Here is a 54866-nt window from a genome sequence, read left to right on the forward strand (position 1 = left end):
GGCATCCGCCTTGATGATGCTGGCGTCCACGGCAAAGCCTTCACCTTTGACCAAGCCTGCGTCCATGCAACGACGCAGCACTTCATTGAACAGCCAGCGAAAGAGATCACTGTCCCGAAAACGGCCGTGTCGATTTTTGGAAAAGGTTGAGTGATTGGGGACTTCATCTTCAAGGCTCAACCGGCAGAACCAGCGATACGCCAGGTTCAAATGGGTCTCTTCGCACAACCGCCGCTCGGAGCGAATACCGTAGCAATAGCCCACGATCAGCATGCGGATCATCAGCTCAGGGTCAATCGAAGGACGCCCAATTGGGCTGTAGAAATCGGCGAGGTAATGGCGCAGGTCGCTCAGATCGAGGCACCGATCAATGCTGCGTAGAAGGTGATTGGCTGGGATGTGCTCTTCAAGGTTGAACGAGTAAAACAGTCGTTCCTGCCCACTCGATAACTGTCCCATCATGCTGCGTGCTTCCCTGCTGGCCAATGTAGAGATTTTGCCGCAGGCCAGACAGGGGAGCTACTTTTTCAACAGAATCGACCCCTAGCAGACCTTCCAAAAAGGAGCTGTCGTCCAATGGCCGGCCATAAAAAATGCCGTGTGAGCCTGAATCTCAGAAAGTCCACAACAATGCAGACGCCGCTCTCTGCGCGGTGTTTTTTGGGCGCGCGGCCTAAGAGCGTTGTCTGCAACGCAGCCAGCTTGGCCACGATTGTGGTGGAGTGGAATGTTTTGTAAACCAAAGTCTTCAATTTGCAGGCATTGAGCGTACTAGTCTTCGCATGAAAACGAGACTGCCGCTTTGCGTGTTGATTGACTAATTTGAACGATACGACCGTTACTGGAATTTTACTGGCGCAGGCTGGTCAGTGGGTTTGGCAATAATTGTCTTGAGTTCTGCACTCATGGGGAATTTGAGATTCAAGCCGTTAGGGGGGATAGGCTGAGTAAACCATTTATCGTAAATGGTGTTTATTTCGCCCGAGACGAAAAGAGATTTGATCGAATCATCAACGACTTTTTTGAGACCCGGATCGCCTCGACGCATCGTACAGCCGTAGATTTCATTGGATTGCGGCGTTCCTGTGACCACCCAATCCTCTGGTTTTTTTGCTTTGGCCATCTCGCCTGCCAGCAAAGCGTCATCTTGCATAAAAGCGACGGCACGACCGGATTCGAGCATTTGGTAAGACTCGCCAATGTCCTTGGCAGAGATGACGTTCATACTCATCTTTTTCTCTGCGTTCATTACCTTGAGCATCCGCTCGGCAGTGCTGCCAGCAGTTGTCACGACGTTCTTACCGGCAAGATGTTCAAAGTCCTTGTAAACAGAATCTTTCCTGACCAGCAGTCGGGTGCTGGCTTCGAAGATGCCGACCGAAAACTCGACCTGCTGTGCCCTCTCCGCGGTATTGGTAGTAGAACCGCATTCCAGGTCTACAGTGCCGTTTTGCACAAGCGGGATTCGCGTTTGTGACGTCACCAGGTTGTACCGTACGTTCAGTTCGGGCATCTCAAGTTCTCGCTTGATAGCGTCGACAATTTTCAATTGAATGTCATGAGAGTAGCCAACCGGCTTACCGGAAGGGTCGGCGATGTAGGAGAACGGAATTGACGAGTCTCGATGGCCCAGGGTGATGGTCCCCGAGTTTTTTATTTTTTTAAGCGTACCGGTAAGTTCGGCAGCCATCAGCGGAGTGAGGGTCAACGCAGCAGTTAGAGTAACGCCCAGGATAGCAGGATAGTTAGGCATCAAAAACTCCTCATATAGTTAAAGCGAGAATTTCGGTTCGCCCTTCTTTGGGTTAGCGGAAGGCCTCGCAGGACATTGCTACTCGTTTTCTGTTAGTGACGGTCCAGCCAGACGGTCTGCGCATTGCAGAATTCGCGCACACCAAAATTTGAAAGCTCACGACCGAATCCGCTTTTTTTCACACCGCCGAAGGTGACGCGAGGGTCGGTTGCACAGTAGCCATTGATGAACACGCCACCGGTTTCCAGCTTGCCGGCCATATGCTGGGCGAGTTCAACATTCCCTGTGTAAATAGTTGAAGCGAGACCAAATTCACTGTCATTTGCCAGTTCGAGTGCATGGTCCGCATCGCGCGCGGTGATGATCGAAGCTACAGGGCCAAACAGCTCCTGTTTGAACGAGGTCATTTGGTCGGTGACATTTGCGAAGATCGTGGGCTCGTAAAAATTGCCGAAGCCTTCAGCCTTCTTCCCTCCCATCAACAACGTCGCGCCTTCTTCCAGCGTGTTGCGAACCTGTAGATCCAGTTCGTCACGCAGATCAAAGCGCGCCATCGGGCCAATGTACGTCTCGGGGGACAGCGGATCGCCGACAATCAGTTGGCGTGTAGCTTCGACGAACTTATGCGTGAATTCCTCTACAACCCCTTGCTCGACAATTAGGCGTTTGGCCGCAGCGCAGACCTGTCCGGTATTTTGATATCGGCCGATCACAGCGGCTTTCACTGCGTCGTCGAGGTTTGCATCATTGAGCACAATGAACGGATCTGAGCCGCCCAACTCCAGCACGCATTTCTTCAGTGCTGCACCAGCTTGTGCGCCGATTGCTATTCCAGCTCTAACGCTGCCGGTGAGGGTGACCGCGGCGATGCGTGAATCCGCGATTGCCTTGGAAACGCCGTCCGGCGTGACATTGATGACCTCAAATGCACCTTCGGGAAAGCCGGCTTGCTTGAAAGCTTCCAGAAGTAAATAAGCGCAGCCCATAACATTCGGTGCGTGTTTGAGTACGTAAGTATTACCGGCGATCAGCGCTGGAATGGCACCACGCAGCACTTGCCAAATCGGGAAATTCCACGGCATCACCGCGAGAATTGGACCTAGTGGACGATACTCTATGCGTGCCTTGCCACCTTCAACTAAGGTCGGCTCGGCAGTCAGCATGGCCGGGCCGTGTTCGGCGTACCACTCACAGAGCAGCGCGCATTTCTCGATTTCACCGCGCGCCTGAGTGATTGGCTTGCCCATCTCCATAGTGATCTTGTTCGCGATTACTGCTGCGTTACCGCGCAAGGTCTGGGCCAGGGTGATCAACAGTTGCGAACGTTGTGCAGCGGGCACGTTGCGCCAGATTTGGAACCCGGCCGCGGCACGCGACAGTACGGCTTGCAGTGCCGAATCGGATTCAAAAGGGTAGTAGGCTATCTGCTCACCGTTGGCAGGGTTAATCGATATGGCGTGTGTGAGGCTGGATACGTTTGTCATGACACCGTCCTGCATAGTGGGAGGGATGCATAGCATCGAAGCAAAAGCGTCGGCGTTGAGTCAGGTCGCGCGAGCCATGATGGATTGCGCGCGACCAATGACCGGAGCATCGACCATTTGCCCATCCAGCACGAAAACGCCATCACCTGAACGGGCAGCTTCGATAATGCGTTGCGCCCAGTGCAATTCTTCTAGGCTGGGTTTTAACGCCTGATGAATGATCGCGACTTGGATTGGATGGATACACAGCGCTCCACCAAAGCCCATGTCGCGAGCAAATTGCACCGCCCCTAGCAGCCCTGCGGTGTCTTGGATCGATGGAAACACCCCGTCCAGCGCTGGTGCGAGTCCGGCAATTCGAGTCGCGAGTAATACGGCATAGCGAGCATGGCTAAGAATTTCCTCAGCGGCAGGACTGCCTGTAGTCAGGTTCAGGTCCAGGCTCAGATCGAGACTACCGAATGACAAACGCTCAACGGCTTGAGCATTAGCAATCTCGTTAATTGCAGCCAAGCCTTTGGCGCTCTCGATGATTGGCCAGATCGGTTTTTCGGTACCAGCAGCAGTGGTTACCTGTGCCGCACTTTCTGCTTTGGGCAACAGAATCCCGATCACGCCGGCGTGGCGCCGGCAAAGATCCAGATCCGCCAAATGCGCCCAGTGGTCCGGGGCATTCACACGGACCAGAATCCGTGCATCCGATGTTTCGCTCAGGAAAGACTCAAGATTGTCCCTAGCCTGCTCCTTGAGGTTTTCTTGTACTGCATCTTCCAAGTCAACGATGACCCGGTCCGCGCCGGTGGCTATAGCTTTTAGGATGCGCTCTGGTCGAGTGGCCGGCACAAAAAGGGCGGAGCGAACAATTGATTTGCTCATGGCGTTGCTCCATTACTGAACTCAATCTCTCCGACCTGTGCTGTGCCGTCTTGATTGCCAGCCCAGACCTGCGCCTTGCCGTTTTCGATCACACGTCCGCCCACCTCGAAAGGTTGAGGCGAAATCAGCGGTCTCACTCCGCGGAAGGTGAAACGCTCCAGGCGCGCAGTTGGATGCGCTTTGGTAAAGGCATGCAAGTTCAACGTGGCGATCAATGGACCATGTACCACCAGCCCCGGATAACCTTCGGTCTCTGTCACATACGGCCAGTCATAGTGAATACGATGACCATTGAAAGTTACTGCGGAATAGCGGAACAGCAGGGTTGGGGTAGGCTCGATACGTTCCTGCCATTGGCCTTCAGGTAGCGTTTCGGTACCGTTCAGTTTGGGTGGGGTAGGTTCACGGTAAACAATGTCCTGTTCATCTTGCAGGGCGCGTTTGCCGTCCTGGAAAAACTCATGGCGTACCGTGACGAACAGTAAAGAACCCGTGCGACCGTGCTTCTCCTCGACGTTGAGGATGGTCGATACACAGGTTACTTCTGCCTCCACCTTTAACGGCTGGTAAAACTCAATTCGGCTGCCAGCCCACATACGATTGCGGTTATGGGCCGGCGGCAAAAAGCCCCCAAGCGCTGGATGGCCATCTGGTCCCAGTTCGCTGGCGCCCACCGGCTCCTGAAAAAATGCCCAGTGCCACAGGGGGGGCAGCGGCTCACCAGATTTTGGTGCCGGCTCGCCCAATGTCGCGGCAATGCGTCTGACCAGAGTGAAACTGATCCGGTCCTGGCTTTCCTGACGTCGTCCAATCCAGGCGGAAAAATCGGAACTGCTCATGTTAGTTGCTCCAATTGGTCAGTGATCAGGCCAGGGCGGCCATTTCTGGAATTGCTTCAAAAAGATCCGCCACCAGGCCGTAATCGGCCACCTGGAAAATCGGCGCTTCTTCGTCCTTGTTGATCGCGACGATCACCCTGGAGTCTTTCATGCCGGCCAGGTGCTGAATCGCGCCGGAGATACCGACGGCGATGTACAGCTGTGGAGCAACGATCTTGCCGGTCTGACCGACCTGCATGTCGTTGGGTACGAAACCTGCGTCGACTGCGGCGCGGGAAGCACCAACAGCAGCGCCCAGCTTGTCGGCCAGGGCGTACAGGTGTTTGAAGTTGTCGCCGTTCTGCATGCCGCGACCGCCGGAAACGACGATTTTGGCAGCGGTCAGTTCCGGACGATCGGACTTGGCCAGTTCTTCGCCAACGAAGCTGGAGGTACCAGCGTCGTGAGCAGCAGCAACCGCTTCAACGGCAGCCGAACCGCCTTCAGCAGCAACCGGGTCGAAACCGGTGGCACGCACGGTGATCACCTTGACCGCAGCGTTCGATTGAACGGTAGCGATGGCGTTACCGGCATAGATCGGGCGCTTGAAGGTGTCAGCGCTTTCAACCGAGATGATCTCGGAGATCTGGTCAACGTCCAGCTGAGCGGCAAGGCGCGGCAGGATGTTTTTTCCATTGGAGGTGGCGGAGGCAAGGACATGGCTGTAAATCGTTCGCTGCTCGATCACCAGGCTGGCGACTAAGGGGGTGACATTTTCGGGAAGCAAATTGGTGTATGCAGCGTTGTCGGCCAATAACACTTTCGCCACGCCAGCGATTTTTGCCGCGGCTTCAGCCACGGGCCCCACGAATGCGCCAGCCACCAGCACGTGGATGTCACCACCGATTTTTGCGGCGGCAGCTACGGTGTTCAGCGTGGCCGGGGCCAGCACTTTGTTGTCGTGCTGGTCATTTGAATAGTCAGCAATAACCAAGATCGCCATTTAGATTACCTTCGCTTCGTTTTTCAGTTTCTCGACCAGTTCAGCCACCGACTTGACCTTGATACCCGCGCTGCGTGCAGCTGGCGCTTCGACTTTCACGGTCTTGTTGGTGGAGGCGGTGGAAACGCCCAAAGCGTCCGGAGTCAGCACTTCGAGAGGCTTCTTCTTGGCTTTCATGATGTTTGGCAGAGACGCGTAGCGCGGCTCGTTCAAACGCAGGTCGGTGGTGACGATGGCCGGCAGTTTCAGGGAAACCGTCTGCGCGCCGCCGTCGACTTCGCGGGTCACAGCAACGCTGTCGCCGCTGATTTCGACTTTGGACGCGAACGTGCCCTGACCGTAGCCGCTCAGTGCAGCCAACATCTGGCCGGTCTGGTTGTTGTCGCTGTCGATGGCTTGTTTGCCAAGGATCACCAGCTGAGGCTGTTCCTTGTCGACAACGGCTTTCAACAGTTTGGCAACGGCCAGGGAGGTCAGGTCTTCGGCAGACTCGACGAGGATGGCGCGATCGGCACCCAGAGCCAGCGCGGTGCGCAGTTGCTCTTGAGCGGTGGACGGGCCGACGGAGACGACGACGATTTCAGTCGCAACACCTTTCTCTTTCAGGCGTACGGCTTCTTCCACGGCGATCTCGCAGAACGGGTTCATCGACATCTTGACGTTGGCAAGATCGACGCCGGAATTGTCCGCCTTGACGCGAACCTTGACGTTGTAATCGACCACGCGTTTCACAGCTACCAGGATTTTCATTGGGCAGTGTTCTCTCGAAAACTTTGATCGTTGCAGGCAGGCTTTTTGTTTTCAGATCAAGGCTAAATCGCCCCGGCTGCGCGCATTTGTTCAATACGGTCTACACCCAGCCCCAGTTCCCTGAGCACATGTTCGGTATGCTGGCCGAGGCCCGGTACGGCATCCATACGCGGCTCGAACGCGCTGTTACTGCCGGGAGGTATCAAGCTCGGGACGGTGCCGGCAGAGGTTTCGACTTCCCGCCAGCGATCTCGTGCCTGAAGTTGCGGATGGTCCCAAACACCTTGCATGTCGTTGACCCGAGCATTGGCAATTTGTGCGTGCTCTAACCGATCAAACACGGCATCGAAATTGAGTGTGGAGAACGATTCAACGATGAGTGCTCGCAGCACTTGACGGTTCTCGACGCGCTTAAAGTTGGCAGAGAAACGTTCGTCTTTCGCCAGTTCAGGAGTAAGCAATACCTTGTCGCAAAACAGCTGCCACTCTCGTTCGTTCTGCAACCCCAGCATTACTGTGGTGCCGTCACCGATGGGGAAGGGACCATAGGGGTAGATCGTGGCGTGCGCGGCGCCGGCGCGAGGGGGAGGTGTAGCGCCATCGTAGGCGTAGTACATCGGGTAGTTCATCCACTCGACCAGGCTTTCCAGCATCGACACATCGAGGTGACTACCTTCGCCAGTGCGTCCACGCAACAGCAAGGCAGATAGAATTCCTGTGTAGGCGTACATGCCGGCCGCGATGTCAGCAATCGAACAACCAGCCTTGGCCATTTCTTCCTCACCCGGTCCGCCGGTGACCGATAGGAATCCGCCTTCGCTCTGGATCAACAGGTCATAGGCTTTTTTCTTTTCATAAGGGCCGCCTGCGCCATAGCCTGAAATGTCACAAACGATCAGGCGCGGAAACCGCTGACGCAAAGCCTCAAATGAAAGTCCCATTCGTGCTGCTGCACCCGGCGCCAGGTTCTGCACCAGGACATCGGCAGTGGCCAGCAAACTGTCCAGCACCTCTGTGGCCGAATCTTGTTTCAGATCGAGGGTCAGGCTTTCTTTCGAGCGATTGGTCCAGACGAAGTGCGAGGCGAGGCCGTTGACGCGTTGGTCGTAACCTCTGGCGAAGTCCCCCGTACCTGGGCGTTCGACCTTGATCACACGTGCGCCGAGGTCGGCCAGTTGTCGGGTGCAGAAGGGCGCTGCAATGGCATGTTCAAGGCTGACGACGGTAATGCCATCGAGCGGACGGAGGCCTTTGGGTTGGCTCATGATTATTATCTCTCTTGTCATGGCTCCCCAGCCGCGCCCGCTTAAGCCGACGCACTGGGTTTTACGCTGATCCTTTAAAAGGAGCGCGGCAGTTCGAGCAGGTGTTCGGCAACGTACGACAGGATCAGGTTGGTGGAGATGGGAGCAACCTGATACAGACGGGTTTCACGGAATTTGCGCTCAACGTCGTACTCGCAGGCAAAACCAAAACCGCCGTGTGTCTGCAAGCATGCATTGGCGGCTTCCCAGGAGGCTTTCGCCGCCAAGTACTTAGCCATATTGGCACTGGCCCCAGCGTTGATACCGCTGTCGTATTCTTCGCATGCACGCCAGCGCATCAGGTCAGCCGCTTCGATTTCTATGTGTGCTTCAGCGATAGGGAACTGAACGCCCTGGTTCTGCCCGATAGGGCGACCAAACACGACGCGATCACGAGCATAGGCGCTAGCTTTTTCGATAAACCAGCGACCGTCGCCAATGCATTCGGCTGCGATCAGTGTGCGCTCGGCGTTCAGTCCGTCCAGGATGTACCTGAAGCCTTTGCCTTCCTCGCCGATAAGGCTCTCAACAGGGATTTCCAGATTATCGAAGAACAACTCGTTGGTTTCGTGGTTGACCATGTTGGCGATAGGTTGCACGGTCAGGCCGTTACCGATGGCTTCACGTAGGTCCACGAGGAAGATCGACATGCCTTCCGACTTCTTCTTCACCTCGGCCAGCGGTGTGGTACGCGCCAGCAGGATCATCAGGTCGGAATGCTGGATTCGCGAGATCCACACCTTTTGCCCGTTGATCACGTACTTGTCGCCGCGTTTGATCGCGGTGGTCTTGATCTTGGTGGTGTCCGTGCCGGTGGTGGGCTCGGTCACGCCCATCGATTGCAGGCGCAATTCGCCATTGGCCAGTTTCGGCAGGTAGTAGCTTTTCTGTGCCTCGCTGCCGTGACGCAGCAGGGTGAACATGTTGTACATTTGGCCGTGAACGGTGCCGGAGTTGCCGCCGCAGCAGTTCACTTCTTCAAGGATTACCGAGGCTTCGGCCAGCCCGAGGCCGGAGCCGCCATATTCGACAGGGATCATTGCCGCCAGCCACCCTGCGTCGGTCAGGGCCTTGACGAAGGTTTCCGGAAAGCCTTTTTCTTCGTCGACTTTGCGCCAGTAGGCTGCGTCGAATTCAGCGCACAGGGCGCGTACGCCTTCGCGGATGGCATTGAGTTCTTCAGAGTTGCGGTCGGTCATTATTATTCTCCTCAACGCGTCACGCATGGCCTCAGCCCTGCGTGACCCGGTCCGGGTAGGGTGCAATCAGATCGGGTTGAAACCCAGCGCAGCACGAAAGCGATTCTTGACGTAGTGACCATCGCGCGGTGGCAGCACGCGTGGCGGGTTTTCTGCTTTGATCTTGATCGTTGCGAGCTTGACGCCGTCGCGGGTGGCGAAGCGTTCGCGCAGGTTGTGTACCCCTTCCATGTCGCGAATTTCGTCGGTCCAGCTGAAGCCGCAGGTCTTGGCCACCTGGTCCAGGGAAATACCGAAACCGGCGTGGCTGACTTGCATGCCGGTTTCGCCAAAGTGGCCATTGTCCAGTACGGCAATGGTCAGGTTGGCAGGCTTTTGCAGTGCTACCGTGGCCAGCGCGCCGAAGCCCATGAGCAACTCGCCGTCACCGGTGACCACCACCACCGACTTGTTTGGCTGCGCATTCGCCAGGCCCAGGCCCACAGTGATTGCGCTGCCCATGGCGGCCCAGAGGTAATAATTCAGATCGTTGTCACCGGCGGCCATGACGTCATAGGACGCTGAACCCAGGCCGGTCACGACCAGCACGTCTTTGCGGTCGGCCAGCAAGGTCTTGACCACTTCGCGGCGGCACAGGGTGTGGTTTGCGCTTACTTGACCCATTTCTTTTCTCCAATCAGGCGCTGACCGAGCAGCAGGGCAGTGGCGGAATCACCGTTGAAGGCCATGGTCGCGGCACCGTGCAGCAGCGGAGCGACGTCTTCCGGGACGTCCGCGCGCCAAGTCATGACCTTCATCAGGTTCAGGGAGGCTTCGGTGGCCTGGCCCATTGGGTTTTGCCATGCGTTGAACTCGGCCCAGTCACCGCGCATGGTGACCACCATCAACAGGGGAAAGCCGGCACAGATCTGGAGCGCGAGGGTGTTGATGCAGTTACCAACGCCGCTGGACTGCATCAAGAGCGCGCCGCGCTCTCCGCCAAGCCATGCGCCGGCGAGGTAGCCGATGCCTTCTTCTTCGGTGGTGAGGACAACGGACTTGATGTCCGGATCGGCATACGACATACGGATGGCCGCGGAATGGCCTGCATCCGGTACAAAGACCACGTGTTTGACGTTGTGGGCCTTGAGCACGCGGAAGACGTCCTCCTGCCAATCCTGTCCCACGGTTTGTTCAGCTTCTGTTGACATACCAATCTCCCAAGCAGTGCTGCTTTTGTGTTTTCACACATTCTGGGAGTGTTGGAACCGAACTACGACTACCGTTTTTGTCTTTGAGATATACCCATTTTGTATAGCTTGACGATGTATGCCTGACGGAACAGTCAGCACTGATAACGACCAATCAGGATGCAAAAGTAAAAAAACCCTCACGTCGCACTGTCGTGGGCAGGCGGTGAGGGCAAAGGGAAGGGTGGTAAGGCGACGATCAGAACTTGCGTTGTAGGGTGTGATAGCCCAGCACTGTCCTGGCTTCCTTGAGGGATTTGCCTTCAGCGATCAAGGTGCGAATGTGTGATTCCACCTCTTCGATCGAGCGGGCACAGGCGGCCACTTCATGGGCGCGTTCCCGTGGCACGATCACCACGCCGTTGGCATCGGCGACCACGATGTCTCTGGCACACACGCGGGCCTGGCCGATGGACACCGGCTGATTGACCGATTCGACTTCGACACGATCCTTCCCGGTACGCATGAAACGGCCTTTGCTGAACAATGGATAGCCGTCACCGAGTGCCTTACTGACGTCCCGGCAAACACCATCGATAACGGTTGCCGCAATCCGTTTGCTCCCGGCATATTGGGTCATGATGTCACCCCATACGGTGCAATCGGTGCGCCCGTCGTTGTCGATCACCACCACGTCGCCTTCTGCCACATCATCAATGAAATCGCCGACTGTGCCCGGTGGGCAACTGGCGGTGACATAGCGAACGGTGAAGGCGGGCCCGACCACCACTTGCCGATAGTTGTCCAAGGGCATGACGCCCAGGCACTGGCCAGGCAGGCCCAGTTTATCCAAGGCGTCGGACACACCTGGCGTATCCAGGCCTTCAAACAGGGCAACCAATTCTTTGTCTTGGGGGGACATGTGTAACACCTCACAGCGATGACAGAATCGTTGAGACAGAAGTCGCTCACATGAGCGGCTCCGCTTCTTTCGCAATGCACTTCAAGCCGGGATGTTTAATCTCGGACGAGGCTCGGAAATGGTCAGCAAGATGATGAAGCTGATAAATGAGCCAACCGCCAGCCAGGCGAACACATAGTTCCAGCCATAGTTGTCCAGCAGCAGCCCTGTGATGAAAGGCGTCGCCGCCGCGCCCAACTGACCGATCATGTTCACGATGGCGTTAGAGATGGGGAACGTTTTTTTGGTGGTCAGACCCATCGGGTAAACCATGTAAGAAGAGAAGCCCAGGCTCAGCACCACGCCGGTCAACATCAGCAATAAGCCGTAGGGCAAGGGTTCGGCGGGCGAATTGATCAGCAAGTACATCATCAGCGATGTGCCGAGCGCGGACAGCAGCATGCCGGGTTTACGCCGTCCACCCATCAGTCGATCCGAGCAGAAACCACCCAGCAGATTGCCGAGCACGGCGCCCACCCAAGGCGCAGCCGACACCAATCCCATGTTCATGATCGAAAATTGTTTAACTGTCATCAGGTAGGTAGGAATCCAGGCCAGCAGCACACTCGACACGCCCAACTGGAAGCAATAGCTGGTTGCGCAGCCCCAGATATTCCAGGACTTGAACACCTGCCGATTGGTCTCCAAAGGCGCTTCATGGCGAGCACGTATGACTCGATCGAGTTTACCCACCCAGGCTGGAGTTTTCCGGGGGCGGTGTTGCTCAGTGGCTTCAGTGCTACCGGTTTCTTCGACGATATAGCTCAGCTCAGCCGCGTTGACGAAACGGCTTTTTGAGGGGTGGTCCGTGACTAGGAAATACCAGACCACGGCCAGTACGATGCCGGGCACGGCAAAGAAGTAGAAGATCTCTCGCCAGCCCCAGACAGAAATGATCACTGCACACAGCGGGGGCACAATTACCGGCCCGAACTTCACGGCGGACAGAAAGATCCCAGAGGCCGTGCCTTTTTCCCGCGCTGGAAACCAGTTGTTGATGGTAGTGGTCATGCTGATCGGCAGTGGGCCTTCGGCGACGCCCAAGCCTAGGCGATAGAGTTTAAGTGCTAGCAATGAACTGGCTGTACCCACCAGGCCTGTTAGAAGAGAGGTCAACACCATCGCGCCGGGCAGAATCCGGCTGACCCCAAAACGGCCGAAGGCGAAGCCTGACGGGATCTGTGCCAAGGCATAGGCCAGCAGAAACAGACTCATCAGGCCGCCAGCCTCGGCATTACTCATTTCGAATTCTTTCCGAATAAACGGAAGCGCTACACCCAGGTTGGCCCGGTCGGCGGCGGCGATGGTGTAAATCAGAAAAATCAGGGCGGCGACTACCCAGCGGTAATTGCTGCGCACAGCAGGTTTTATGACTTCAGGCATGGACATTGGGCGGACCTTATTTTTCTGGTGGTGTTATCCGGCCAAAGTAATGATTGTGAATCTGCAAAAAAAGCGACAAATACTCCTGACAACAGATCACTTTTATTGATGGAATGGCTTTTATCTAAAAAGTGCAGTCATAGAAGTGTCAGCTAAAAAAAACCGGGCTGTGGGCCCGGTTGTATGGCGTTGCGCGCTTGCGGAGCACTCTTCAGTTCGCGAGGCCGGCCTTTTCCAGCACCTTGTCTAGCCATGACTGATCAATAGCACCGGTGGCGATTTCGGCTTTTACTTGCTGTTCGTGGACATCATGCTCTCGCGCCTTGAACAACACCTGTTCGGCGTGTTCGGGGGAGAAAGCGACCAGCCCGTCTTCGTCTCCGACAATGATATCGCCCGGGTTGATGATCATCCCCCCGATGCACACCGGGACATTGATCTCGCCGGGGCCGCTTTTGTAAGGGCCGCAATGCACCACGCTGCGGGCATAGCAAGGCGTTTCGTCAAAACTGGCGACATCACGGATGGCGCCGTCGACGACAAAACCGACACAGCCACGTTGTTGCGCATACAGCTTGATCAGCTCGCCGATTACCGCATTGGTCTCGTCACCCTGGGCGTCGATCACCAATACGTGCCCCGGTTCGATCAGCGTGAGGGCCTTGTAGATGTAAAGGTTGTCGCCGGGGCGAGTCTTCACCGTCAGGGCTGTGCCCACCAGTTTGCCGGTGTTGTTATAGCGAGTCAGCCCTCGGGCACCGATGTGCCTCCCCAGGTTGTCGCTGATATGCGGGGTGACGACGCTCTGGAAAGCATCCAGGAGCGGACGTGAGACCTGAGGCGGAGAAGGGTAAATACGTGAACCGGGCAATAACATAGCGACCTCTATCAACGACTGAACCCTTGTGGGCTATGCGTTCATAGTAAGAAAGGTCGCTTCGTACTATTAGCGATATTTATCTATGAAAAAACATCGCTTTTATTCTGGTTTCTCGCACCAGCGTTACCACACCATGCGGCTGAAATCACAGCAGCGCGCGGCCAGACGTGCAACCTCGACACTGAGTCCCTGAAGACGATCGGCTCGGTGTACGGCGATGTAATGGATCGGAGGCAGCGCAGGGTCGGTTTCGATGACCTGTAGCCGACCCTGATCCACCAGCGGCGAAAGACACTGACGAGGCAGGTAGCTGACGCCGACACCGGACAGGGTCAGCCCCAACTGGGCAATCAAGTAATTGCTTTTGATCGTACGGTTGACCCGAACATCATTTTGGGCAAACCAGCGTTCGTAAATCAAACCGGTGCCGGAGCCGCCGCCTTGAGTAAGAACGGTGTATGAAGAAATGGCCTGCATGTTCATGATCTCGTTACCCTGATGCAGAGAAGGAGCGCACATCCAAGCGTTCTCCACCGAACTCAGCGGCGTGCTGACGAAACGTGCGTCGGCAAAGACGTCGGGAACGATAATTAGATCGAGCTGGTCGTTCTCAAGTTTAGCCACCAGTTCGGTGCTGAGTTCGACCGAGGGCTCCAGTACTACCTTGGGATAAGCAGCACGTATTCCCTCCACCAGAGCCGGCAGCCAAGTCATGGCGGTCAACTCGGTGACGCCGATGCGAAAGCGTCTGACCAGCACTTCCTTGGAGCTGATGCGTTCAAGCAGGTAATCACGCTGACGCAGAATTTCCGTAGCCTGCTCGAACAATTCCGTGCCTTTTTCCGTCAGGCGCGCACTGCGTTTTGAACGATCAAAAATCGGCATATCGAAGGCGTCTTCCAACTCCTGAATACGCTTGGAGATAGCCGACTGGGACATGTTTAGTTTCATGGCTGCGGATTCGAAGCTACCCAGTTCCACAATCCAGTAAATAGCTTCCAGTTGCTTGAACGTGATCATTGCTCAGGCTCGCTTGAAAAAAAGTGGTCCATTATTTACCAAAACCATCGAGTTAACGCAGCTGATAAACAGCAAAACCCGGCCATGGCCGGGTTGGTTTTGCAGCGATGGATTAACGCAGGCTGGTACAGAACGCGCGGATGGCCTCGCAGGCTTGGCGCAATGAAGCGTCATCCAGGGCATAGGCAATGCGAATGTAGGGGCCAAGTCCAAAAGCGCTGCCATGCACCACGGCCACATTTGCTTCGTCGAGTAGTGCGTGGGCAACATCTTCATCTGTTTGCAGCACTTGACCTCCAGGCGAGGTACGACCGATCAGCGCGGCACAGGAGGCGAACGCGTAAAACGCGCCCGCTGGACTGACGCATTCAAGACCCGGTGTGGTGTTCAACAGTTCCACCATCAAATCGCGACGCCCCTGGAACGCGGCACGGCTTTCGCGGATGAAGTCCTTGGGTCCGTCCAGCGCGGCGAGTGCGGCCTGTTGTGAGATCGAGCTTGCACCAGAAGTCTGCTGACCTTGCAGTTTTTCCATGGCCTCCAGCAGCCAGCGCGGCCCTGTGGCAAAACCGATGCGCCAGCCGGTCATGGCATAGGCCTTGGACACACCGTTCATGGTCAGGGTTCGCGGTGCCAGCCGTGGTTCAACCTCGGCCAGGGTATGGAACGTTTGATCGTCGAAGATCAGATGCTCGTAGATGTCATCAGCCAAAATCAGCACATGAGGATGAGCCAACAATACCTCAGCCAGCGCGTGCAGTTCTTCTCGGCTGTACACCGCGCCGGTTGGGTTGGACGGCGAGTTGAGGATCAACCAGCGGGTCTGCGGCGTGATCGCCGCGGCTAGCGCCGCGGGCGTCAGTTTGAAACCGGTATCGGCATCGCAGGTGACGATTCTGGTTTCACCGCCGCACAGTTGAACCATCTCCGGATAACTGACCCAGTACGGCGCCGGCACGATGACTTCGTCACCCTCATTGAGCGTCGCGGCCAAGGCGTTGTAGATCACCTGCTTGCCACCATTGCAGACGAGGGTGTCTTGCCAGGTAACGTCCAGGCCATTCTCACGGCGGAACTTGGCGGCCACCGCTTCTCGCAGTGAACGTACACCGGCGACCTGGGTGTAGCGGGTGTGACCGTGTTCAATAGCGTGAATGGCAGCTTCACGTACATGTTTAGGCGTATCGAAATCTGGCTCGCCAGCGCACAGCGAAATGATCTGCGCACCTTGCGCCCGACGTTCTGCCACGCGGTCCATGATGCGATAGGTCGCCGATGGCTGCGCGCTGGCCAAGCGCTGGTTCAGCCGTTGGATGTCGGTACTCATGCCCGGGTTCTCCACTCCGTGAGGTTCATCAATTCCAGCGTCGTGCGGCCGTCAGTGAGCGCTTTCATCATCAGCGCCTCCTTGCTCGCGCGCGCTTCACCTTCGGCCAGGGTGCGTGCTGCATCCGCCTTGGGAATGATGATCACACCGTCCTCGTCGGCCACCACCCAGTCGCCCTGTGCCACGAAAGCTCCGTTGAAATTGAACGGTTGCCCCACCGAAGGCGCACTGGCCTTGACCGTGCCTTTTACCGAGATGCCGCGGGCGAACACCGGGAACTGGCGTTTCTTCAGGGCCGCAATATCGCGTACGCCACCATCGATCACCAGTCCGACCACGCCAGCCGCTTCGGCCGCCACGGTCAGCACTTCGCCCCAATAACCGGCGATGAAGCTACCCGTACCCACGACCAGCACGCTGCCACGGGGCACTCGTTCCATCGCCAGGTGCAGGGCGAGGTTGTCACCCGGCGAACATTCCAGAGGGTAGGCGGGGGCGGAGATGAAGGCGCCGTCCCAGATTGGGCGGATCGCACTGTCGACACCGCAAGGCAGATGAGACGCTTCATACAGCGTCGAACTGCCCAGCACTTTTGCCCGCGCATGGAAATCCAGAGGGAGGGGGAGCGTGGTCATCAGACTTTCCTCTGCAAGCTGTGGTAACCCATTGCGGCCCGGGCTTCTTTAAGGGTTTTGCCTTGGGCGATCAGGGCGCGGATATCGCCTTCGACTGATTCGATTTGGCGGGCAACGGTCGCGACTTCACGAGCGCGGGTTCGTGGGACGATCACCACGCCGTTGGCGTCGGCGACCACGATGTCGCGGGCACAGACCCGGGCCGTACCAATGGACACCGGCTGGTTGACCGACTGAACTTGCACGCGGTCTTTGCCGGTGCGCATGAAGCGGCCTCTGCTGAAGATTGGATAGCCATCACCCAGTGCTTTGTTCACGTCACGGCAAACGCCGTCGATGACCGTGGCAGCGATCTGCCGAGTACCGGCGTACTGGGTCATGATGTCGCCCCAGACGGTGCAGTCGGTGCGGCCGCCGTTGTCGATGACAACCACATCGCCAGGCGCCACGTCTTCGATGAAATCGCCCACGGTGCCCGGAGGTACGCTGGCCGAGACGTACTGCACGGTGAACGCTGGACCGACGATGACCTTGCTGTAATTGTCCAGCGGCGCTACACCGAGGCATTGACCGGGCAGGCCAAGTTTATCCAGCGCATCGGAAACGCCCGGAGTGTCCAGGCCTTCAAACAAGGCAACCAGTTCTTTGTCTTCAAGATTCATCAGATGTGCTCCACGCGGATCGCTTCGAACTGGGTGTCATGCATTACCTCGGCCACCGACCGACCGCTGCGAACAGCCTCGACCATGCCGTCCTGACGGCGGGCGATCCGCTCGCCAAGGTTGAGTACCTTCTCGATTTCAGCCTGGGGTATAAACACCGTCCCGCAGGTATCGGCGATCAGATAGTCATCCTCACTGACGTCGACACCGGCTACGGTGATCGTGACGCCCGCATCAATCTGCACTACCCGATTGCGCGCGCTGATCATGGTCACGCCGCGGCCGTAAACCGGGTAGCCAATCCCTTCGCTGCCGTCGATGTCGCGACTGAAACCGTCGATCACTGTGCCCCGTACGTGCTTGCCGGCCGCGGCGTTGGCGAGGATGTCGCCCCAGCAGGAAATACCCTCGATACCGCCGGCAATCACCAACACGCGATCGTCGCTGGCAATCTGTTCAATCACTGGCGTAATCAGGTGCACCGTGGGGACATTGTCGGACTTGGGGGCCAGCAGCACGGTACTCGCGCGACCGACAATTCTTGGGCAGTTCCACAAGGGGCGCAGCCCCACGGTAGCACCGGGCAGACCGAGGAAGTCGAGCGCATCGGAGACCGTGTTGGTATCCAGCGCCGCCAAGCGATTGAGCAAACTCTCATGGATCATGGGGAAGCCTCTGTGGTGACGGAGGCGCCCAGTGTCGGTGAGGTAATTTGATAGGTATATTACGAATCACAGAAGCATTAGATACGTTAAACCTATGGAATGATCATGATCAATTTCCGCCTGATTCGTCACCTCTGGTTGTTCCTGGCTGTCGCCGAAGAACAGAATTTTGGCCGCGCCGCCAAGCGTTTGGGCATGTCCCAGCCCCCTCTGAGCGAACAGATCCAGGTGCTGGAGCAGGCGCTCAAGGTCAAACTATTCGACCGTTCGCGACGCGGGGCGAAACTGACCCCTGTCGGCGCGGCGATCCTGCCCGCGGTGCGCAAGTTCGCCGAGCAACTGGAGCGCCTGGAACTCGCAGTGGAAGAGGCGGTGGCGGGGCAGTCAGGGATGTTGACCATTGGCGCGATTTCCACGGCCATGTTCGATGTGTTGCCGGGGCTGATCGAGCAATTGAAGAGCGATTACCCGCATCTCACTGTGTCTGTGCGCGAGATCGACAGCGTCGAAGCGGTTCCTGCGCTGGAGGCCGGCGATATCGACCTGGCTTTCGCCCGCCTGGACGGTGACCTCGGGGCCTCGATCAAATCGTTGCCGCTGACCGAGGATCGGCTGGTCGTGGCCTTGCCCACTGATCATCCGCTGGCTTCGCGCAAGCGGATCAGCCTGTCCAGTCTATCCAACGAGCCTTTGGTGATGTTTTCCAGAAAGGTCAGCCCGGTGTATTTCGACAATCTCATCGCCACCTGCCGAGCCAGTGGTTTTTCCCCTCGCGTATTGCATGAAGTGCGCTCTGTCGCCTCTCAAATCGCCTTTGTCAGCTACGGTCAGGGCATCGCACTGGTGCCAGCGTCGCTGAAAAAACTGGCCCCGGACAACGTAGTGTTTCGACCGCTTAGCCAGAAGCTTAATGTCGTAACCACTGCCGTGGCCTGGAATGCGGATCGGCCTAATCCGCTGGTGGAGGAGGTTGTGCTCCGGTTCCGTGATAAGTCGTAAGTCGGCCAAGCGCATTGCCGTAATGGTCTATCGTGAATGGGTATATTGCTTGTCCTTAGGGGGCCATCCAGAACCTGGACACGGTATTCGCCTTCGCCGACATCACCATGTCACTGCTGGCCTTCGTGAATCTGATCGCTCGGGCGTTGTTGTTCAATGCTGGGATGCGCTTGCTGCGTGACTATGGTCAGCAACGCAAGGCTGGCATCAAGGCGCCTGTCTTCAATTCAACTCAGTTCAAGGATCTTGATCTAGATTTGCAGGCATGGCCGAACCGGGAAAGGTAATTAGGGGTCAGCAAGAGCATTCATCACAAGTAGCATCTGTATTCGCTACCCAATAAGTTAAATGGGCCCATGGATTATCATGGGCCCTTTTAAAAAATCGCAGTAATCGTCAGTACCTTAGATCCTAGCAGCCTGAGACTTGATGCAACCTCTCAGCCCGGTGCGTTTTTCGATCTCACCTGAACCGCTGATGTATCCATAGCGGGACAGGTTAGGCATCAGCATTGCTGCGATGAAAGTAATGGTTATCACACCCGCGACGTAGAAGAAGAAATACTCCTCAATACCCTGCGCCCGAAGCGACAAGGCGACGTATTCGGCGGTGCCACCGAACGCCGCGTTGCCAACGGCATAAGGAAAGCCCACACCCAATGCACGAACTGCTGGCGGGAACAGTTCAGCTTTCACGATCCCGGCAATCGGTGTGTACAGCGACGCGATAGCTAGGCCGCCAAACACTAGCAGGAACGCTGTAAATGGACTGCTGACTGATTGCAGTGAATAGAGCAGCGGGACCACCAACAACATGGCCAACCCGGAAAACAACAGCATGTGGACCTTGATCCCGATTCGGTCGGCGAGCAGACCAAAGAGTGGCTGGCAGAACATGAAGCCTACCAAGGCGGCGGTCATGATGAAGCTCACCGTTTCCGGACTGAACCCCGCAGAGATCACCAGAAATTTCTGCATGTAGGTCGTGAAAGTGTAGAAGTAAAGCGAACCGCCAATAGTAAACGCTACCACCAGTGCCACTGCACGTTTATGTTTGAACATGCCGCGCAGCGAGCCGGCATCTTTACGGTTCATGTCTTTCTTGGTGGCGGTTTCATGCATCGCGCGGCGCAAATACACGACTACGATAGAACTCAAGGCACCGATGAGAAACGGAATTCTCCAGCCCCATTCGCGCAATTCCTCACCGGTAAGAGTTTGTTGAAGAATGACCACAGTCATCAGGGCCAGGAGTTGACCTGCGATGATGGTGAAGTACTGGAACGATCCATAGAAACAGCGACGACCAGGTGTCGCGATTTCACTGATGTAGGTGGCACCTGTGCCGTACTCTGCGCCTACGGACAGGCCCTGAATTAGTCTGGCAACTACGAGCAAAACCGGTGCAGCCACACCGATGGTTTCATAGGTTGGCATGACGGCAATCAGCAGGGAGCCGGCGCACATCATGAACACCGAGATAATCATCGACACTTTTCTGCCGCGAGTATCAGCAATCCAGCCGAAAATCCAACCGCCCAGAGGGCGCATGAAAAAACCGACGGCGAAGACGCCGGCGGTTGCGAGTAGCTGGCTGGTTGTATCGCCTTTTGGAAAGAACGAAGCCGCAAAATAAATGGCGGTATAGGCATAAATGAAAAAGTCGTACCACTCCACCAGATTACCCGAGCAGGCACCCATGATGGCTCTGACGCGATTCGGACTTTTTATCTGATCGGACTTTTCAGTGTGGAGTGTTGAGTCGCTGGTTGATGCAGACATTTTGTTCACCCTTGCTTCAAGGCGAGACGATACGAGGCCCACGCTGATGCGTGTCCGACGTTGCTAGCTCGATGGGTTGATGTGCTTAACGCAGTTGCAGTGATCCTACGACGACCAAGGCACATGAAGAGGGGGGATGCATATGAGAGGTCAGCTGTTCGCTGACTGTGTAAGGCGGGTCGGTCAGGTAACGAGAAATGGAGTAAATCATGGCGTAAGCCCTCGAATCTTATTCTTGTAGTCAGTCGAACGCTCTTGGCGTCGACGTTGATTGCACGCTACCGCAGAGTGACGAGGGTAATAAGCCGTCAGCCAGGCCTAACTGATATACCGAAATTCTATAGCTTGTCTTGCAGCCCCGGCGGGCTGGGGTATACAGCGGCGCTATGCCTGCAAGGGCCCCGTGCAATGGGGGTTCTGCGGCATTCCAAGCGGCGCTAATGCGTTTACACTGACGCTACATTCGACGCATTTCGCGCCGAGCCCGATTCGACTGGCCTGCTAATGGATGTCGTTCAACTCAAAACACTGATCCATGTTGCCGAGCTTGGCAGTCTCAGTAAGGCCTCCGACCGCCTGCACATTGCGCAACCGGCATTGAGTAGACAAATTCGTTTGTTGGAAAAAGAACTCGGAACCTACCTTTTTGATCGGCATGGTCGAGGCATGGAGATCACCGATGCCGGCCGTGAAGTGTTGGCGCATGCCACCCGAATCATGGAAGAGATGGAATCCATTCGAAGCTCGGTCGTGGGCGGGAAGTCATCTTTTCGGGGCACCGTGGTGATTGGCACGACACCGACAGTTGCGGAAATCATCACCGTTCCGCTAGTACGCAAAATCAAAGAAGAGCATCCGAGTCTCGCCATCAGGTTTTCTTCGGCCTTCAGCGGCTACTTGCTGGATTGGGTTCAGCGTGGCGAATTGGAGCTGGCGATTTCTTACGATCCCCTACCCTTGCATACATTGCGTATCGTGCCGGTGATGATGGAAAACCTGCTCCTGGTCGGTCCCGCGAGCGCCAACCTGCGTCTTGATACGCCAGTGTTATTCGAGGCTTTAGGAGGGCAGCAATTGGTGTTGCCTAGCGCTCGCCACAGTCTTCGCGTGATTCTGGATAACTGTGCGCGTGAAGTCGGAATCAAGCTTAAGACAAGCGTTGAAGCTGACTCGTTTGGCGCGATGATCGACCTGGTCCGCAACGGCTTCGGTTTGACCGCTTTGCCTCTAGCATCCATTTACACGCAGATTGAATCTGGAGTGCTCAGTGCTGCACCTTTAGTCGACCCCATTCCGATGCGTAAGTTGGTCCAAGTCTTTCCTGCGGACAGGCGAGTCAGCCCTGCCGCAAAATTTGTTGGAGATGCGTTCATCGAAATTGCCGCCGATCTTGTAATTCGCGATATCTGGGCAGGGCACATGCTCTGAGCAACCTACAGGTGGAGTTCGTCGGTAAGTCTCCAAGAAACAACCAACATTCGTTGACCACGAACTTTTGAAGGAAACCCCCGTTGTCTTCCAACAGTACGCCGCTCGTGCTCATCCCCGGATTGCTTTGTGATGGCCGTCTCTGGGCACATCAAAAGTCTGTCTTGGAAAATTCAACGCCTATCTACATCCCCGATGTCTCCCTTGACTCAAGCATTGCACAGATGGCGCAACGAACTCTGGATGAGGCACCGCCCTTTTTTGCGCTCGCTGCGTTGTCGATGGGTGGATATGTGGCCATGGAAATTATGCGCAAGGCACCTGAGCGGGTATTAAGGTTGGCACTGATCGACACGATGGTGCGACCTGATGATGACGCCCGTGCCAAGGCACGGCGTGGATTGCTAGACCTTGCACAACTTGGCAGGTTCAAGGGTGTGACCCCGCACCTGCTACCCAAGCTTGTGCATCCCCGCTGCATTGGAACTGCAATTGCCAATACGGTGCAAGAAATGGCCGAAGCAGTCGGAAAGGAAAGGTTTGTTCGGCAGCAATTGGCGATTATAGAGCGTCCAGATTACCGACCTTTATTGAAGAGCATCGTGGTCCCAACCTTGATCGTTGTGGGCGAAAACGACGAAATCACCCCGCCATTCGAATCGGAAGAAATCCATCGCGGCATACCGCATTCTCGATTGGTCGTGCTGCCTCAATGTGGACATCTGCCGCCGCTTGAGCATCCTCAACTCACAACACAGCTGCTAAGTCGGTGGCTTGCAGACAGTTAACGCGCGAATCGAGTTTCTTATGCGTCCGTTGCTTTCCTTGTCTTTTTATCTTTGATGACATCGTTTTGAAAACTCCAAATCCACTACCTGGCAAACTCGGCATCGTTCTATTGGGAATGCTGCAAGTTTTGGTCTGGGGAGGTTCATTCTTCCTGATGGCCGTAATGGCCGATCCGATCATTGAAGAGACAGGCTGGGCTAGCCAGTGGGTCTATGGCGCGTTGTCTCTCAGCATTCTTGTTTCTGCGATGTTGGCTCCGTTGATCAGTCGACTAATCGCCCGCTATGGTGGTCGCCCAGTTCTTGCCAGTAGTGGTCTAGGAGTCGCAATTGGATTGTTTCTGATGGCCAACGCCACTTCATTGCCGTTTTTTCTATTGGCTTGGTCAGTCATCGGAATTGGCATGGCGCTTGGATTGTATGAAGCACTATTCGCCTGTTTAGGTTCACTTTACGGGGAGCGAGCAGGCGGTGCGATTACAGGAATTACGTTGATTTCAGGGTTTGCGACAACGCTGTCCTGGCCGGCGGTTGCGCTGGTCATCGAGTACGTAGGTTGGCGCTTTACGTGTTTGGCATATGCAGCGTTGTTAGTACTCACGGTGGCACCGCTTTATATGTGGGTGCTGCCCAGAGGTTCAGTTTCACTCACGAAAATTGACGCGTTGTACGATGGAAACCTTTCGATTGATCGACGGGTTTACTGGCTCCTGACAACGATTTTTGCGTTGGGCGCAGTGATCATGACGGCAATCTCTGTTCAGCTGATTTCTTTGCTTCAAGGTCAGGGGTATTCACTTGCAGCTGCCATCGGATTCAGCGCTTTATTGGGTCCGAGTCAGGTAGGCTCCCGGGTTCTGCAAGTATTTTCACGAAAGCGACACCCTGTTTGGACGACGTTGATCTCTGTCGTACTTGTGGCAGTCGGTCTGTCGGTTGTGACCATTGCGCCAGCGATGACGGCTCTCGGTCTCGTACTTTATGGCGCTGGTAATGGTTTGCGAGCGATTGTTCGGGGGCTGCTACCACTGACCCTGATGTCCCCGACGCATTATGTATTGCTGATGGGGCGCATGGCTCGACCTTCGCTTATCGGACAAGCACTGACACCTCTTGCTGGTGGTTACCTTTTGCAAACGTGGGGGGCGGGAGGCGTGCTTGTTGGACTAAGTACGTTGGCTGTGTTGAATGTAATACTGGTGCTTTCACTCCTACAGCTAGTTCGAAAAAAATGACCGCTCCTGGCCGTTCTCTGCCGATCCGGGTTACAAAGCGTGGCTGGTCAAATCCGATGCAATCGGTGCTCAGAACGAATGCAAACGACTGGTCAGGTCGAATGCAAGCGGGTGGTGAAGTGGAGTGCAATTTCGATGCTTCGCTGCACTGGCCTCAACCGCTACTCAGTACCGACGTGGAGGCTACTTGTTTGAACGTCGACCATCGGTAAAACGATAAATCGAACGCTCGAAAATAGAACCCTCTCTAAGCTACATGCTCCCAATATCGAGAGCATTGAGAGGTGTGTATGAACAACGATCCCAAGCAACAAGGCGGGATGGGGCAAGACGATCCAATGCCGACATCGCCCGATCCATTGAGCCCCGGGCGCACTGACGTTGACCCCATGAAGGAAGAAGGGATTGATGAGCTTTCTGACAACGAAGGTGAGCGTCCTCTCGACGATGACGATACCGGACTGGATCCTGACCGGGTACGCGAAGAAACAGACAACGCGATAATGGATAGACCGCAACATCCCCGCTAAAAACTCGAGTTGTAGTGGCCCTGTACCCGGCAGGGCTCTCCACAGAATTGCTAATTCAGCAATACGGCTTCGCTTCGGATTACCCTCAATCAAATTCAGCGACAGCAACAACAGTGGCCATCATCAGGCAGCGAGTCGAACGCCCCCAAGGCATTCTTCTGGCTTGACCTGATTTTGTTGGGCGACACGGCAGACATTAGACATCAAGCTGTAATTCCAGATCGCCATTTGCCAATTTACGAGTAAGAACAACGGTGCCGGTAAGCGGCTGCTTTGAGGGCTGGGTAGCGGTTAACGTGTGCGCCTTGTGAAGATCGTCCGGGAATGGTGGTTGCACCTGCACTTGAAAGGCACCAGGCGTAATAGGGATGATCATTGCCTCGCATTCCACACTTTTTGCGATTGGGCCAAGAAATGTGTCCAAAAGATAATCTAAGCGTATGCGGCAGCTCATGAAACATCTCCTTTCAACACAGTGGCTCGGTGGGCCAGAGGCTTCATAATCATCTGTTCGCTAGACGGTAAACGTAGTGCTGAAGTTCAACGCGGAGGCATCAGCGGCGTGCTGCGGAATTGAAACGCGCTTCTCCAAGCAAATTCTGCCTAAAGCTTTCGTAGGCCAGAAGAGCAAACGGGCGGATCAGCTTCGGACTATTTGCTGCAGGCGAGGCAGGTCTGAAACCTGTCGCCGGATTTGTATTTTGTGTTGCTGTCATTGTCGAACTGGCAAAGGGGGGACGTGATCAGAAATGCCCCGTTCGAGGAGGAATCCATGCTCAGCTATCTGTTCATAGGTGCCAACGATGTAGAGGCATCTGCACGTTTCTACGATGCTGTTCTATCGCCACTTGGCTATGAGAAAGATCGATCCGAGGGGCAATACTGTTTCTCGCTCCCCGAGACTGCGGACAAGTCCAATGGGCCAGGTAGCATTCATATCGCCCAGCCCTTCAATGGCCAAGCCGCTACGGCAGGGAATGGCATGATGCCGGCGCTGCGGGCCAATTCCAGGGCAAAGGTAAATGAGGTGCATGCTGCAGGCGTTGCTAGCGGCGGGTCGGATGAAGGTGAGCCAGGTATCCGAGAGGCCTACACCGATGACTTCTATGTCGCTTATATGCGAGACCCAGTCGGAAACAAGATCGCCGTCTTCTTCAATGGTTGATTGGTTCTAGCATTAAGTCACTCATACTGTACGGGTGCCATATGTCGCAATCGCGGCACGCAGAAAACCAGATAAAACTTTAGCGGAATGGTGGGAGTCATCATAGGAAGCCATTGCTCAACAGAGCAAGAGCCAATCCAAGCCTTGGAGAATTCACATGAGCTTATTGAGCACGATTTTGGAAAAACTCGGGTTAGGTAAACACGCTGCGCCATCAGCTGCTCCTGCTGCCCCAACCGCTGGTGCTTCTCCCGTTGCACCACAGGCATCGGCTTCCACCCCGACGGCTGCGATCAGCGAAGTCGACGTTGCCTCTAAACTGGAAGCCTTGGCGAGCCAGCAGGGAGAGCAGCTCAATTGGCGTACATCGATTGTAGATTTGCTCAAGCTGTTGAACATCGACAGTAGCTTGGCTGCCCGTAAGGAGCTTGCTGCGGAGTTGCACTACACAGGATCTACTGACGATTCGGCGGCAATGAACATCTGGCTGCATTCAGCTGTCATGAAAAAGCTGGCGGAAAATGGCGGGAAGGTTCCTGCGGATCTGCTGAATTAGGTTTGCCTTGTTTAGCTACAAATCTTGCACTGGGTGCGTATCGTATTTCTGCGGGCCGAAAAAAACCTAAGAACGACGCCACGCGCCTAACAACACTGTGTGGAAAGGTACCAATCAGCATAAGGTGTATTAGTGACCTGACATCTATTGAAGTCAGGGCTCCCGTCATACCACCAGACTGGCCCGCGCTCACCGAGCTCTACCTTGGCCTTCCGCACCTTTGCCCTTGCTGCCGACAATTGTCCAAGATCGGAAGCAGCTTTCGCTGCTTTTACCTCTCGACGTGCTGCCATCAATTCCTTGACCAATAGCTGCCGCACATCCTCATCCAACGTTGGATTGGCGCAACGCCACAGCTGCCCTTTGACAACGAAGTAGCGACCGTCAGGTGTCGTTGGATACGTGTCGGAAAATGCCTATATGTGCATTAGCTTAGCTCGTACTGAACTGCTATCGACTTCTCCACAGCGGGTTTCAGCTGGCAGGCTATACAAGGCCGACAAACGACAGGATAACCAGGACGATCACCACTGCCCCAACGATGTAGACGATACTGTTCATGGAAACCTTCTCTTGATCTGAACGTGATTTCGACACCAAGGTGTCTAATACGAACGACACCTCCACTGGCAATTCCGTTCCGCAAACCAAATTCAGATGCGGCGTCATCACACCAATGTTCCTTCGCGATATTAAGAACCTTCTCTGGTCACCAGATGTCTATTAATGGACGTTTGCTCAAATGTGAACCCTGCAGCGGGATACGACCTAAATGAGCAAAATAAAAGCACTGACTTCATGCAAATCGGCGTTTGTGGTGTAACGTTAGGATAACAGTCACGGAGAGATTTCCATGTCCAAACTCGCAGAATTTCGTCAGCTCGAAAAACACTTGGCCGAACAGCTCCAAGCGCTCGAAGCTCTCAAGGGTGATGCTGGTCTGAAGCAAGAAATCGAGTTCGAAACAAAGCTCCGCGCCTTACTTGCAAAGTACGGCTACAGCTTGAAAGACGTCGTTAATCTGCTTGATCCACAGACCGGTCGTCGTGCTCCCGCAGCCCAATCACAATCGAGCACGCGCAAGCCTCGCCAGGTGAAGGTCTACAAAAACCCTGAATCTGGTGAAGTTGTCGAAACGAAAGGCGGCAACCACAAGACGTTGAAAGAATGGAAAGCCAAATATGGCTCGGACAAAGTCGAGTCCTGGCTGACCAAGTGATTTTGGTTTGAGTACAAAAGGGCCCTGCGAGGGCCTTTTTTGTTAAACACGATGTACTATCGTAATGGCTTTTTGCCGTGATCGGTATGTTCTGGGGCATGCTGGCAGCGTAAAGCATCTTTCTGAAATTTAATCGGTTGATTCAGTCATTACCGGTGATTGGATCTCCGTTCCTCAACATGAATCTCACGGTGCTCATGACGCCAGAGTGACCCGACCTAATGCAATTTTTCACACGGAGAATTCCAGAATGGCAGCGCATCATAAAGAGAAGCACTCAATAGACAACATTGGTTGGCTGCGCGCTGCCGTATTGGGGGCCAATGACGGAATCGTTTCAACTTCAAGTCTGATTCTGGGCGTAGCCGCCTCTCACGCAACTCACAACAGCATCCTTGTAGCGGGTGTCTCTGCTCTCGTCGCCGGTGCTATGTCGATGGCTACCGGAGAGTACGTTTCCGTGCAGTCCCAAGCCGACACGGAAGCGGCTGCCCTAGAGACGGAGCGAATTGAGATTCAGGAAAATCCGAAGGGCGAGAATCGTGAACTGACAGGAATTTATGTTGAGAGAGGACTTGAGGCGCCGCTTGCAAAAGAAGTCGCGACTAAACTAATGGATCACGACGCCTTGGGGGCGCATGCCCGAGATGAGTTGGGAATCACCGATGCGATGAGTGCAAAGCCATTACAGGCTGCTCTTGCATCTGCGCTAAGCTTTGCCGTAGGTGCGACACTACCATTACTCGTGGTCGTAGTAGTTCCACAAGAACATCTCATCCCAGTCATCGTCGTCGCGTCGTTGGTCTTCCTTGCTATCCTTGGCGGCTTGGCGGCCAAGGTCGGCGGGGCGAATATTAAAAATGGGGTTTTACGTGTGACTTTTTGGAGTGCGCTTTCGATGGCGGTGGCAGCAGGAGTCGGTGCCCTGTTGGGAACCACAGTATAAAACCCGGAGCGGATTCCAGAATTAAATTCTTGATGGTGAGAGTGGGCCTTTATACAAGGATGGAACAGGGTTTATATATTTGAAGGCAAGAGAAAAGCAGCGCTGCCCCCACACACCTTTATCCGATAGGATGCCGCCGGTTTTTTCTTCTGTTTTCTTTAGCTTTTTAATCCCACAGGATTGAAAGCTGGAACAGAAGCTGAAACTGAAACGCAGGCCTTGGGGGCCCAAGGGGAATCGCATTACTTACAGCCGTGGGCTGCTGCTTATGCTTTGAATACAAAATACCGTCAATTTTTTCAAAAAAAAATCCACATATTGCTATTCATCGGTTTTATTTCGTTTTTTACCATAATATGTTGTGTTTCGGCGGGGTGGGGTGATGTGAGAATCAAGTGGAGCTAGAGTCAGAGCTGGAAGCGACGGTCTGGGCAGTAGCATTGCGTGCCTACGGTGCATCGCTTCATCAGGTACTTGGGCAAGCGTTGGCGCAATACAAAAGACAACCTGGGTTGGACGAGCTGACGCGCTTGCACCCGAGCACAGGGGGGCAAGCTGGCGTCCGCGCACTTGGTTGTGCTCTCTCCAAAGAGATGCCGAACTGGGGCGATCGGCACCGTGATGACTACATCGAGATCCGGCGCCGGCTTCGTTGGCATATTGCCCGTCACCTTCACCTACCTGAACTACACGCCAAGAGCGATAAGGGCAATAGCGTCCACTTATTTTAAAGCGGACGTCATCGCCCTCACCGAAGCCACAAAATGGCTATCACATGTTCAACGACATTGGCTTTTCTCCTCCGTCCGGGAGGCCGAAACGACCACTGACGAAGTTCAGGAAAGCTCCATATGGTCGTCCCAGAGTTAGCATAATTACCGTCACACCAAGCGATCCATACAGCAGTTCTTCGCCGTTAGCACCGCAGATTGCCAATATGGCTGCATAGATTGGTACCTGGAAGCTTACGAGAGCGAGCGAGTCCCACAAGATATGGGAACTTCGACTCGTGCTGGAAAATCTCATGAACCAGTCTCGCCAAAGCCCATATGGGCGGCCAGTCAGAACCATAAGCCCGGCACCTAGAAGTCGGGTATGAAGCACCTGCTCCCAAGCCATCCCCGCAATGAGCCGCTCGTTAAGGATGCCTGTAACGGTAAAAAATAGGATCAACGCGAGAGTATCCGCAGCGAAAGATCGCCACCTATCGCTTCGATCTTCAGTTGAATAAGACAAATCGCTTACCTCCTGCCTCGTTTAGAGCGCTATGTCCGAAGAACTGGGCTTCACGCCCCGATCCCAATTCGCTGTGACAAGTCGCCAGGTATTTTTGAATAATAGTGGTGACCTACACTCATGTGCGGAACAGATGCCCCCTCATTTCGCTCAGCGTTCCAAGATATTTTCTCGCATTGCTGCGCACCACAAGTTGCCGGTCGATGACGTTGGTCATCGGCATGCGCCAGATTCGGCCAACCCCCTGGAAGTCGGCATTTTCTGTTTTTGGTGTACCGTTAGAGCGTTACTCAGAAGAGGTTTCCCGTGTCCAAACTCCAGAATTTCGCCAACTCGAAAAACACCTCGCAGAGCAGCTCCAAGCTCTCGAGGCTCTGAAAGGTGATGTCGGCCTGAAGAAAGAAATTGAATTCGAGACCAAGCTACGTGCTCTACTCGCCGAGTACGGCTACAGCCTTGCTTGATCCACAATCTGGCCGCCGTCGTGCTCCAGCTGTCGAGTCCAAAACTGGCAGCCGTAAGCCACGCCAAGTGAAGGTCTACAAAAATCCACACACTGGCGAGCTCATCGAAACCAAAGGTGGGAATCACAAAGACCTGAAAGAATGGAAAGCGGAACACGGCTCGGCGACCGTTGAGTCCTGGCTGACCAAGTAATTTTGGTTTGAGTACGAAAGGGCTCTTCGAGGGCCTCCTTGTATCTCATCCGAGAGAGGCGGTTGTTCTTCTCGGCGCAGAGATCAAGCATCTCCTGGGTCTCTTGAGTAACGCCTAGCTGGCGCTACCATCCGCGCGCTTCTGGCCAAAAGAGGGCCACAGGAGTATCAATGCTGGCCAGCGCTTCCAGATTCAGACCTACCTTGGCCGCCCCTGCGCAGTATCAATATCGTCACCTCATAAACGAGGACGGTTTCCCCCCCCCCGTCGTAGCGATGTCAACTTTAAACACAACCCACCCTCGTTCATGGTTTCCTGCGTGGATGAGTGATCGAACGACTTGAGCCGAGAGCTTGAGAATGTCTCCAGGCACTACTGGAGCAACCATCCTTAAGCCATCGATCTTCCCACCCGCAACGACGTTTGTTTGAAGCAGTAAGGCATCACACATCAAACGTTGCGAGAAACTGAACGTCTGTACCCCGCTGGCACAGTGCACCCCAAGCGGACTCGAGCGGGCAAGGTCAGGATCAATATAGAAACTAGAAGGAGCCCGCACGGGCTCCGAAAAACTGAACCGTTACGCGTTTAAGCCGAAAGGTACTCGTCCACAGATTTAACGGTGGCGTAGCCGAACTCAAATGCTGCCATCATCGCCGCATGCGCTTGAGCGGCAGGCACGTTCACGCCGCGAAATGTGAGATCCAGGGTGGCGCAGGCATCATGCAGCACAGTAACCGGATAACCCATGTCCGCCGCAGCACGCACTACAGCGTCGATGCACATGTGGCTCATCGCACCCACCACCACGACATCTTGGACATCGAAAGCATCCAACTGCTTCTTGAGATCAGTGTCTCTGAAGGCGTTGATGTGCTTTTTAACGATCACGGGTTCTTGACCAACAGGAGCTACAGCGGTCTGAATTTCCGCTCCGCTAGATCCCTTGATAAATATCGTGGCACCCTCATTATCGGATTCATGCCGTATATGAAAAACTGGAATGCCTGTATCTCGCGCGCGACTAATCACTCGGCTAGCATTCGCCACAGCTGCTTCGACCCCAGACAAAGGCAACTTGCCAGTCGGCAGGTATTCGTTTTGCAGATCAACTACTACAAGGCCTCGTTTCATAACGATCTCCAATTAAGTCACTAATTTGTTTTTTTCGTGAAGGCTGATCTGCCTCTCACAGACTGCGTAAAAGCGGGCCGTTGAATAAACCACTTCTCTTCGTGAGAACCCAGTCGCTAATAGGTGATCACGAGCCGCCTTCAACAGCGGCTCCCGGTGCTTTAAATCAAAACTCCAACGAAGCGCCATCTTCCGGAGTATCTACGCGACTCTCGATACCCTGCTTCTTGACATAGGTGCGCAATTCTTCGCGGGTCAGGGACATGTGATTGATTGCGTCCATGTGCACGGCGACGATTTTCGCGTTCTTCGCGGCCTTTGACGCGCGCAGAACGTCCTCCTCGCCCATGATGATCGCACCCTCGTAGCCGGTCATTTTTGCTTTCCCAGCATTGAGCACGATGACCTCGGGGTGATATTTCTCGATGGTCTGGTCGACCTCTTTACGCCAGATAGTGTCACCGGCGAGGTAGAGGGTCTTGTAGCCTGGCGCCTGAAAAACGACGCCCATGGCTTCGCCCAGAGGTTTAGCCAAAGCTGGTACGGCATACATTTCGTCAGTGCCATGCTGACCACCGGTCTTGGTGATTTTGACGCTCCCGAATTCAGCTTCATAAGTCAGTACGCGCACATTCTTGAAGCCTTGGGAGCGAATCAGCTGCGCGTCTTCTTCATGCTGCGTGAACAATGGGATGTCTTTAGGCAGCGCTTTTTGTGCGGCATCGTCCCAGTGGTCAAGATGCGTATGCGTGACGATGACTGCGTCGACACCAGAGATAACTTCAGCGGGCGACTCGGTCAGATCAACCAGAGGATTGCGCAGGTTGCTCCGGTAGGTATTTTCAAACCCTGGGTAGGCTCCCTTTTTGGCCAGCATAGGGTCGATCAGGAAGGTCGTGCCGCCGTAGGTGATTTTCACCGTTGCGTTACGAACTTGCTGCAAGTCCACTTTATGGGATGCGTCCGGCGCGTTGGTGACGTTTGAGCCCGCAAATGCCGGAGTGGCGGCAGCAGCGCAAACAATGCTGAGGGCAAGCGGAAGCGTTCTGAAGTTCATGTGATTAATCCTGTAGATACATCGAGAACACCATTCTTGCCGAATGCTTTTAAGCCTGACAGTGGCCTGAATGACATATTTCGATATAATCGGGCCAAGCGATACGCGGGGTCTGGATTTATGCGATGAGGGGGGCGACGTTCTCTTCCCTCCTTGAAATACATCACTGTGAACGATCGCTCACAATTCCTGTATGCGTTCGATAGCAATTACACGGCAAATCCGAGGCGGCCTGATGCAATCCATACGTGTTGCTGTTCTAGCTTTCAACGGCGTGAGCCTGTTCCATCTCTCTGTGCCGGGAGTGGTGCTGGGGACGGCTCAATCCGCACCTGGTGAACCTCGATACGAGGTTAGTTACTGTGCAGAGACGCCGGGTATGGTGAGTAGCGACCAAGGCATCGGCTTGGAGGTCACTCATGGCCTGGAACTGATGGAGTCCTCTCACGTAATTGTCATTCCAGCGTGGGGCGATCAATCGGTCGCTGCATCCGCACAGCTCGTGAAAGCCTTACAGCTCGCTAATGTCCAAGGAAAGCTCATAGTCGGGTTATGTTTGGGAGCATTCGTGCTCGGAGATGCCGGGCTGCTTGATGGCAAAGAAGCAACCACTCACTGGGCAGTCAGAGACGAGTTTGCGCGACGCTTCCCTGAAGTTCGTTTCAGGCCCGAGGTGCTCTATGTCAGTGATGGCAACATCATGACCTCTGCGGGAACCGTGGCGGCAATCGATTGTTGCCTGCATCTGATACGCCAGCGGCTCGGTGCTGATGTGGCGAATCGCACCGCGAAGATGCTGGTGACGCCGCCGCATAGGCAAGGAGGCCAAGCTCAATACGTAGAACATCCTGTGCCGCAGCTATCCAGCGAGACTCATTTGTCTGATGTACTGGCGTGGGCCCGAATGAACCTAGCCAGTGATCTATCGCTCGACGTCCTGGCAGACATGGCGAAAATGAGTAGGCGCACGTTTACTCGTCGCTTTAGGGAGGCCACTGGCAGTACCGTCTCTAAATGGTTGAATGCTGAGCGAGTCGCCAGAGCACAACAGCTGCTCGAAACGACCGACCTACCTATCGAGTGTGTCGCCGGTGAGGCGGGTTTCGGAACGCCTTTGTCGTTGAGACAACAGTTCGGCGTTCACCTCGGCACATCGCCTTCTGAGTATCGGCGAATGTTTTTCCGTGAAATGAGGCCAGGCCCGAAGGCGGGCGGCAGTGAGCACATTGCCGAGCCATCCACCCCTTCCCAGCTAAAGTTTTAATTATGCCTCTTAGCTCAGGCAGCAAGAATCCTAACGACAGCGAGCAGCGCCTGAAGTGGATGTAACCAGCGCGCGACTTCAGGTTGCCTGAACCATATCAGCCAGGCAGCCAGCCATAAGAATCGAACAGCGGCAGTATGACGAAGGCAACACGCCATTCGTAACTGTTGACGACAATGCTCGGGCCCAACGCAGCAATCCCCGGGCCCTATCAGGCTACCGGCATGGAACAGTGAGGTCGCCATTCCGCGCTCGCCGGCAGGCACCCATTCGCGCAGAGCGCGTCCCCCGGCGGGGTACGAAGTCGACCCTCCGACACCCATCAGCAAACGAGTGATCAGCATGGAGAAGAAACCCCCTGATGCTGCAGAGAGGAGGGGGGCGACAGACCAGACGCCGATGCCCCAGGCGTTGACCAGCCGAGTATCGTATCGATCCTCCAGCATTCCCATGGGTATGAGTGCGAAGAGGTAAAGCCATAAAAAGGAGGACAGCAGAAGGCCCAGCACGAAGGGGCTAATGTCGAATTCTTGAGTGTGGTGAGAGGCGATCGCCAAGGCTAACCGACAGACCCGGCTCAGGCTCGTAGCCGTAGTTAGCGCCCAAGATGAGGACAAAGACGTCGCACTGATCAACCTCTGTCAGGCAGGCATGCACGGAAGAATAGGTGCGGGCTCCAAAATGCTCGCTCATGATCGGCTTCATATCCAGAGCTTCTACGGCGTCCTTGGCAGCCGCTCTGAATTGCTCAAATCCCCTTACCACCGAGCTTATGAATACCTTCATCTGTTCCCCTCAAAATGCTGGCGCCTGTGGATTTGACTGATGCCTGGTGGGATTGTTTCCAGCAACCATCACCTACAGCGTTGGGTGCTCAGCGCCTTTGACCAGATGTCATGATCGCACCGCGAGCAGCGTGCTTCGTGTTCTTCAAGAATAGATTGTGCAAAGCCACAACTCACGCAGCAATAAAGTCCCGAAGCGGGTACTTTTATAAACTCCGCACGATGTTCTAAAGGTAGGACTGACAAGCCAGGGCGCAGGTCTTCTTGATCGTAAAAATAAAGACTGATGTCGCCATCTGTTTCCATAAGCGCCAATCTTACTTGGCCTAAGTGCTCAACGCCCCGTTGTCGAAGCTCCATCAATATTTCGCTCGATGAAATATTCAGCTTCTCTAAGGATTTAAGTTCATATAAGCCATTGCGAATGACGGTTACAGGTAGACCATCAATCCATGCTTCAAATTTCTTGCTTTTGGTCATGACCCAAACCGTCATGCGATAGAGCAGCAACAGCGTGAGGAAAACGACTGCAACGGGCAACAGTGGTACATCATGGTAGAAGGACACGTCTCCGGCAGCGGAGCCCAACGTCAAAATCACGACCAACTCAAAAAGTGAGAGCTGTCTTATCCCGCGTCGGCCACTTGATTTTAAGAACAAGAAAACGGCAAGAAAGGCAAAAGCTGCCCGAAACCCTACCTCTAGCAAAAATGTTAGTGGAAACTCATCTATCAACATCCGTTGAATATCAAAGGGAGACATCATCACCTCTTTTTTGGTTTTTTAGATAATCATTGAATTGTGTGAGTCCTGCCCATCTAAAGCGTTACATCCTCTGAGTAGCTCCACGGGGGCGATGAAAACGGGCTAGTCGTGGAATTTGAATCTCCAATACATGAACCTTAGCCTCGATTCGCCAAAGAATGGTGATCCAGTTTGCACCATCCGTTACTCACCGGAAGGCTTACTCGCGCAAGCGCGAAATCTGCCCTGTTGGTGCTTGTCGGTTCCCTGGCACGGATTTTACAATCCGGTAGGTGGGTAAGGGCGTGACCTGCGGGCAACGGGATCATTGCCACCACCCCACTGATTGCAGCGGTTTGTGTGCGTGCCTGACATGGCTTATACAAACGTGAGACCATACATCGTTCTGCTGCCATCCAGGCCATCAATCGAGTGCGACCTTGGTGCAACGGTTTGAAAGCGGGCATTCCATCGGATAACCCACTTAAAGCAGTGACCTTGAGCCGTTCGGGAGTAAAAATGACTGCGAACACCACGCCTCATTCCGTTAGCTCCAGTGAAACAGCTCCAGATGAATCCCTTCGGATGAACGTCGTTCGTAGGTACGCCATTCTTGATTCCCCTCCGGACGGCGCATTTGATCGTGTGACCGCAATAGCAGCGCGCCTTCTCGGTACTCCGATAGCAATCGTGAGCATCGTCGATACAGATCGAATCTGGTTCAAATCCCATCATGGGCTCGACGCAAATCAAATTTCCCGCAATCCAGGACTCTGTGCCTCCGCGATCTTACAGAATGGGCCTTGGTTAGTAACAGACGCTAGGCATGATCCTCGAACGCTTTCTAATCACCTTGTCGCAGGCGAAATTGGTCTTCAATTTTATTTGGGTGTGCCGCTGCATACTCACGACGGCTTCAATCTCGGTACGTTATGTGTGCTGGACACGCAGCCGCGCACGGTTACCCAAAATCAGATAGACACGTTGGCGGATCTTGCTAGCGTTGTAATGGATCAGCTTGAACTGCGCCTTTCCGCCATGCGATCCATAGCTGAGAAGGAAGCAGCGCTGAATCATTCCCACTTGATGGCCGAGGAAATTGACCATCGAGTCATGAATAGCCTCCATTTGATTGTGTCAATGCTGAGCATTCAGAGTGCTCAGCTGGGCAACTCTGAAGCGGCTAAGGAGATTTCAAGAGCGGCTGCCAAAATATTTGCAGTAGCAAATGTGCATCAGCATATTAACGTCGGTAAGGCTGCCACGATGCTCGATAGTGCTGACTATCTGGTTCAACTGTGTGCTGGCTTATCAGCAATGTTAGGTTGTAGGGATCAGGTAGCTATCTCGGTCGAAGCCGTCCCACTCGCCTTGGCGAGCGAACAACTCAGTCGGCTCGGCCTTATCGTTAATGAATTGGTGACAAATGCTTTAAAATATGGGGCCACCAAGGTCGATGTACAATTGGCACCATATGAACATCAGTATTGCCTGACCGTAAGTGACAATGGCAAGGGACTTCCAGCCGACTTTGGTGTGGATAAAATGTCGGGGTTGGGAATGAAAGTAATTACTTCGCTTGTTAAAAATCTGGGTGGCTCGCTAAGTCACCAGCCCAACGCAAACATCGGCGGCACCGCGTTTCAGATAATTTTTTCTCCGATGTTGAGTTTGCGTCCTTGAATTTGAAACGAAGCTTCTCGCTTTACTTACCAAGTACGGCAACAGCTTGAAGGACATCTTCAACCTGCTTGATCTACAGGCTGGTCGTCGCGCTCCGGCTGCCCTGCCGCAATCGGGCACCCGCAAGCCTCGCGAGGTAGGTTTACAAGAATCCGGAATCGGGTGAGGTCGTGGAACCAAGGGCGACTATCACAAAATTTGAAATAGCGGAAAGCGAAATACGGCTCAGACAAGATCGAGTCCTGGCTGACTAAGTGATTTTGGTTTGAGTACAAAATGGCCCTTCGAGGGCCTTTTTTGTTAAACACGATGTACTATCGTAATGGCTTTTTGCCGTGATCGGTATGTTCTGGGACATGCTGGCAGCGTAAAGTATCTTTCTGAAATTTAATCGGTTGATTCAGTCATTACCGGTGATTGGATCTCCGTTCATCAACATGAATCTCACGGTGCTCATGACGCCAGAGACCTGACCTAATGCAATTTTTCACACGGAGAATTCCAGAATGGCAGCGCATCATAAAGAGAAACACCCAATAGACAACATTGGTTGGCTGCGCGCTGCCGTATTGGGGGCCAATGACGGAATCGTTTCAACTTCAAGTCTGATTCTGGGCGTAGCCGCCTCTCACGCAACTCACAACAGCATCCTTATAGCGGGTGTCTCTGCTCTCGTCGCCGGTGCTATGTCGATGGCTACCGGAGAGTACGTTTCCGTGCAGTCCCAAGCCGACACGGAAGCGGCTGCCCTAGAGGCGGAGCGAATTGAGATTCAGGAAAATCCGAAGGGCGAGAATCGTGAACTGACAGGAATTTATGTTGAGCGAGGACTTGAGGTGCCGCTTGCAAAAGAAGTCGCGACTAAACTAATGGATCACGACGCCTTGGGGGCGCATGCCCGAGATGAGTTGGGAATCACCGATGCGATGAGTGCAAAGCCATTACAGGCTGCTCTTGCATCTGCGCTAAGCTTTGCCGTAGGTGCGGCACTACCATTACTCGTGGTCGTAGTAGTTCCACAAGAACATCTCATCCCAGTCATCGTCGTCGCGTCGTTGGTCTTCCTTGCTATCCTTGGCGGCTTGGCGGCCAAGGTCGGTGGGGCGAATATTAAAAATGGGGTTTTACGTGTGACTTTTTGGAGTGCGCTTTCGATGGCGGTGGCAGCAGGAGTCGGTACCCTGTTGGGAACCACAGTATAAAACCCGGAGCGGGTTCCAGAATTAAATTCTTGATGGTGAGAGTGGGCCTTTATACAAGGATGGAACAGGGTTTATATATTTGAAGGCAAGAGAAAAGCAGCGCTGCCCCCAAACACCTTTATCCGATAGGATGCCGCCGGTTTTTCTTCTGTTTTCTTTAGCTTTTTAATCCCACAGGATTGAAAGCTGGAACAGAAGCTGAAACTGAAACGCAGGCCTTGGGGGCCCAAGGGGAATCGCATTACTTACAGCCGTGGGCTGCTGTGGTTATCTAATGCACCTGTTCGAGATTTTTTTGCCGCTCAACACGAACGATGGAACGCCTCAGCCCGTCGAGCTTTTTCGCCGTGTGCGGGAGCAGTTGGCCGAACAGTTCGGAGGAGTGACGGCTTTCACTCGCAATCCGGCGAAAGGTATTTCACTGCAGAAAGATAACGAGAGAGCAGAGGACGACATCATCGTCTATGAGGTCATGGTTGAAGCTATTGATCGGCTTTGGTGGCAAAGCTTTAAGCGCGATCTTGCAGGGCGTTTTCAACAGGAAGAAATTCTGATCCGAGCCACCGCCATTAGTCTTATTCGCTAGCCAAAATCGTTAGAGTCACGTGATGAGCCTAGATGTCGCATCAAAAAAAGCCCGCGTGACGCGCGAGCTTTTGGACTTCAAACGAATAGCTTTCGGGTACGATGCGGCTGGGCTAGCCTTGGATTCGACGGCGGTCAGCAGAATCCACCCTAAACCCTTGTTGTTAGCGCTTTTTCACCGCAATGCGCGCCTTAGGGTTTGGCCACCAACGACCAATCTTAACATGTCGTTGTTTGCTCGGCGCGCATCACTCTTCATTTTGGTTATGGACAGTTAGCTTTTGTCGATACTTTGTATCTAGACAGTATCGTAATCGAACGGTTTAGTTCCATAGAAAGAATGGATTTCAGTTGCCCAAGATTCGTCGGCCATATTAGGCCAATTGTCCTTGCCAAAACCTGGTGCATTTTCCAAGCGTTCTTTCTCTACGTTTAGTACGAAGCGCTTATTTACTGTATCGAGTGTGAGTGCATTCCAGGGTACCGCAAACAGTTTTTCTCCCATGCTAAGAAAGCCACCAAAAGAGAGAACAGCATAACTCACTCTACCGCTGCGAACGTCCAGCATGATTTCCTTGATATCTCCCAAGTCTTCTTCATTATGGTTATAAACATCATTTCCAATGAGTGTATCTGCCCCCATCAGGTCGGGGCCAGGCCCCTGTTCCTCAGAGCTGGTATCTCGTAGGAGGTTGGTTTTGTACATGCCATAGGTATCGCGATCTTCGTAGTTCATTACTATCTCCTATCAGCAATCGCCAATCAATCAGAAAATGCACCCACCACCTTGATGGCTGTATTAGTGAGAGTCACCCGCTTTCGAAAAAGTTAAATTTTTTTTCTGCATGACGACGAATGGCAAATTGGAAGTAAAAAAGTTAATCAGCTTTTAATTAGTGTGCTATCCATGTGTGATGCTTTGTTTTTATTATGGGTATTAACTAGAGCGATATCGTAGACACCTAGATTAAACGATTTCCCATTATGGCAACTACGTCTCCGGCTTGAATATAACTTCATAAATATAAAGATTAAGTTTTGGTCGCTGCTGTGACCAAACTTATTTGAATGAGCAGGCGACGGCTGTGGGCGCTGCCGGGGACGCCACTGAATGCTCACGGAAAGCTGATCTCGCCGAGAGACGTTTGAAGCCATTACGCGCGTTGGTGCTTGATCCCAAATTCTTCGGCCACGACGACGATACATAGCCTCGGCAGCTTGTCTCATTACTCACGCGATCCTTGGCGCAGTATTGACTGAACGACGCCACTGATAGCGTTTAGGCCAGGTCACTCAGGTGACATAAGCACCGCAAGACTCATATTGATGAATTCCTCGTTTTTGCTAATCGTGTCTAAAGCACCGCGAACGTTGCCGGCGACTTCAGCAGAACCACGTTGCTCGACCCAGAGCGTCAGCTCCATGATGGCGGCCTCAAGAGCTAATTGGTTTTGATTGATTTTGAAGAGCAGGGAAGGGAGCAAATCTGAATTTGGCATCAAGGTTCCTCCATGAAAACGCCAAGCCTAGCAGTATAAAAAATGAATAGTCAGCCGCGTCAGCTCAAGGCCAGTGGACGGGAAACAATTGGTCGTGAATTTACTCCGGCGCGTTCCTTGACTACTGGGTTTCATAGACAAGACTGAGAAGGAATTTTTCCTTCGGACGTACCCCATGATTTCTTCTCTTGAGCTCCGACATATCATTGAAAGCGGTTTATTACCTCGCTCCTGCACCTGCTCCGTGAATCCCAAAGGTTCGGTATTGATCAAGATGATTGAGCCTTCCTCTGGCCGTATGGAACTGTTCGTCCCCGGCGTATTGGCTTCGGATCTCACGTCCAGTCGGGCGATTTCAAATTTGATCCGCAAACTCAAAATTGATATGGCAGCGTGCAAAGCGATCTGTGCGTAGGCGCTACGGCAAATGGTGGACTCGAAGTATCAGGTCTACCACGCCAACGCCGACTCAAGTCTTATGGATGGGATAATCAGACTGCAGTAGAGCCGCCACCGCGATTACCAAGTCGTCCAATGACCAAGGCTTGTGCAGGTAGAGGGTTGATGGCGGTACCGTTGCCGGGTCTATCAGATACCCAGACGTCAGAATTGCAGCGATGTACGGCCATTTACCCCTGACCAATTCAATGAATTCGATACCTTGAATCTGTCCCGGAACACCGTGGTCTGCAATCACCAATCGGCAGGGTGGGTCAGTTTTCAATCAGCGCCAACAGCGCCACCAATGGGCGTTGCCCTGGCAGCATGATGTTCATGCGAAAATAATGCTTACCGGCAGCAGCAACCGCCGCCGTTCCCGCCACAGCCCGAGGTTTTCTTACTCGCTACGCTTTCCACTGTCGCCAGCTGTGCTGGATAGCCCGCGTCCTGCAGGGCTGCAAGCAGCGCATGGTTGTCCGAATCGCCGCTGACCTTCACCCGTCCGGCTTGTAGATCCACTGTTACGTCACTGACTCCTTCAAGTGGGCGCAGCGCTTCAGTGACATGTTTGACACATGAGCCACAGCTCATGCCCTGGACTTGCAGTTCAACAGTTTTCATTGGTGACTCCTCACAACAAAATTGATCATGGAAAGACTGACGCATGAGGCTTTTCTGCGGCGTTGGCTTATCCTCAACCTTGCTGCCATGGCAAGGTCAAGCGGTCGTTTTCACTCAATCAATGGAAGCCTGGCGCAGACGCAAGGCGTTGAATACCACCGACGCCGAGCTCACGCTCATGGCCAGTGCGGCAATTAGTGGTGACAGAAGGTGACCGGTAAGAGGGAAGAACAAGCCGGCGGCAAGTGGGATGCCCATGGCGTTGTAAAGGAAGGCGAAGGTCAGGTTCTGGTGCATATTTCTCACCGTTGCTACTGACAGGCTGCGAGCACGCAGGATACCGAGCAGATCGCCCTTGACCAGGGTGACCTGAGCGCTGTTCATCGCCACGTCAGTGCCAGTGCCCATGGCGATACCTACATCAGCGTTGACCTCGCCATGCACCTCATCGATGCCCAACTGGCGAGCTACCGAGCGAGCAGTCGTAAGACCGTCGCCAGTGGCCATGATGACCTTGACGCCATCCGCCTGCAGACGCTCGACGGCCAGCTTCGTGGTGGGTTTGATGGGGTCGGCAACAGCCAGCAAACCCGCCAGGGCGCCATCGACTGCCAGGTACATGATGCTCGTACCGTCGCCGCGTAGCTTCTCGGCATGTACTTGCAAGCTCTCGGTGGAAACTCCCGCCTCCTGCATCAACGCGGTATTGCCTAGCATCAGGCGGCGACCCTCCACCTGACCGCTTACACCGATACCTGAGGCTGACTCGAAGGTTTCAGGTGTCACCAGTTTTAGCCCTGCGGTACGAGCCTGCTCGACGATGGCGTGGGCCAATGGATGCTCACTGCCCTGATCGAGACTTGCGGCCAGGCGCAACACTTCATCCTGAGTAAATCCGGGTACTGCCTCGACGCTATGGAACGCTGGTCGACCTTCAGTGAGGGTGCCAGTTTTGTCGACTATCAAGATGTCTATCTTGCGCAGGTTTTCGATGGCGGCGGCATCGCGAAACAATACGCCGCTGCCAGCAGCCTTGCCGGTGGCAACCATGACTGACATCGGTGTCGCTAGGCCAAGGGCACAGGGACAGGCGATGATCATGACCGCGACAGCGTTGATCAGTCCGAACACTCAACTTGGCTCGGGCCCCCACAGCCCCCAGCCGAGTAGAGTCAGCGCGGCGATAGCAATCACCACAATCACGAAGTAACTGGCAATCACATCTGCCAGCCGTTGCATCGGCGCTTTTGAGCGTTGTGCCTGCACAACCATCTGCACAATCTGTGCGAGCAGGGTCGCCGACCCTATCTTCTGCGCCTGCATCACCAGACTGCCGTGAATGTTGAGGGTGGCGCCAATCAGCGCGTCGCCGGCCCTCTTCATGATCGGTATCGGTTCGCCGGTGAGCATCGACTCATCTACAGCGCTTTCGCCTTGCAACACCTGACCGTCGACAGGCACTTTTTCGCCCGGTCGCACACGTAACGTGTCGCCGCTGTGTACGTGTGTCAGAGGGATGTCTTCTTCCGTGCCATCGGCATTGATCCGTCGGGCAGTTTTGGGTGCCAGTCCAAGCAGCGACTTGATGGCAGCCGAGGTTTGCGAGCGAGCCTTGAGTTCAAGCATCTGGCCGAGAAGGGTCAGTGAGATGATCACAGCCGCCGCTTCGAAGTACACACCGATGCGGCCCTCCATCATGAAGTTGCTGGGGAATACATCGGGGGTCAGGGTGGCCACGACGCTGTAAAGGAAGGCCGCCGCCGTGCCGAGGCCGATTAGCGTCCACATGTTCGGACTTCGCTGAATCACCGAACGCACACCACGCACATAAAACGGCCAGCCAGCCCATAGCACGACGGGTGTAGCCAATCCCAGCTCGACCCAATTTTTCGTGGTGCCATGGAACAGCTCCAGGGCATGGCCACCCATAGCCAGCACGGTTACGATCACTGTCAGTGGCAATGTCCACCAGAAGCGCCGGGTGAAGTCCTTGAGTTCTAAGTTCTCTTCTTCCTCCAATTCGGGAATCACCGGCTCTAAGGTCATGCCGCACTTAGGGCAGACGCCGGGGCCGATCTGGCGAATTTCCGGATGCATGGGACATGTGTATTCAGCGGCACCCGTTAACGGTTCTGCTGTTGTCTGAGGGATTTGTTCGATTTTCAGTTGAGATATTCGATAACGCTCGGGCGCTGCCCTGAAGGTCGTTTGGCATTTCTGGCTGCAGAACCGGTAGTTTTTCCCCTCATATTCCGTGCTGAACTGGCTGTCGTTACTGACGGTCATGCCACATACCGGGTCATGGGAGCCGGTGGGTTGGGGTTCAGAGTTCTGTATTGGGCCGTGCTCTTGACGAACCTCAGGGGTGTGCATGAGCTAACTCCTGTTCGCATCCTTGGTCGAGACTGAGGTTTCGCCGTGATGACTGTGACCACCGTGGTGGTGCCCGAAAAAATGCATCAGCGGGCACAACAGCAAAATCATATAAGGCAGTAAACCCAGCATATGGCCGTAGTGTTCTCTTGCCAGATAGAACAGCACGATCACCAGCAGCATACCCAGCGCTATGCCGGGTTTGCTCCTCCAAAATGTTGGAGAGGTGTTAGCGGAATGTGGCGAATTCATCATGGTTCTGTACTCCTAAGGGAGTGCTGTTTAGTGATACGTCGTAAAGGTGCAACGGGCGGCAGTTTTACCCTTGGCATATTGGCCAAAGTAAAACCGTCGCTGCATTGCCTACAGGCTTGTGCGCGTCACTTGCTCATCGGCATGTTCATCATGCTCGTTTGCTGATCCATCATTTTCATCATCATGTTCATCATTCCCATCTCCATGCCGTCTTTGTTGCCGTCCATGCCCATGCCCTTGCCATGACAGTTCTTATGCATCATGGCCATGCTGTCCTTCATCGTCTTCATCGTCTTCATGCTCTCCTGCATGGCGGCGTGTCGCTCGGCAGGGGTCTTGGCTGCGGCTGCCTTGTCGTGTGCAGCCTGCATTTTTTGCATTTGCTCGGTCATGACATTGTTTTGCATCGGCGTAGCTGCTTCGCTTGTCTGGGCGGGCGCGGTCTGCCCCTCCGGGTGATGCTCATCGACTGCCGAGGCGATGAGTGGGCTGCTCACGAGCAGGGTGGCGAGGATAAATTTCAATGTGGCATGCATGGCAATCTCCAAAGGGTCAGGACAACTCAGGTAATACCAAGCCGCGCCAGGTTGGCGCAGTCAGACAGTGCGCCGAAGATCGGCGCGCAGAAGGTCGGATTAATCGTTGAAACGGACGAAAATCAGGCGGGCAGGAGGTCTGGCCGGTACAGGGCGCCGTAATGCAAGAAAGGCAAAAGCGGAGGGATTGGCGGGATACAAAATCAGCAACGCTGGGATAAGGAGCAGAAACGTCCAACTGAACAGGTCAAATATATGAAGATGGAGCGAAGGACTTACAGCTATTGCCGCATCGGCGCAGTGCTGAATGCAACCGAGGGCATGGTCGTCGTGGCTATCGTGATCTTGCGCGGTGTTCAGCGAGACATGAGTTGTAGCCGGATTGTGGCTGGGCTGTACCAGACATCCCTGGGTCGCTGCCAGACCAAACGCTAACACCCACAGCACGATGGCGAGGCGTATGAACGTTGGTTGACGATGGCGAAACCAGAACATGGAGAATCTCCGGTACTGATTAGCGGATTTTGATTTTTCAACATACAGCACATTGAAGTGCCACGGTTGATCTACATCAATTTATGCAGCCGGCTGTCGGTTCTGTGGTGCGGTCAAATTTTATGACGCCCGTCGATCTTTCAGATGTTGAGTTTCTCCGTGTGCTGTCAAAAGTGTAATCACCGGCTAAGCGTGCTGACAGGTGCGTCCCCTCATCATCCTCATCGAGCTGACGCTCAAACTCTCTGGTTTCATCGAGAGTCAATTCCTTGAAGGAGATGCACTATGAAAGCAACCAACGTTGTGATTCTTACACTCAGTTTGGCTATATCGTCCCTGGCCTTTGCCGAAGGTGGCGGCGACCGTGCGGTTGAGCACATGGAACGAGCTCGCGAGACGGCAATGGCCACCACCAAACCCGTCCCACAAGCGCAAGTGCAAGAGGATATTGCAGAGGAAAAGCCCACGGCTGAAGAGCAGAAGCATCAATGCTGAGCCGCCCAGCTTACGGAAATGTAATCACCCCGTTTGCTGGCTTATGGCATCTTCCAATGTATCAAGCGCACTAGCTATCCAAAGCGTGAACCCTCGGGAACACGCCAACGTGCGTGCACCTGACATCCGACTGACGGGACATGAATCGGTATGCATTCCAAAACTTCTCGGCGCACCTTTGTGAAAGGTCTCACCGCAGGCGGGATTCTCGGTGGCTTAGGCCTCTGGCATACCCCTATTTGGGCGGCACGTAGCTTGGGCGAGACTAATGTCCTGTCAGGTACAGAGTTCGACCTCTTTATTGGAGAGACACCGGTAAATATCACTGGGAATGCCCGGACTGCCATGACAATCAATGGTGGGATTCCGGGGCCTCAGCTGCGCTGGCGTGAGGGCGATACCGTGACCTTGCGGGTCAAGAACCGCCTCAAGGATATGACATCAATCCACTGGCACGGGATTATCCTCCCCGCGAATATGGACGGTGTGCCGGGCCTTAGCTTCCATGGGATCGAGCCTAACGGCACGTATGTCTATCAATTCAAGGTCAAGCAAAACGGAACGTACTGGTATCACAGTCACTCCGGCTTCCAAGAACAAGTAGGTGTGTACGGCCCACTGGTAATCGACGCGAAAGAGCCCGAGCCGTTTGAGTATGACCGTGAATACGTGGTGATGCTTACCGACTGGACGGATGAAGATCCGGCTTCGCTGATGAAAACACTGAAGAAGCAGTCTGATTACTACAACACCCACAAGCGCACAGTCAGTGATTTCATCCATGACGTAGCTGACAAAGGTTGGTCAGCCACCGTCGCTGACCGCAAGATGTGGGCCGAAATGAAGATGAATCCTACTGACATTGCAGACGTCAGTGGCGCGACATACACCTACTTGATGAACGGCCAAGTGCCGAATTCCAACTGGACGGGCACCTTCAAACCTGGCGAAAAGCTTAGGTTGAGGTTCATCAATGGTTCGGCCATGAGCTACTTTGATGTCCGTATTCCGGGTTTGAAGATGACTGTCGTGGCTGCCGATGGCCAGTATGTTAAGCCCGTAAGCGTGGACGAGTTCAGGATCGCCACTGCCGAGACTTTCGATGTGATCGTCGAACCAACTCAGGACGCCTACACACTGTTTGCGCAGTCGATGGATCGGTCGGGGTATGCAAGAGGCACCTTGGCCGTCCGGTCTGGCCTGGCCGCTCCAGTACCTGAACTAGATCCTCGTCCTCTCGTCACCATGGCCGACATGGGTATGGCCGGTATGGATCACGGCGCGATGGCTGGTATGGGTGATATGCCAGGAATGGATCACAGCAAGATGGCTGGTTCGGGAGACAGCTCAATGGAGGGCATGTCGGGAATGGACGGCGGTGCCATGAAAGGTATGAACCATGGCGCTACGCAGGACATGTCCGGCATGGACAGCATGGCTGGAATGGATCACAGCAAAATGTCTATGGGCGGCATGAGTGGTATGGGAGAAATGCAGTCGCACCCAGCCACGGAGTCCAACAATCCTCTCGTCGACATGCAGGCAATGTCGACGTCGCCAAAGCTTGATGATCCTGGCATGGGGCTTCGTGAGAATGGTCGAAAGGTACTGACGTACTCTGACTTAAAAAGCACGTTTGAAGATCCAGATGGCCGTGAGCCAAGTAGAACTATCGAACTGCACTTGACCGGTCATATGGAAAAATTTTCCTGGTCTTTCAACGGCGTGAAGTTTTCGGACGCCGAGCCTTTAAAACTGAAATACGGCGAGCGAGTCCGGATCGTTCTCGTCAACGACACCATGATGACTCATCCCATCCACTTGCATGGCATGTGGAGCGACCTTGAAGATGAAAACGGGCAATTCCTTGTCCGCAAACACACCATTGATATGCCGCCAGGATCGAAGCGCAGCTACCGAGTGACAGCCGATGCGCTGGGGCGCTGGGCCTACCACTGCCATCTCCTGTATCACATGGAAATGGGGATGTTCCGCGAAGTGCGTGTAGAGGAATAAGGAGTCGACTATGAGCAATTATTTTTGCGGGACTCGCATGCACTCAGCTGTATTTACCGTCGCTCTAGCCGCTGGTTTTGTCTTGTCGGCAGCCGCTGAAACAAGCCAGGGTACCGAAGACGGGCAGATGCAGACCATGGATCACAGCCAAATGCCGGGCATGGATCACGGCAAGATGGAAGGTATGGATCACAGCCAGATGCAGGGTATGGATCACGGCAAAATGCAAGGCATGGATCATAGCCAGATGCAGGGTATGGATCACAGCAAAATGGAGGGTATGCAGCCCGCCAAGCAACCACAAACCCAAAGCCGGACTCCGATACCACCGCTAACCGATGCTGACAGAGCTGGAGTCTATAAGTCCCCTGGTGGTCACCAAGTTCATGACACAGCCCTCAACTCATTTTTTATATTTGAGAAATTGGAATGGCAGGATGCTGACGATGGAAGCGCACTGAACTGGGAAGCCCAAGGTTGGATAGGGGGAGATGTTGATCGTCTATGGTTGCGCTCCGAAGGCGAGCGCACCAATGGGAAGACTGAAGAAGCTGAGGTTCAAGCTTTATGGGGACACTCCTTCAGCCCTTGGTGGGATCTAGTCGGCGGCGTTCGTCAAGACTTCAAACCAGGCGACCCTCAAACGTGGGCGGCTTTAGGTATCCAGGGCTTGGCGCTCTACAATTTCGAGGCCCAGGCTACAGCTTACTTAGGTGAAGGCGGCCAGACCGCCGCGCGGCTGGAAGGTGACTACGACATTCTCCTAACCAATAAGCTGATTTTGCAACCGACGGCAGAATTCAATTTCTATGGCAAAAACGATCCCAAACGTGGAGTGGGTTCGGGGCTGTCTGAGAGTGAGGTGGGTTTGCGCCTTCGGTACGAAATCCGTCCAGAGTTCGCACCTTATGTAGGCGTGACTTGGAATCGGGCTTATGGAAAGACCGCTGACTATGCCAGCGAGGAAGGCGAAGACAATAGCGAAGCACGTCTGGTGCTCGGCGTCCGGGTGTGGTTCTAAACCACAGTTAGCGGCACCAAATAATTATATAACCTCATTACAACAGCTACGCGCTGTGAGGAGCCTTGCATGTCTGTATTTAAATCCTGTGTTGTGGCCGTCGCTCTTTCATCCAGCCTTCTGCTCAGTGCAGTTGCCCAAGCTCACCCGAAGCTAGTCTCTTCAACCCCAGCTGAAGGCGCGAACGGCCCAGCCCCAGCAAAGATTGAGCTGCACTTTTCTGAAAACCTGGTTACCCAGTTTTCCGGAGCCAAGTTGATCATGACCGAAATGCCTGGCATGTCGTCGCACTCTCCTATGGGTGTGAAAGCCAGCGTGGCCGGCAGTAACGACCCTAAAACCATGGTCTTGACCCCGGCCTCTCCTCTCACAGCTGGCACCTACAAAGTGGAATGGCGAGCGGTTTCCTCCGATACCCATCCGATTACCGGCAGCGTCACTTTCAAAGTGAAGTAACCATGAGCGACCCTTTGAATGTGGTACTGCGCCTCGCCCTTTACCTGGATCTGATGCTCCTGTTCGGTCTCGCTGTCTTTGGGCTGTACAGCCTTCGGGGAAAAGAGCGGGTATCGGGAACTGTGCTACATTTTGGGTCGCTACTGCCTGGCACCGCCGCTATAGGTATGCTTTTGTCCCTAGCAGCTTTCGCAGTTATGACAAAAAATATGAGCGGCGCATCCGACTGGGCGGAACTGCGAACTCACCTGGAAATGATGCTGTACGAGACAGAGATCGGCTACAGCTGGGTGACGCGCATGATCTCGCTAGCAGTGGTGATTTTTGTTGGAAGCCAGAGCAAGCGATGGCCAACGGGCAGTCTCTGGGTTGCTACCTTGGCTGGGAGCATTGCATTAGCGACACTCCCATGGACAGGTCACGGGGCGATGGATGAAGGCGCCCTGCGATTCTGGCACTTTGCCGCTGATATTCTGCACCTACTTGCCGCTGGCGGCTGGATCGGAGCTCTCGCGGCGTTTGGTCTGATGTTGAGTATTAGGGGGGCTAATTCGGAGCAACTGGTACGAGTGCTATCGCGAGCGCTCAAGGGATTCGAAACAGCGGGCGCATTCATTGTTGGTACGATCATAGTTACTGGCGTCGCTAATTATCTCTTCATTGTCGGGCCGACAGTAATCGAAGTCGTAACCAGCACCTATGGCGCTCTCCTACTCGTGAAGATCATACTTTTCGTGGGCATGATCGGGCTAGCTACCCTCAATCGTTTCTACCTGAGCCCTTCACTAGAGCGGTCTGTGGTGGCCGGTGATTTTTCTCTAGCAGCAACTGCTTTGAGAAAAAGTGTGGTGATCGAATCGACCTGTGCTGTCGTCATCGTTTGCTTGGTGGCTTGGCTAGGAACATTGAGCCCCTCAATCGAGATGGCTCAAGGGTGATTCAGGAGCTAGATCCGAGCGGCCCCAAGGGCGCTCAGATCTGAGCAACGACTATCGGCTGATGGGGTAGTCAGCGACCACTTCTTGCGCACCTGCCTTGGTGAGCCCCAGGACTTGGTAAGGTTGATGATTCTGGCCGTAGTCCATGCCAGGAGAACCTGCGGGCATGCCTGGCACTGCAATTCCTGCGAGGTCTGAACGACCATTCAGCTTCTTGATTTCATCGGCTGGGACATGACCCTCCACGAATTTGCCGTCGATTACAGCCGTATGGCATGAAGCGAGTCCCTGTGGCACGCCCAGGTTCTGCTTGATAGCGCTCATATTACTTTCCACATGGTCTACTACCTTGAATCCATTCGATTCGAGGTGCTTGACCCATTCCTTGCAGCACCCGCAGTTCGCGTCCCGATGTACATCGATTGTGAGTTGCTCAGCTGCCTGCACAACCCCACAAATCATCAATCCCACAGCAAGCGATAGCTTTCGTTTGAACATTCGATGCACCTCGTCACGTTTTAGTGTGCGGTTGCTCTGCATGCCCTTGGCCGTGCGCCGCGAGTAGCGCTTCCGCACCGTCAGAAAAATAGGTTAAGCGCAAAAAGTCAGGTTGCCGATTACATTTTTGTAAGCCGCATCTTCGCTGCCGCCACTCAATTGCCCCCGAGCCTGTCGTGACTGCGTGCTTTCTGTTTGCTGTTGGGGCAATTACATTTGCGTAAGCTTCCGCACAGTCGTCAGATTGGTAGCACACTAGAACACCGCAAAACCGGAGCCCAAGCATGAAACTCTTGGTTGCAGAAGACGAACCCAAAATCGGAATGTACCTACAGCAAGGCCTCTTGGAAGCTGGCTTCAGTGTCGACCGGGTTGTGACAGGAACAGAGGCGTTGCACCAGGCGCTGAGCGAGACCTACGATCTCTTAATTCTGGACGTAATGATGCCGGGCATTGATGGCTGGGAAGTCATCCGAAATGTCCGCGCAGGCGGAAGTTTAGTCCCTGTGCTGTTTCTGACGGCCAGGGACGGAGTTGATGACCGGGTCAAAGGCTTGGAGTTAGGTGCGGACGATTATCTAGTCAAACCCTTCGCATTTTCCGAGTTGCTTGCTCGCGTCAGAAGCTTGCTTCGCCGTGGTGCCGCCGTACCCAACCAGACATCAATCAAGATCGGCGATCTAGAGGTCGATCTTCTGAAGCGACGGGCTTCGCGGTCAGGTCGACGTATTGACCTTACTGCCAAGGAATTTTCGCTGCTAGAGCTGCTGATGCGCCGTCGGGGAGAAGTCTTGCCGAAATCACTGATCGCATCGCAGGTTTGGGACATGAATTTCGACAGTGATACCAACGTGATCGAAGTTGCGATTCGTCGGCTCCGGGCCAAAATCGATGACGATTTCGACACCAAGATGATTCAGACCGCGAGGGGAATGGGCTACATGCTAGATGCTCCGGATACAGAATGAAGCGTGCATCTCTTACCCTCCGTTTAAGCATGATGTTTGTCTGTGCCGTGGTCGCCGTGCTGGTAGTTGCAGGCTTTACTTTTGACGGATTCAGCCAACATCACTTCAAGGCCCTCGACCGTCAATCGATGACGGAAAAGCTCGAATCCATTCGGCAAATAATGGATGGCGAAGCTGGCTCCGCAGACCCTTCAGAAGTTGTGTTGCAGCTACAAGCACTCCTTGGTGCTCACCAGGAACTCTCGGCTTCAATTATCACGAATGGAGGGAAAACGATCTTTGCGACTCCAAATGCAGTTGGACTTCCTCCTTTCTCCTCTGATGTGCTTGGGAAAGATATGTGGGAGTGGACAGCTGGAGGCCATATGTACCGAGGCATGAAAGCCCAAGTTCATTTGGTGAATGAAGCTGAGCCGCTGACCGCGTGGCTGAGTCTAGACGTCACAAGCCATATGCATTTCGTTGAAACTCTGCGCTGGTGGTTGGTGATCGGGCTGGCGATTAGCGCCTTGATCAGCGCAGGTTTAGGGTGGCTGGTGGCGCGCAGCGGGCTGAAGCCGGTCGCACAAGTGACGCAAGTCGCGGCCTCAATGTCAGCCGGATCGCTGAAAGAGCGGATTCCCATGGACTCTGTGCCTCGCGAGCTAGAGCTCCTCGTCACTTCGTTCAACGCTATGCTGGCTCGCCTTGAAGAATCATTTGCTCGGTTGTCTAACTTTTCAGCCGATATCGCGCACGAGCTACGTACTCCTATCAGCAATCTGCGCACACATACCGAAGTCATCCTCACAAAAAAACGTGCACCAGAGGATTATGAAGAGAATCTTTATTCCAACCTGGAAGATCTGAACCGACTCTCCAGCATTATTGACGGCATGCTTTTCTTAGCAAAGTCAGACAACGGTCTGATTCTACCTGCCAAAGAGAAAATCGAATTGAGTTCGGTCGTCGAGAAATTGTTCGAGTATTACCAGCTCCTAGCAGACGACACAGGGGTAAAGCTACAGGTGGTCGGGCACGGCGCGGTGAATGGTGATGGGACGATGCTGGATAGGATGATCTCGAATTTGCTGTCCAATGCGCTCAGGTATACCCCGCCTGACTGTACGATCTCCGTGAAAATCGAGCCCCTTGGCGACATGATCAGCTTGTCAGTGGAAAACCCCGGCGAGGAGATAGCGGTAGAGCATCTGCCCCGGCTGTTTGACCGTTTTTACCGAGTCGATCCCGCACGGAGAGATGGCGCTACAAACCATGCGGGGTTAGGGCTGGCAATCGTCAAATCGCTGGTTGACGCCCATGACGGCACCGTAGGATGTGTCTCCAGAGAAGGTTATACGACCTTTATGATCTGCCTACCCGCGTGGCCTGCTGACCACGAGTGAAAGCAAAGAGATCGCCCGGCCCAGTCCACAAACATGGCGAGAACAAGCGCGAGTACCACCGTCATTGTGAGTGTTCTGCTGAACATGGCGTTCGGGTTTCAAATCGTCTTATAGGGTGTTGATACGTTTGACCCATCCCCCTAGGGGGGATAGGATGCCGGCGTAATTCATTGAGGCCAGAGGCTCAAGCCATGAGTGAGCAAAAACACGAACATAGCCATCCCCACACCCACCAAAGTCACGACGCGATCATCAAGCGTCTCAAGCGGGCGGATGGCCATTTACGCGGCATCATCACCATGATCGAAGAGGGTCGTGAATGCGTGGACATTGCTCAGCAGTTGCACGCTGTCGAAAAAGCGGTCTGCCAGGCGAAGCGCACGCTCATTCAGGATCACATCGATCACTGCCTTGAGGACACCGTTTCGGCGTTAGGTAATGGCGAGCGCGCACCGCTGGAAGCGTTCAAACAAATCACCAAGTACCTCTAGGTCTGAAATGCCCAATTTCGCTGAACTGCTGCAACAAGGCGGGGCTCACGCCTGGCTGTATTTCCCGAGCGCTATTTTGCTCGGTGCCTTGCATGGCCTAGAACCGGGCCATTCAAAAACCATGATGGCGGCCTTTATCGTGGCCATCCGTGGCTCGGTCAAACAAGCTGTTTTGTTGGGACTGGCCGCGACGCTGTCGCACACCGCTGTGGTCTGGTTAGTCGCCGTCGGTGGCATGTACCTGGGCAAAGGCCTGGACGCGCAAACCACTGAGCCGTACTTCCAGCTCGCGTCATCCGCACTGATCATCGTGATTGCGCTCTGGATGCTGTGGCGTACTTGGCGTGGTAAGCAGATGTTCAAGTTCGAGCAAGGTGATGATCACCCCCACGGTGAGCATGACCATGGCTATCATGATGAAGCCCACCGAATCGATACCGGCCATGGCCGTGTTGAACTGTCGATCTTCGAAAAAGTCATGCCACCGCATTGGCGCCTGAAGACATTGACCGGACACGCTTGGGCTGCCGCAGATGTTCGCCTAAGGACTACCCGTCCAGACGGCAGCACTCAATCGTTCTCTTTCGTCGAGCGCGAAGGCTTCTTGGAATCGGCAGTTGATATCCCTGAGCCGCACGAGTTCAGTGCTCGCTTGAGTCTTGGTCATGCGGGGCACTCCCATGATTACGATCTGGCGTTCCAGGAGCATGATCACGGGCATGCGCATTCCGAACTGGAAGGTCTTGAGTTGTCGATTGACGGCTATCAGGATGCACACGAACGTGCGCATGCCAACGATATCCGTAAACGCTTCACCAACCGCGAGGTCACCACGGGCCAGATCGTCATGTTCGGTATGACGGGCGGTCTGATTCCTTGCCCTGCCGCCATCACTGTCCTGCTGCTCTGCCTTCAGGTTAAAGAAGTCGCGCTGGGAGGCATGCTCGTCCTGTGTTTCAGCATTGGACTGGCGATCACCTTGGTGAGTGTGGGTGCTGCTGCGGCCATTGGCGCTAAGCAGGCATCTAACCGCTGGCCATGGCTTGGCACCGTTGCTCGTCGTGCGCCATACCTGTCCAGCGTGCTGATCATCGGTGTTGGTCTCTACGTGGGCTTCCATGGCTGGATGGGACTGACCGCATAACGAGGCGCAGAGTGCTAGATAGAGGTTGCCAGCGCCACCACTAAACGAATTACTACCACTGCACCAAACGGCAAAGCCCAGTTCTAGGCTGGGCTTCAGTGAAAGCAGGCTTCCTTACATTTGTGGAGGCCAGTTATGCGATTCACCTTGGCATTCTTTGCACCAAGCATAGAGTGCGTCGTACATGATCAGGCCATGAGTAAGCATTTCATGGTCGTCTGCAAAGCGCTGCGACAGTCCCAGTGAGATGGCGTACAACCCAGCCGATTGCGGAGTCAGATCAATGCGAGAGGTATCAGCCCCACGGACTATCTTGGCCAGGTGCTGCAAAGCTGGCTCATTGAGTTGGTA

General features: G+C 54.3%; 60 protein-coding genes and 4 pseudogenes (2 of these 64 only partly in view). 25 read left to right on the forward strand and 39 right to left on the reverse strand.

Annotation, left to right across the window (positions count from 1 at the left end):
- The 19 genes and pseudogenes from ACA054_RS15210 to ACA054_RS15300 form a co-directional block, all read right to left on the reverse strand.
- A pseudogene (locus ACA054_RS15210) lies at positions 1-462 on the reverse strand (transposase) (it extends 911 nt beyond the left edge of the window).
- A gap of 376 nt (positions 463-838) precedes the next feature.
- The gene (locus ACA054_RS15215) at positions 839-1753 is read right to left on the reverse strand and encodes a transporter substrate-binding domain-containing protein (protein WP_497690129.1); all 915 of its coding nucleotides are present in this window, start codon (positions 1751-1753) and stop codon (positions 839-841) included.
- A 92-nt stretch (positions 1754-1845) separates the two neighbouring features.
- A complete protein-coding gene (locus ACA054_RS15220; RefSeq protein WP_497690130.1) occupies positions 1846-3237 on the reverse strand; it encodes an aldehyde dehydrogenase family protein in 1392 nt (463 codons plus the stop codon).
- 60 nt (positions 3238-3297) lie between these two features.
- Positions 3298-4113, reverse strand: a complete 816-nt coding sequence (locus ACA054_RS15225) for an HpcH/HpaI aldolase/citrate lyase family protein (RefSeq protein WP_497690131.1) — start codon at positions 4111-4113, stop codon at positions 3298-3300.
- Positions 4110-4952, reverse strand: coding sequence for an HTD2 family dehydratase (locus ACA054_RS15230; protein ID WP_497690132.1), 843 nt, complete (start codon positions 4950-4952; stop codon positions 4110-4112). Before ACA054_RS15230 ends, ACA054_RS15225 begins: the two co-directional genes overlap by 4 nt.
- Positions 4953-4977: 25 nt before the next feature.
- Entirely contained in the window at positions 4978-5934 is a 957-nt protein-coding gene (locus ACA054_RS15235) for an electron transfer flavoprotein subunit alpha/FixB family protein (protein ID WP_497690133.1), read from the reverse strand.
- A complete protein-coding gene (locus ACA054_RS15240; RefSeq protein WP_497690134.1) occupies positions 5935-6684 on the reverse strand; it encodes an electron transfer flavoprotein subunit beta/FixA family protein in 750 nt (249 codons plus the stop codon). It abuts the gene before it with no gap.
- A gap of 62 nt (positions 6685-6746) precedes the next feature.
- The gene (locus ACA054_RS15245) at positions 6747-7949 is read right to left on the reverse strand and encodes a CaiB/BaiF CoA transferase family protein (protein ID WP_497690135.1); all 1203 of its coding nucleotides are present in this window, start codon (positions 7947-7949) and stop codon (positions 6747-6749) included.
- 74 nt (positions 7950-8023) lie between these two features.
- A complete protein-coding gene (locus ACA054_RS15250; RefSeq protein WP_497690136.1) occupies positions 8024-9187 on the reverse strand; it encodes an acyl-CoA dehydrogenase family protein in 1164 nt (387 codons plus the stop codon).
- Between the two features lie 66 nt (positions 9188-9253).
- Complete coding sequence (locus ACA054_RS15255; protein WP_497690137.1) at positions 9254-9850, reverse strand: thiamine pyrophosphate-dependent enzyme; 597 nt, start codon at positions 9848-9850, stop codon at positions 9254-9256.
- Positions 9838-10377 carry a thiamine pyrophosphate-binding protein gene (locus tag ACA054_RS15260; protein WP_497690138.1) on the reverse strand — a complete coding sequence of 180 codons (540 nt, stop codon included), beginning with the start codon at positions 10375-10377 and terminating at the stop codon, positions 9838-9840. The genes ACA054_RS15255 and ACA054_RS15260 overlap by 13 nt, the downstream gene beginning before the upstream one ends.
- A gap of 238 nt (positions 10378-10615) precedes the next feature.
- The gene (locus ACA054_RS15265) at positions 10616-11278 is read right to left on the reverse strand and encodes an RraA family protein (RefSeq protein ID WP_497690139.1); all 663 of its coding nucleotides are present in this window, start codon (positions 11276-11278) and stop codon (positions 10616-10618) included.
- 81 nt (positions 11279-11359) lie between these two features.
- Positions 11360-12706, reverse strand: coding sequence for an MFS transporter (locus tag ACA054_RS15270; RefSeq protein ID WP_497690140.1), 1347 nt, complete (start codon positions 12704-12706; stop codon positions 11360-11362).
- Between the two features lie 205 nt (positions 12707-12911).
- Positions 12912-13577, reverse strand: coding sequence for an RraA family protein (locus ACA054_RS15275; RefSeq protein ID WP_497690141.1), 666 nt, complete (start codon positions 13575-13577; stop codon positions 12912-12914).
- A gap of 126 nt (positions 13578-13703) precedes the next feature.
- Positions 13704-14600, reverse strand: coding sequence for a LysR family transcriptional regulator (locus ACA054_RS15280; RefSeq protein WP_497690142.1), 897 nt, complete (start codon positions 14598-14600; stop codon positions 13704-13706).
- Positions 14601-14712: 112 nt separating this feature from the next.
- On the reverse strand, positions 14713-15927 hold the full coding sequence (locus tag ACA054_RS15285) for a pyridoxal phosphate-dependent aminotransferase (RefSeq protein WP_497690143.1): 1215 nt from the start codon (positions 15925-15927) through the stop codon (positions 14713-14715).
- Positions 15924-16562 (reverse strand): RraA family protein, encoded by a 639-nt coding sequence (locus tag ACA054_RS15290; protein ID WP_497690144.1) that lies wholly within the window; start codon positions 16560-16562, stop codon positions 15924-15926. The genes ACA054_RS15285 and ACA054_RS15290 overlap by 4 nt, the downstream gene beginning before the upstream one ends.
- Positions 16562-17224: an RraA family protein gene (locus ACA054_RS15295; RefSeq protein ID WP_497690145.1), complete on the reverse strand. Its 663-nt coding sequence runs from the start codon at positions 17222-17224 to the stop codon at positions 16562-16564. Before ACA054_RS15295 ends, ACA054_RS15290 begins: the two co-directional genes overlap by 1 nt.
- Positions 17224-17889: an RraA family protein gene (locus tag ACA054_RS15300; RefSeq protein WP_497690146.1), complete on the reverse strand. Its 666-nt coding sequence runs from the start codon at positions 17887-17889 to the stop codon at positions 17224-17226. Before ACA054_RS15300 ends, ACA054_RS15295 begins: the two co-directional genes overlap by 1 nt.
- A 105-nt stretch (positions 17890-17994) precedes the next feature.
- Between ACA054_RS15300 and ACA054_RS15305 the strand changes: the two genes are divergently transcribed.
- Positions 17995-18888: a LysR family transcriptional regulator gene (locus ACA054_RS15305; RefSeq protein WP_497690147.1), complete on the forward strand. Its 894-nt coding sequence runs from the start codon at positions 17995-17997 to the stop codon at positions 18886-18888.
- A 59-nt stretch (positions 18889-18947) separates the two neighbouring features.
- Positions 18948-19175 (forward strand): annotated as a pseudogene (locus ACA054_RS15310) (alanine:cation symporter family protein); the annotation flags it as partial.
- Positions 19176-19292: 117 nt separating this feature from the next.
- Here the strand turns inward: ACA054_RS15310 and ACA054_RS15315 are convergent.
- Positions 19293-20669, reverse strand: coding sequence for an MFS family transporter (locus ACA054_RS15315; RefSeq protein ID WP_497690148.1), 1377 nt, complete (start codon positions 20667-20669; stop codon positions 19293-19295).
- A gap of 504 nt (positions 20670-21173) precedes the next feature.
- Here ACA054_RS15315 and ACA054_RS15320 point away from each other — a divergent pair.
- From ACA054_RS15320 to ACA054_RS15335, 4 genes are all read left to right on the forward strand, one after another.
- On the forward strand, positions 21174-22097 hold the full coding sequence (locus tag ACA054_RS15320) for a LysR family transcriptional regulator (protein WP_497690149.1): 924 nt from the start codon (positions 21174-21176) through the stop codon (positions 22095-22097).
- Between the two features lie 83 nt (positions 22098-22180).
- Positions 22181-22885: an alpha/beta fold hydrolase gene (locus ACA054_RS15325; protein WP_497690150.1), complete on the forward strand. Its 705-nt coding sequence runs from the start codon at positions 22181-22183 to the stop codon at positions 22883-22885.
- 116 nt (positions 22886-23001) lie between these two features.
- On the forward strand, positions 23002-24120 hold the full coding sequence (locus ACA054_RS15330) for an MFS transporter (RefSeq protein WP_497690305.1): 1119 nt from the start codon (positions 23002-23004) through the stop codon (positions 24118-24120).
- A 290-nt stretch (positions 24121-24410) separates the two neighbouring features.
- Positions 24411-24650: a hypothetical protein gene (locus ACA054_RS15335; RefSeq protein ID WP_497690151.1), complete on the forward strand. Its 240-nt coding sequence runs from the start codon at positions 24411-24413 to the stop codon at positions 24648-24650.
- Between the two features lie 196 nt (positions 24651-24846).
- On the opposite strand, the gene ACA054_RS15340 is transcribed toward ACA054_RS15335, so the two are convergent.
- Positions 24847-25104, reverse strand: coding sequence for a hypothetical protein (locus ACA054_RS15340; protein ID WP_497690152.1), 258 nt, complete (start codon positions 25102-25104; stop codon positions 24847-24849).
- Between the two features lie 318 nt (positions 25105-25422).
- Here ACA054_RS15340 and ACA054_RS15345 point away from each other — a divergent pair, with 318 nt between their 5' ends.
- Positions 25423-25815, forward strand: a complete 393-nt coding sequence (locus ACA054_RS15345) for a VOC family protein (RefSeq protein WP_497690153.1) — start codon at positions 25423-25425, stop codon at positions 25813-25815.
- Between the two features lie 157 nt (positions 25816-25972).
- Positions 25973-26371 (forward strand): DUF3597 domain-containing protein, encoded by a 399-nt coding sequence (locus ACA054_RS15350; RefSeq protein WP_497690154.1) that lies wholly within the window; start codon positions 25973-25975, stop codon positions 26369-26371.
- 86 nt (positions 26372-26457) lie between these two features.
- Here the strand turns inward: ACA054_RS15350 and ACA054_RS15355 are convergent, their stop codons facing one another.
- Positions 26458-26727 (reverse strand): hypothetical protein, encoded by a 270-nt coding sequence (locus ACA054_RS15355; RefSeq protein WP_497690306.1) that lies wholly within the window; start codon positions 26725-26727, stop codon positions 26458-26460.
- A 130-nt stretch (positions 26728-26857) separates the two neighbouring features.
- A complete protein-coding gene (locus ACA054_RS15360) occupies positions 26858-27040 on the reverse strand; it encodes a hypothetical protein (protein ID WP_497690155.1) in 183 nt (60 codons plus the stop codon).
- A gap of 184 nt (positions 27041-27224) precedes the next feature.
- On the opposite strand from ACA054_RS15360, the gene ACA054_RS15365 reads away from it, so the two are divergent.
- Positions 27225-27590, forward strand: a complete 366-nt coding sequence (locus tag ACA054_RS15365; RefSeq protein ID WP_497690156.1) for a histone-like nucleoid-structuring protein, MvaT/MvaU family — start codon at positions 27225-27227, stop codon at positions 27588-27590.
- 250 nt (positions 27591-27840) lie between these two features.
- Entirely contained in the window at positions 27841-28536 is a 696-nt protein-coding gene (locus ACA054_RS15370; RefSeq protein WP_497690157.1) for a VIT1/CCC1 transporter family protein, read from the forward strand.
- Between the two features lie 771 nt (positions 28537-29307).
- Here ACA054_RS15370 and alaE read toward each other — a convergent pair.
- Positions 29308-29772, reverse strand: coding sequence for an L-alanine exporter AlaE (gene alaE / locus ACA054_RS15375; protein WP_497690158.1), 465 nt, complete (start codon positions 29770-29772; stop codon positions 29308-29310).
- A 320-nt stretch (positions 29773-30092) separates the two neighbouring features.
- Here alaE and ACA054_RS15380 point away from each other — a divergent pair.
- A pseudogene (locus tag ACA054_RS15380) lies at positions 30093-30429 on the forward strand (histone-like nucleoid-structuring protein, MvaT/MvaU family); the annotation flags it as partial.
- 232 nt (positions 30430-30661) lie between these two features.
- On the opposite strand, the gene ACA054_RS15385 reads toward ACA054_RS15380, so the two are convergent.
- The 3 genes from ACA054_RS15385 to ACA054_RS15395 all read right to left on the reverse strand — a co-directional run bounded on the left by ACA054_RS15385 (position 30662) and on the right by ACA054_RS15395 (position 32620).
- Positions 30662-30988, reverse strand: a complete 327-nt coding sequence (locus ACA054_RS15385) for a MaoC/PaaZ C-terminal domain-containing protein (RefSeq protein WP_497690159.1) — start codon at positions 30986-30988, stop codon at positions 30662-30664.
- A gap of 29 nt (positions 30989-31017) precedes the next feature.
- Complete coding sequence (locus ACA054_RS15390; RefSeq protein WP_415767597.1) at positions 31018-31563, reverse strand: cysteine hydrolase family protein; 546 nt, start codon at positions 31561-31563, stop codon at positions 31018-31020.
- Positions 31564-31729: 166 nt separating this feature from the next.
- The gene (locus ACA054_RS15395; RefSeq protein ID WP_497690160.1) at positions 31730-32620 is read right to left on the reverse strand and encodes an MBL fold metallo-hydrolase; all 891 of its coding nucleotides are present in this window, start codon (positions 32618-32620) and stop codon (positions 31730-31732) included.
- Positions 32621-32855: 235 nt separating this feature from the next.
- Here ACA054_RS15395 and ACA054_RS15400 point away from each other — a divergent pair, with 235 nt between their 5' ends.
- Positions 32856-33884, forward strand: a complete 1029-nt coding sequence (locus ACA054_RS15400) for a GlxA family transcriptional regulator (RefSeq protein ID WP_497630936.1) — start codon at positions 32856-32858, stop codon at positions 33882-33884.
- A 14-nt stretch (positions 33885-33898) separates the two neighbouring features.
- On the opposite strand, the gene ACA054_RS15405 is transcribed toward ACA054_RS15400, so the two are convergent.
- The 3 genes from ACA054_RS15405 to ACA054_RS15415 form a co-directional block, all read right to left on the reverse strand.
- Entirely contained in the window at positions 33899-34393 is a 495-nt protein-coding gene (locus ACA054_RS15405; protein WP_497690307.1) for an MFS transporter, read from the reverse strand.
- Between the two features lie 7 nt (positions 34394-34400).
- On the reverse strand, positions 34401-34670 hold the full coding sequence (locus ACA054_RS15410; RefSeq protein ID WP_497438029.1) for a DUF4062 domain-containing protein: 270 nt from the start codon (positions 34668-34670) through the stop codon (positions 34401-34403).
- Positions 34671-34738: 68 nt separating this feature from the next.
- Positions 34739-35431 carry a DUF421 domain-containing protein gene (locus tag ACA054_RS15415; RefSeq protein WP_497266493.1) on the reverse strand — a complete coding sequence of 231 codons (693 nt, stop codon included), beginning with the start codon at positions 35429-35431 and terminating at the stop codon, positions 34739-34741.
- Between the two features lie 501 nt (positions 35432-35932).
- Between ACA054_RS15415 and ACA054_RS15420 the strand changes: the two genes are divergently transcribed.
- From ACA054_RS15420 to ACA054_RS15430, 3 genes are all read left to right on the forward strand, one after another.
- Positions 35933-37096, forward strand: a complete 1164-nt coding sequence (locus ACA054_RS15420; protein WP_497690161.1) for a sensor histidine kinase — start codon at positions 35933-35935, stop codon at positions 37094-37096.
- Positions 37097-37602: 506 nt separating this feature from the next.
- Positions 37603-38298 carry a VIT1/CCC1 transporter family protein gene (locus tag ACA054_RS15425; protein WP_109631392.1) on the forward strand — a complete coding sequence of 232 codons (696 nt, stop codon included), beginning with the start codon at positions 37603-37605 and terminating at the stop codon, positions 38296-38298.
- 274 nt (positions 38299-38572) lie between these two features.
- Complete coding sequence (locus ACA054_RS15430; RefSeq protein WP_497690162.1) at positions 38573-38884, forward strand: hypothetical protein; 312 nt, start codon at positions 38573-38575, stop codon at positions 38882-38884.
- 297 nt (positions 38885-39181) lie between these two features.
- On the opposite strand, the gene ACA054_RS15435 is transcribed toward ACA054_RS15430, so the two are convergent.
- On the reverse strand, positions 39182-39619 hold the full coding sequence (locus ACA054_RS15435) for a PRC-barrel domain-containing protein (protein ID WP_497690163.1): 438 nt from the start codon (positions 39617-39619) through the stop codon (positions 39182-39184).
- Positions 39620-40172: 553 nt separating this feature from the next.
- The gene (locus ACA054_RS15440) at positions 40173-40382 is read right to left on the reverse strand and encodes a hypothetical protein (RefSeq protein ID WP_497266483.1); all 210 of its coding nucleotides are present in this window, start codon (positions 40380-40382) and stop codon (positions 40173-40175) included.
- A gap of 175 nt (positions 40383-40557) precedes the next feature.
- Between ACA054_RS15440 and ACA054_RS15445 the strand changes: the two genes are divergently transcribed.
- Entirely contained in the window at positions 40558-40797 is a 240-nt protein-coding gene (locus ACA054_RS15445; RefSeq protein ID WP_497690164.1) for a DUF1652 domain-containing protein, read from the forward strand.
- A gap of 374 nt (positions 40798-41171) precedes the next feature.
- On the opposite strand, the gene ACA054_RS15450 is transcribed toward ACA054_RS15445, so the two are convergent.
- The 5 genes and pseudogenes from ACA054_RS15450 to ACA054_RS15470 all read right to left on the reverse strand — a co-directional run bounded on the left by ACA054_RS15450 (position 41172) and on the right by ACA054_RS15470 (position 45103).
- On the reverse strand, positions 41172-41444 hold the full coding sequence (locus ACA054_RS15450; RefSeq protein ID WP_461987901.1) for a heavy-metal-associated domain-containing protein: 273 nt from the start codon (positions 41442-41444) through the stop codon (positions 41172-41174).
- Positions 41445-41558: 114 nt separating this feature from the next.
- Positions 41559-43730, reverse strand: a pseudogene (locus ACA054_RS15455) (heavy metal translocating P-type ATPase).
- A 90-nt stretch (positions 43731-43820) separates the two neighbouring features.
- On the reverse strand, positions 43821-44072 hold the full coding sequence (locus tag ACA054_RS15460; RefSeq protein WP_172791742.1) for a DUF2933 domain-containing protein: 252 nt from the start codon (positions 44070-44072) through the stop codon (positions 43821-43823).
- A gap of 125 nt (positions 44073-44197) precedes the next feature.
- A complete protein-coding gene (locus ACA054_RS15465; RefSeq protein ID WP_497690165.1) occupies positions 44198-44608 on the reverse strand; it encodes a hypothetical protein in 411 nt (136 codons plus the stop codon).
- Positions 44609-44707: 99 nt separating this feature from the next.
- Complete coding sequence (locus tag ACA054_RS15470; protein WP_497690166.1) at positions 44708-45103, reverse strand: hypothetical protein; 396 nt, start codon at positions 45101-45103, stop codon at positions 44708-44710.
- Positions 45104-45388: 285 nt separating this feature from the next.
- Here ACA054_RS15470 and ACA054_RS15475 point away from each other — a divergent pair, with 285 nt between their 5' ends.
- The 5 genes from ACA054_RS15475 to copD all read left to right on the forward strand — a co-directional run bounded on the left by ACA054_RS15475 (position 45389) and on the right by copD (position 50029).
- A complete protein-coding gene (locus ACA054_RS15475; RefSeq protein ID WP_497690167.1) occupies positions 45389-45598 on the forward strand; it encodes a co-regulatory protein PtrA N-terminal domain-containing protein in 210 nt (69 codons plus the stop codon).
- Positions 45599-45748: 150 nt separating this feature from the next.
- A complete protein-coding gene (locus ACA054_RS15480; protein WP_497690168.1) occupies positions 45749-47614 on the forward strand; it encodes a copper resistance system multicopper oxidase in 1866 nt (621 codons plus the stop codon).
- Between the two features lie 10 nt (positions 47615-47624).
- Positions 47625-48635 (forward strand): copper resistance protein B, encoded by a 1011-nt coding sequence (locus ACA054_RS15485; RefSeq protein ID WP_497690169.1) that lies wholly within the window; start codon positions 47625-47627, stop codon positions 48633-48635.
- Between the two features lie 69 nt (positions 48636-48704).
- The gene (gene copC / locus ACA054_RS15490) at positions 48705-49091 is read left to right on the forward strand and encodes a copper homeostasis periplasmic binding protein CopC (protein ID WP_033039136.1); all 387 of its coding nucleotides are present in this window, start codon (positions 48705-48707) and stop codon (positions 49089-49091) included.
- Positions 49092-49093: 2 nt separating this feature from the next.
- The gene (gene copD / locus ACA054_RS15495) at positions 49094-50029 is read left to right on the forward strand and encodes a copper homeostasis membrane protein CopD (protein ID WP_172791736.1); all 936 of its coding nucleotides are present in this window, start codon (positions 49094-49096) and stop codon (positions 50027-50029) included.
- A gap of 51 nt (positions 50030-50080) precedes the next feature.
- Here copD and ACA054_RS15500 read toward each other — a convergent pair whose 3' ends face one another.
- Complete coding sequence (locus tag ACA054_RS15500; RefSeq protein WP_497690170.1) at positions 50081-50527, reverse strand: DUF411 domain-containing protein; 447 nt, start codon at positions 50525-50527, stop codon at positions 50081-50083.
- A gap of 284 nt (positions 50528-50811) precedes the next feature.
- On the opposite strand from ACA054_RS15500, the gene ACA054_RS15505 reads away from it, so the two are divergent.
- From ACA054_RS15505 to ACA054_RS15520, 4 genes are all read left to right on the forward strand, one after another.
- Positions 50812-51495, forward strand: a complete 684-nt coding sequence (locus ACA054_RS15505; protein ID WP_101209373.1) for a heavy metal response regulator transcription factor — start codon at positions 50812-50814, stop codon at positions 51493-51495.
- Positions 51492-52880: a heavy metal sensor histidine kinase gene (locus ACA054_RS15510; protein WP_497690171.1), complete on the forward strand. Its 1389-nt coding sequence runs from the start codon at positions 51492-51494 to the stop codon at positions 52878-52880. The genes ACA054_RS15505 and ACA054_RS15510 overlap by 4 nt, the downstream gene beginning before the upstream one ends.
- A gap of 191 nt (positions 52881-53071) precedes the next feature.
- The gene (locus tag ACA054_RS15515) at positions 53072-53371 is read left to right on the forward strand and encodes a metal-sensing transcriptional repressor (RefSeq protein WP_283188559.1); all 300 of its coding nucleotides are present in this window, start codon (positions 53072-53074) and stop codon (positions 53369-53371) included.
- Positions 53372-53378: 7 nt separating this feature from the next.
- Entirely contained in the window at positions 53379-54515 is a 1137-nt protein-coding gene (locus tag ACA054_RS15520) for a nickel/cobalt efflux protein RcnA (RefSeq protein WP_497690172.1), read from the forward strand.
- Positions 54516-54629: 114 nt separating this feature from the next.
- Here ACA054_RS15520 and ACA054_RS15525 read toward each other — a convergent pair whose 3' ends face one another.
- A protein-coding gene (locus ACA054_RS15525) for a chromate resistance protein ChrB domain-containing protein (RefSeq protein ID WP_497690173.1) crosses the window boundary here: on the reverse strand, positions 54630-54866 show its 3' portion. It continues 216 nt past the right edge of the window; only the last 237 of its 453 coding nucleotides appear in the window; its start codon lies beyond the right edge, outside the window; the stop codon is at positions 54630-54632.

This window comes from Pseudomonas sp. LBUM1653 (assembly GCF_059716115.1).

What these genes read in the sequence shown, in the direction of transcription:
- ACA054_RS15215 (WP_497690129.1), bottom strand. Translation starts at nt 1,753, where the DNA reads ATGCCTAACTATCCTGCTATCCTGGGCGTTACTCTAACTGCTGCGTTG.
- ACA054_RS15220 (WP_497690130.1), bottom strand. Translation starts at nt 3,237, where the DNA reads ATGACAAACGTATCCAGCCTCACACACGCCATATCGATTAACCCTGCC.
- ACA054_RS15225 (WP_497690131.1), bottom strand. Translation starts at nt 4,113, where the DNA reads ATGAGCAAATCAATTGTTCGCTCCGCCCTTTTTGTGCCGGCCACTCGA.
- ACA054_RS15230 (WP_497690132.1), bottom strand. Translation starts at nt 4,952, where the DNA reads ATGAGCAGTTCCGATTTTTCCGCCTGGATTGGACGACGTCAGGAAAGC.
- ACA054_RS15235 (WP_497690133.1), bottom strand. Translation starts at nt 5,934, where the DNA reads ATGGCGATCTTGGTTATTGCTGACTATTCAAATGACCAGCACGACAAC.
- ACA054_RS15240 (WP_497690134.1), bottom strand. Translation starts at nt 6,684, where the DNA reads ATGAAAATCCTGGTAGCTGTGAAACGCGTGGTCGATTACAACGTCAAG.
- ACA054_RS15245 (WP_497690135.1), bottom strand. Translation starts at nt 7,949, where the DNA reads ATGAGCCAACCCAAAGGCCTCCGTCCGCTCGATGGCATTACCGTCGTC.
- ACA054_RS15250 (WP_497690136.1), bottom strand. Translation starts at nt 9,187, where the DNA reads ATGACCGACCGCAACTCTGAAGAACTCAATGCCATCCGCGAAGGCGTA.
- ACA054_RS15255 (WP_497690137.1), bottom strand. Translation starts at nt 9,850, where the DNA reads ATGGGTCAAGTAAGCGCAAACCACACCCTGTGCCGCCGCGAAGTGGTC.
- ACA054_RS15260 (WP_497690138.1), bottom strand. Translation starts at nt 10,377, where the DNA reads ATGTCAACAGAAGCTGAACAAACCGTGGGACAGGATTGGCAGGAGGAC.
- ACA054_RS15265 (WP_497690139.1), bottom strand. Translation starts at nt 11,278, where the DNA reads ATGTCCCCCCAAGACAAAGAATTGGTTGCCCTGTTTGAAGGCCTGGAT.
- ACA054_RS15270 (WP_497690140.1), bottom strand. Translation starts at nt 12,706, where the DNA reads ATGTCCATGCCTGAAGTCATAAAACCTGCTGTGCGCAGCAATTACCGC.
- ACA054_RS15275 (WP_497690141.1), bottom strand. Translation starts at nt 13,577, where the DNA reads ATGTTATTGCCCGGTTCACGTATTTACCCTTCTCCGCCTCAGGTCTCA.
- ACA054_RS15280 (WP_497690142.1), bottom strand. Translation starts at nt 14,600, where the DNA reads ATGATCACGTTCAAGCAACTGGAAGCTATTTACTGGATTGTGGAACTG.
- ACA054_RS15285 (WP_497690143.1), bottom strand. Translation starts at nt 15,927, where the DNA reads ATGAGTACCGACATCCAACGGCTGAACCAGCGCTTGGCCAGCGCGCAG.
- ACA054_RS15290 (WP_497690144.1), bottom strand. Translation starts at nt 16,562, where the DNA reads ATGACCACGCTCCCCCTCCCTCTGGATTTCCATGCGCGGGCAAAAGTG.
- ACA054_RS15295 (WP_497690145.1), bottom strand. Translation starts at nt 17,224, where the DNA reads ATGAATCTTGAAGACAAAGAACTGGTTGCCTTGTTTGAAGGCCTGGAC.
- ACA054_RS15300 (WP_497690146.1), bottom strand. Translation starts at nt 17,889, where the DNA reads ATGATCCATGAGAGTTTGCTCAATCGCTTGGCGGCGCTGGATACCAAC.
- ACA054_RS15305 (WP_497690147.1), top strand. Translation starts at nt 17,995, where the DNA reads ATGATCAATTTCCGCCTGATTCGTCACCTCTGGTTGTTCCTGGCTGTC.
- ACA054_RS15315 (WP_497690148.1), bottom strand. Translation starts at nt 20,669, where the DNA reads ATGTCTGCATCAACCAGCGACTCAACACTCCACACTGAAAAGTCCGAT.
- ACA054_RS15320 (WP_497690149.1), top strand. Translation starts at nt 21,174, where the DNA reads ATGGATGTCGTTCAACTCAAAACACTGATCCATGTTGCCGAGCTTGGC.
- ACA054_RS15330 (WP_497690305.1), top strand. Translation starts at nt 23,002, where the DNA reads ATGCTGCAAGTTTTGGTCTGGGGAGGTTCATTCTTCCTGATGGCCGTA.
- ACA054_RS15335 (WP_497690151.1), top strand. Translation starts at nt 24,411, where the DNA reads ATGAACAACGATCCCAAGCAACAAGGCGGGATGGGGCAAGACGATCCA.
- ACA054_RS15340 (WP_497690152.1), bottom strand. Translation starts at nt 25,104, where the DNA reads ATGAGCTGCCGCATACGCTTAGATTATCTTTTGGACACATTTCTTGGC.
- ACA054_RS15345 (WP_497690153.1), top strand. Translation starts at nt 25,423, where the DNA reads ATGCTCAGCTATCTGTTCATAGGTGCCAACGATGTAGAGGCATCTGCA.
- ACA054_RS15350 (WP_497690154.1), top strand. Translation starts at nt 25,973, where the DNA reads ATGAGCTTATTGAGCACGATTTTGGAAAAACTCGGGTTAGGTAAACAC.
- ACA054_RS15360 (WP_497690155.1), bottom strand. Translation starts at nt 27,040, where the DNA reads ATGACGCCGCATCTGAATTTGGTTTGCGGAACGGAATTGCCAGTGGAG.
- ACA054_RS15365 (WP_497690156.1), top strand. Translation starts at nt 27,225, where the DNA reads ATGTCCAAACTCGCAGAATTTCGTCAGCTCGAAAAACACTTGGCCGAA.
- ACA054_RS15370 (WP_497690157.1), top strand. Translation starts at nt 27,841, where the DNA reads ATGGCAGCGCATCATAAAGAGAAGCACTCAATAGACAACATTGGTTGG.
- ACA054_RS15390 (WP_415767597.1), bottom strand. Translation starts at nt 31,563, where the DNA reads ATGAAACGAGGCCTTGTAGTAGTTGATCTGCAAAACGAATACCTGCCG.
- ACA054_RS15395 (WP_497690160.1), bottom strand. Translation starts at nt 32,620, where the DNA reads ATGAACTTCAGAACGCTTCCGCTTGCCCTCAGCATTGTTTGCGCTGCT.
- ACA054_RS15400 (WP_497630936.1), top strand. Translation starts at nt 32,856, where the DNA reads ATGCAATCCATACGTGTTGCTGTTCTAGCTTTCAACGGCGTGAGCCTG.
- ACA054_RS15410 (WP_497438029.1), bottom strand. Translation starts at nt 34,670, where the DNA reads ATGAAGGTATTCATAAGCTCGGTGGTAAGGGGATTTGAGCAATTCAGA.
- ACA054_RS15415 (WP_497266493.1), bottom strand. Translation starts at nt 35,431, where the DNA reads ATGTCTCCCTTTGATATTCAACGGATGTTGATAGATGAGTTTCCACTA.
- ACA054_RS15420 (WP_497690161.1), top strand. Translation starts at nt 35,933, where the DNA reads ATGACTGCGAACACCACGCCTCATTCCGTTAGCTCCAGTGAAACAGCT.
- ACA054_RS15425 (WP_109631392.1), top strand. Translation starts at nt 37,603, where the DNA reads ATGGCAGCGCATCATAAAGAGAAACACCCAATAGACAACATTGGTTGG.
- ACA054_RS15430 (WP_497690162.1), top strand. Translation starts at nt 38,573, where the DNA reads ATGCACCTGTTCGAGATTTTTTTGCCGCTCAACACGAACGATGGAACG.
- ACA054_RS15435 (WP_497690163.1), bottom strand. Translation starts at nt 39,619, where the DNA reads ATGAACTACGAAGATCGCGATACCTATGGCATGTACAAAACCAACCTC.
- ACA054_RS15440 (WP_497266483.1), bottom strand. Translation starts at nt 40,382, where the DNA reads ATGCCAAATTCAGATTTGCTCCCTTCCCTGCTCTTCAAAATCAATCAA.
- ACA054_RS15445 (WP_497690164.1), top strand. Translation starts at nt 40,558, where the DNA reads ATGATTTCTTCTCTTGAGCTCCGACATATCATTGAAAGCGGTTTATTA.
- ACA054_RS15450 (WP_461987901.1), bottom strand. Translation starts at nt 41,444, where the DNA reads ATGAAAACTGTTGAACTGCAAGTCCAGGGCATGAGCTGTGGCTCATGT.
- ACA054_RS15460 (WP_172791742.1), bottom strand. Translation starts at nt 44,072, where the DNA reads ATGATGAATTCGCCACATTCCGCTAACACCTCTCCAACATTTTGGAGG.
- ACA054_RS15465 (WP_497690165.1), bottom strand. Translation starts at nt 44,608, where the DNA reads ATGCATGCCACATTGAAATTTATCCTCGCCACCCTGCTCGTGAGCAGC.
- ACA054_RS15470 (WP_497690166.1), bottom strand. Translation starts at nt 45,103, where the DNA reads ATGTTCTGGTTTCGCCATCGTCAACCAACGTTCATACGCCTCGCCATC.
- ACA054_RS15475 (WP_497690167.1), top strand. Translation starts at nt 45,389, where the DNA reads ATGAAAGCAACCAACGTTGTGATTCTTACACTCAGTTTGGCTATATCG.
- ACA054_RS15480 (WP_497690168.1), top strand. Translation starts at nt 45,749, where the DNA reads ATGCATTCCAAAACTTCTCGGCGCACCTTTGTGAAAGGTCTCACCGCA.
- ACA054_RS15485 (WP_497690169.1), top strand. Translation starts at nt 47,625, where the DNA reads ATGAGCAATTATTTTTGCGGGACTCGCATGCACTCAGCTGTATTTACC.
- copC (WP_033039136.1), top strand. Translation starts at nt 48,705, where the DNA reads ATGTCTGTATTTAAATCCTGTGTTGTGGCCGTCGCTCTTTCATCCAGC.
- copD (WP_172791736.1), top strand. Translation starts at nt 49,094, where the DNA reads ATGAGCGACCCTTTGAATGTGGTACTGCGCCTCGCCCTTTACCTGGAT.
- ACA054_RS15500 (WP_497690170.1), bottom strand. Translation starts at nt 50,527, where the DNA reads ATGTTCAAACGAAAGCTATCGCTTGCTGTGGGATTGATGATTTGTGGG.
- ACA054_RS15505 (WP_101209373.1), top strand. Translation starts at nt 50,812, where the DNA reads ATGAAACTCTTGGTTGCAGAAGACGAACCCAAAATCGGAATGTACCTA.
- ACA054_RS15510 (WP_497690171.1), top strand. Translation starts at nt 51,492, where the DNA reads ATGAAGCGTGCATCTCTTACCCTCCGTTTAAGCATGATGTTTGTCTGT.
- ACA054_RS15515 (WP_283188559.1), top strand. Translation starts at nt 53,072, where the DNA reads ATGAGTGAGCAAAAACACGAACATAGCCATCCCCACACCCACCAAAGT.
- ACA054_RS15520 (WP_497690172.1), top strand. Translation starts at nt 53,379, where the DNA reads ATGCCCAATTTCGCTGAACTGCTGCAACAAGGCGGGGCTCACGCCTGG.